The 56,162-nt window shown below is 63.9% G+C and carries 54 protein-coding genes and 1 tRNA gene (1 of these 55 running past the window's edge); 31 read left to right on the forward strand and 24 right to left on the reverse strand.

The genetic code is table 11. The features are described from left to right. The 3 genes from JQ604_RS15870 to JQ604_RS15880 all read left to right on the forward strand — a co-directional run. The coding region (locus JQ604_RS15870; RefSeq protein WP_212358357.1) for a response regulator at positions 1-3,960 on the forward strand (3,960 nt) is incomplete at its 5' end. A gap of 15 nt (positions 3,961-3,975) precedes the next feature. Further along, positions 3,976-5,469, forward strand: a complete 1,494-nt coding sequence (locus JQ604_RS15875) for a sensor histidine kinase (protein WP_212358634.1) — start codon at positions 3,976-3,978, stop codon at positions 5,467-5,469. Positions 5,470-5,566: 97 nt separating this feature from the next. Further along, a complete protein-coding gene (locus JQ604_RS15880; protein ID WP_212358358.1) occupies positions 5,567-6,901 on the forward strand; it encodes a PQQ-dependent sugar dehydrogenase in 1,335 nt (444 codons plus the stop codon). Here JQ604_RS15880 and JQ604_RS15885 read toward each other — a convergent pair whose 3' ends face one another. The 5 genes from JQ604_RS15885 to JQ604_RS15905 form a co-directional block, all read right to left on the reverse strand. Next, positions 6,902-7,768: an ABC transporter ATP-binding protein gene (locus JQ604_RS15885; RefSeq protein WP_212358359.1), complete on the reverse strand. Its 867-nt coding sequence runs from the start codon at positions 7,766-7,768 to the stop codon at positions 6,902-6,904. Continuing rightward, the gene (locus JQ604_RS15890) at positions 7,765-8,664 is read right to left on the reverse strand and encodes an ABC transporter permease (protein WP_212358360.1); all 900 of its coding nucleotides are present in this window, start codon (positions 8,662-8,664) and stop codon (positions 7,765-7,767) included. The genes JQ604_RS15885 and JQ604_RS15890 overlap by 4 nt, the downstream gene beginning before the upstream one ends. Next, complete coding sequence (locus tag JQ604_RS15895; protein WP_212358361.1) at positions 8,661-10,082, reverse strand: ABC transporter substrate-binding protein; 1,422 nt, start codon at positions 10,080-10,082, stop codon at positions 8,661-8,663. The genes JQ604_RS15890 and JQ604_RS15895 overlap by 4 nt, the downstream gene beginning before the upstream one ends. 180 nt (positions 10,083-10,262) lie before the next feature. Then, positions 10,263-11,027, reverse strand: a complete 765-nt coding sequence (locus JQ604_RS15900; protein ID WP_212358362.1) for a Crp/Fnr family transcriptional regulator — start codon at positions 11,025-11,027, stop codon at positions 10,263-10,265. 114 nt (positions 11,028-11,141) lie between these two features. Then, positions 11,142-11,441 carry a gamma-butyrobetaine hydroxylase-like domain-containing protein gene (locus JQ604_RS15905; RefSeq protein ID WP_433996250.1) on the reverse strand — a complete coding sequence of 100 codons (300 nt, stop codon included), beginning with the start codon at positions 11,439-11,441 and terminating at the stop codon, positions 11,142-11,144. A gap of 325 nt (positions 11,442-11,766) precedes the next feature. On the opposite strand from JQ604_RS15905, the gene JQ604_RS15910 reads away from it, so the two are divergent. From JQ604_RS15910 to fdxA, 4 genes are all read left to right on the forward strand, one after another. Continuing rightward, positions 11,767-13,509, forward strand: coding sequence for a fumarate reductase/succinate dehydrogenase flavoprotein subunit (locus JQ604_RS15910; RefSeq protein ID WP_212358363.1), 1,743 nt, complete (start codon positions 11,767-11,769; stop codon positions 13,507-13,509). A 34-nt stretch (positions 13,510-13,543) separates the two neighbouring features. Continuing rightward, complete coding sequence (locus JQ604_RS15915; RefSeq protein WP_022724287.1) at positions 13,544-13,777, forward strand: 4Fe-4S dicluster domain-containing protein; 234 nt, start codon at positions 13,544-13,546, stop codon at positions 13,775-13,777. A gap of 2 nt (positions 13,778-13,779) precedes the next feature. After that, positions 13,780-14,751, forward strand: coding sequence for a HEAT repeat domain-containing protein (locus tag JQ604_RS15920; protein WP_212358364.1), 972 nt, complete (start codon positions 13,780-13,782; stop codon positions 14,749-14,751). Positions 14,752-14,814: 63 nt separating this feature from the next. Then, positions 14,815-15,153 carry a ferredoxin FdxA gene (gene fdxA / locus JQ604_RS15925; RefSeq protein ID WP_212358365.1) on the forward strand — a complete coding sequence of 113 codons (339 nt, stop codon included), beginning with the start codon at positions 14,815-14,817 and terminating at the stop codon, positions 15,151-15,153. 21 nt (positions 15,154-15,174) lie between these two features. On the opposite strand, the gene JQ604_RS15930 is transcribed toward fdxA, so the two are convergent. Next, positions 15,175-15,432 (reverse strand): hypothetical protein, encoded by a 258-nt coding sequence (locus JQ604_RS15930; RefSeq protein WP_212358366.1) that lies wholly within the window; start codon positions 15,430-15,432, stop codon positions 15,175-15,177. Positions 15,433-15,599: 167 nt separating this feature from the next. Here JQ604_RS15930 and JQ604_RS15935 point away from each other — a divergent pair, with 167 nt between their 5' ends. The 5 genes from JQ604_RS15935 (at position 15,600) to fabI (ending at position 21,475) form a co-directional block, all read left to right on the forward strand. Next, positions 15,600-16,187, forward strand: coding sequence for a hypothetical protein (locus JQ604_RS15935; RefSeq protein ID WP_212358367.1), 588 nt, complete (start codon positions 15,600-15,602; stop codon positions 16,185-16,187). Between the two features lie 83 nt (positions 16,188-16,270). After that, positions 16,271-18,481: a DUF3141 domain-containing protein gene (locus tag JQ604_RS15940; protein ID WP_212358368.1), complete on the forward strand. Its 2,211-nt coding sequence runs from the start codon at positions 16,271-16,273 to the stop codon at positions 18,479-18,481. Between the two features lie 17 nt (positions 18,482-18,498). After that, on the forward strand, positions 18,499-19,467 hold the full coding sequence (locus JQ604_RS15945; RefSeq protein ID WP_212358369.1) for a phosphate acetyltransferase: 969 nt from the start codon (positions 18,499-18,501) through the stop codon (positions 19,465-19,467). Between the two features lie 5 nt (positions 19,468-19,472). Continuing rightward, complete coding sequence (locus tag JQ604_RS15950) at positions 19,473-20,687, forward strand: acetate/propionate family kinase (protein ID WP_212358370.1); 1,215 nt, start codon at positions 19,473-19,475, stop codon at positions 20,685-20,687. Then, positions 20,684-21,475: an enoyl-ACP reductase FabI gene (gene fabI / locus JQ604_RS15955; protein WP_212358371.1), complete on the forward strand. Its 792-nt coding sequence runs from the start codon at positions 20,684-20,686 to the stop codon at positions 21,473-21,475. Before JQ604_RS15950 ends, fabI begins: the two co-directional genes overlap by 4 nt. Positions 21,476-21,484: 9 nt before the next feature. Here the strand turns inward: fabI and JQ604_RS15960 are convergent, their stop codons facing one another. From JQ604_RS15960 to JQ604_RS15980, 5 genes are all read right to left on the reverse strand, one after another. Further along, the gene (locus tag JQ604_RS15960; RefSeq protein ID WP_212358372.1) at positions 21,485-21,943 is read right to left on the reverse strand and encodes a MaoC family dehydratase; all 459 of its coding nucleotides are present in this window, start codon (positions 21,941-21,943) and stop codon (positions 21,485-21,487) included. A gap of 18 nt (positions 21,944-21,961) precedes the next feature. Then, positions 21,962-22,612 (reverse strand): 3-oxoacid CoA-transferase subunit B, encoded by a 651-nt coding sequence (locus tag JQ604_RS15965; RefSeq protein ID WP_212358373.1) that lies wholly within the window; start codon positions 22,610-22,612, stop codon positions 21,962-21,964. Positions 22,613-22,615: 3 nt separating this feature from the next. Continuing rightward, a complete protein-coding gene (locus JQ604_RS15970) occupies positions 22,616-23,263 on the reverse strand; it encodes a CoA transferase subunit A (RefSeq protein WP_212358374.1) in 648 nt (215 codons plus the stop codon). A gap of 107 nt (positions 23,264-23,370) precedes the next feature. Beyond that, positions 23,371-23,976: a hypothetical protein gene (locus JQ604_RS15975; protein WP_212358375.1), complete on the reverse strand. Its 606-nt coding sequence runs from the start codon at positions 23,974-23,976 to the stop codon at positions 23,371-23,373. Next, positions 23,973-24,899 carry an alpha/beta fold hydrolase gene (locus JQ604_RS15980; protein WP_212358638.1) on the reverse strand — a complete coding sequence of 309 codons (927 nt, stop codon included), beginning with the start codon at positions 24,897-24,899 and terminating at the stop codon, positions 23,973-23,975. The genes JQ604_RS15975 and JQ604_RS15980 overlap by 4 nt, the downstream gene beginning before the upstream one ends. A 131-nt stretch (positions 24,900-25,030) precedes the next feature. Here JQ604_RS15980 and JQ604_RS15985 point away from each other — a divergent pair, with 131 nt between their 5' ends. The 3 genes from JQ604_RS15985 (at position 25,031) to JQ604_RS15995 (ending at position 28,705) form a co-directional block, all read left to right on the forward strand. Further along, a complete protein-coding gene (locus JQ604_RS15985) occupies positions 25,031-27,517 on the forward strand; it encodes an alpha/beta hydrolase (RefSeq protein WP_212358376.1) in 2,487 nt (828 codons plus the stop codon). Positions 27,518-27,627: 110 nt separating this feature from the next. Then, positions 27,628-27,828 (forward strand): hypothetical protein, encoded by a 201-nt coding sequence (locus JQ604_RS15990; RefSeq protein WP_212358377.1) that lies wholly within the window; start codon positions 27,628-27,630, stop codon positions 27,826-27,828. A 1-nt stretch (position 27,829) separates the two neighbouring features. Next, a complete protein-coding gene (locus JQ604_RS15995; protein WP_212358378.1) occupies positions 27,830-28,705 on the forward strand; it encodes an alpha/beta fold hydrolase in 876 nt (291 codons plus the stop codon). Positions 28,706-28,750: 45 nt separating this feature from the next. On the opposite strand, the gene JQ604_RS16000 is transcribed toward JQ604_RS15995, so the two are convergent. Next, positions 28,751-28,840 (reverse strand) — tRNA-Ser (locus JQ604_RS16000). Between the two features lie 36 nt (positions 28,841-28,876). Between JQ604_RS16000 and JQ604_RS16005 the strand changes: the two genes are divergently transcribed. The 4 genes from JQ604_RS16005 (at position 28,877) to JQ604_RS16020 (ending at position 32,019) form a co-directional block, all read left to right on the forward strand. After that, the gene (locus JQ604_RS16005) at positions 28,877-29,095 is read left to right on the forward strand and encodes a hypothetical protein (protein ID WP_212358379.1); all 219 of its coding nucleotides are present in this window, start codon (positions 28,877-28,879) and stop codon (positions 29,093-29,095) included. Positions 29,096-29,910: 815 nt separating this feature from the next. Next, positions 29,911-30,102, forward strand: a complete 192-nt coding sequence (locus JQ604_RS16010) for a hypothetical protein (RefSeq protein WP_212358380.1) — start codon at positions 29,911-29,913, stop codon at positions 30,100-30,102. Positions 30,103-30,197: 95 nt separating this feature from the next. After that, on the forward strand, positions 30,198-30,347 hold the full coding sequence (locus JQ604_RS16015) for a hypothetical protein (RefSeq protein WP_212358381.1): 150 nt from the start codon (positions 30,198-30,200) through the stop codon (positions 30,345-30,347). Between the two features lie 745 nt (positions 30,348-31,092). After that, on the forward strand, positions 31,093-32,019 hold the full coding sequence (locus JQ604_RS16020; RefSeq protein ID WP_212358382.1) for a septal ring lytic transglycosylase RlpA family protein: 927 nt from the start codon (positions 31,093-31,095) through the stop codon (positions 32,017-32,019). An 18-nt stretch (positions 32,020-32,037) separates the two neighbouring features. Here the strand turns inward: JQ604_RS16020 and JQ604_RS16025 are convergent, their stop codons facing one another. Then, on the reverse strand, positions 32,038-32,973 hold the full coding sequence (locus JQ604_RS16025) for an alpha/beta fold hydrolase (RefSeq protein ID WP_212358383.1): 936 nt from the start codon (positions 32,971-32,973) through the stop codon (positions 32,038-32,040). 241 nt (positions 32,974-33,214) lie between these two features. On the opposite strand from JQ604_RS16025, the gene JQ604_RS16030 reads away from it, so the two are divergent. From JQ604_RS16030 to JQ604_RS16055, 6 genes are all read left to right on the forward strand, one after another. Continuing rightward, positions 33,215-34,399, forward strand: coding sequence for a D-alanyl-D-alanine carboxypeptidase family protein (locus JQ604_RS16030; protein ID WP_433996252.1), 1,185 nt, complete (start codon positions 33,215-33,217; stop codon positions 34,397-34,399). A 1-nt stretch (position 34,400) separates the two neighbouring features. Next, a complete protein-coding gene (tmk, locus tag JQ604_RS16035; protein ID WP_212358385.1) occupies positions 34,401-35,087 on the forward strand; it encodes a dTMP kinase in 687 nt (228 codons plus the stop codon). Further along, a complete protein-coding gene (locus JQ604_RS16040) occupies positions 35,084-36,124 on the forward strand; it encodes a DNA polymerase III subunit delta' (protein WP_212358386.1) in 1,041 nt (346 codons plus the stop codon). Before tmk ends, JQ604_RS16040 begins: the two co-directional genes overlap by 4 nt. Before the next feature lie 62 nt (positions 36,125-36,186). Beyond that, on the forward strand, positions 36,187-38,235 hold the full coding sequence (gene metG, locus JQ604_RS16045; RefSeq protein WP_212358387.1) for a methionine--tRNA ligase: 2,049 nt from the start codon (positions 36,187-36,189) through the stop codon (positions 38,233-38,235). A 14-nt stretch (positions 38,236-38,249) separates the two neighbouring features. After that, positions 38,250-39,041, forward strand: coding sequence for a TatD family hydrolase (locus JQ604_RS16050; protein WP_212358388.1), 792 nt, complete (start codon positions 38,250-38,252; stop codon positions 39,039-39,041). Then, positions 39,038-39,835, forward strand: coding sequence for an MBL fold metallo-hydrolase (locus tag JQ604_RS16055; protein ID WP_212358389.1), 798 nt, complete (start codon positions 39,038-39,040; stop codon positions 39,833-39,835). The genes JQ604_RS16050 and JQ604_RS16055 overlap by 4 nt, the downstream gene beginning before the upstream one ends. A gap of 3 nt (positions 39,836-39,838) precedes the next feature. Here JQ604_RS16055 and JQ604_RS16060 read toward each other — a convergent pair whose 3' ends face one another. Beyond that, entirely contained in the window at positions 39,839-40,984 is a 1,146-nt protein-coding gene (locus tag JQ604_RS16060; protein ID WP_212358390.1) for an autotransporter outer membrane beta-barrel domain-containing protein, read from the reverse strand. A gap of 4 nt (positions 40,985-40,988) precedes the next feature. Here JQ604_RS16060 and JQ604_RS16065 point away from each other — a divergent pair, with 4 nt between their 5' ends. Next, positions 40,989-41,264 carry a hypothetical protein gene (locus JQ604_RS16065; protein WP_212358391.1) on the forward strand — a complete coding sequence of 92 codons (276 nt, stop codon included), beginning with the start codon at positions 40,989-40,991 and terminating at the stop codon, positions 41,262-41,264. Positions 41,265-41,425: 161 nt separating this feature from the next. On the opposite strand, the gene JQ604_RS16070 is transcribed toward JQ604_RS16065, so the two are convergent. The 8 genes from JQ604_RS16070 to JQ604_RS16105 form a co-directional block, all read right to left on the reverse strand. Then, the gene (locus tag JQ604_RS16070; protein WP_212358392.1) at positions 41,426-43,075 is read right to left on the reverse strand and encodes an acyl-CoA synthetase; all 1,650 of its coding nucleotides are present in this window, start codon (positions 43,073-43,075) and stop codon (positions 41,426-41,428) included. Between the two features lie 23 nt (positions 43,076-43,098). After that, positions 43,099-44,997, reverse strand: coding sequence for a TRAP transporter large permease (locus tag JQ604_RS16075; RefSeq protein ID WP_212358393.1), 1,899 nt, complete (start codon positions 44,995-44,997; stop codon positions 43,099-43,101). Positions 44,998-45,022: 25 nt separating this feature from the next. After that, entirely contained in the window at positions 45,023-46,042 is a 1,020-nt protein-coding gene (locus JQ604_RS16080) for a TRAP transporter substrate-binding protein (RefSeq protein WP_212358394.1), read from the reverse strand. Between the two features lie 333 nt (positions 46,043-46,375). Next, the gene (locus JQ604_RS16085) at positions 46,376-47,182 is read right to left on the reverse strand and encodes an NAD-dependent protein deacetylase (protein WP_212358395.1); all 807 of its coding nucleotides are present in this window, start codon (positions 47,180-47,182) and stop codon (positions 46,376-46,378) included. A gap of 13 nt (positions 47,183-47,195) precedes the next feature. Continuing rightward, positions 47,196-48,101 carry a hypothetical protein gene (locus JQ604_RS16090; RefSeq protein ID WP_212358396.1) on the reverse strand — a complete coding sequence of 302 codons (906 nt, stop codon included), beginning with the start codon at positions 48,099-48,101 and terminating at the stop codon, positions 47,196-47,198. 98 nt (positions 48,102-48,199) lie between these two features. Next, entirely contained in the window at positions 48,200-48,520 is a 321-nt protein-coding gene (locus tag JQ604_RS16095) for a HigA family addiction module antitoxin (RefSeq protein WP_212358397.1), read from the reverse strand. 117 nt (positions 48,521-48,637) lie between these two features. Next, complete coding sequence (locus JQ604_RS16100; protein WP_212358398.1) at positions 48,638-49,441, reverse strand: hypothetical protein; 804 nt, start codon at positions 49,439-49,441, stop codon at positions 48,638-48,640. Between the two features lie 343 nt (positions 49,442-49,784). Continuing rightward, entirely contained in the window at positions 49,785-50,090 is a 306-nt protein-coding gene (locus tag JQ604_RS16105; protein ID WP_212358399.1) for a hypothetical protein, read from the reverse strand. Between the two features lie 511 nt (positions 50,091-50,601). On the opposite strand from JQ604_RS16105, the gene JQ604_RS16110 reads away from it, so the two are divergent. After that, positions 50,602-51,444, forward strand: coding sequence for a class I SAM-dependent methyltransferase (locus JQ604_RS16110; protein WP_212358640.1), 843 nt, complete (start codon positions 50,602-50,604; stop codon positions 51,442-51,444). Between the two features lie 115 nt (positions 51,445-51,559). Here JQ604_RS16110 and JQ604_RS16115 read toward each other — a convergent pair whose 3' ends face one another. Continuing rightward, positions 51,560-52,639, reverse strand: coding sequence for a S1/P1 nuclease (locus JQ604_RS16115; protein ID WP_212358400.1), 1,080 nt, complete (start codon positions 52,637-52,639; stop codon positions 51,560-51,562). A 102-nt stretch (positions 52,640-52,741) separates the two neighbouring features. Between JQ604_RS16115 and JQ604_RS16120 the strand changes: the two genes are divergently transcribed. Both JQ604_RS16120 and JQ604_RS16125 read left to right on the forward strand, forming a co-directional pair. Then, entirely contained in the window at positions 52,742-53,632 is an 891-nt protein-coding gene (locus JQ604_RS16120) for an SMP-30/gluconolactonase/LRE family protein (RefSeq protein ID WP_212358401.1), read from the forward strand. Between the two features lie 82 nt (positions 53,633-53,714). Continuing rightward, a complete protein-coding gene (locus JQ604_RS16125) occupies positions 53,715-53,987 on the forward strand; it encodes a hypothetical protein (protein ID WP_212358402.1) in 273 nt (90 codons plus the stop codon). A 12-nt stretch (positions 53,988-53,999) separates the two neighbouring features. Here JQ604_RS16125 and JQ604_RS16130 read toward each other — a convergent pair whose 3' ends face one another. After that, positions 54,000-54,806 carry an enoyl-CoA hydratase/isomerase family protein gene (locus JQ604_RS16130; RefSeq protein WP_212358403.1) on the reverse strand — a complete coding sequence of 269 codons (807 nt, stop codon included), beginning with the start codon at positions 54,804-54,806 and terminating at the stop codon, positions 54,000-54,002. A gap of 88 nt (positions 54,807-54,894) precedes the next feature. Between JQ604_RS16130 and nthA the strand changes: the two genes are divergently transcribed. Together nthA and nthB are read left to right on the forward strand one after the other, a co-directional pair. Next, complete coding sequence (gene nthA / locus JQ604_RS16135; protein ID WP_212358404.1) at positions 54,895-55,542, forward strand: nitrile hydratase subunit alpha; 648 nt, start codon at positions 54,895-54,897, stop codon at positions 55,540-55,542. Continuing rightward, positions 55,542-56,162 carry the 5' portion of a nitrile hydratase subunit beta gene (gene nthB, locus JQ604_RS16140; RefSeq protein ID WP_212358405.1) on the forward strand. Its footprint extends 39 nt past the window's final position, so 621 of the gene's 660 nt are visible here — the first part of the coding sequence; the start codon lies at positions 55,542-55,544; its stop codon lies off the right edge, out of view. Before nthA ends, nthB begins: the two co-directional genes overlap by 1 nt.

Below are 56,162 nucleotides of genomic sequence, written 5' to 3' on the forward strand. Positions count from 1 at the left end.
GTGGCGCGCGGCGACCTGTCGCGCAAGATCACGGTCGACGTGAAGGGCGAAATCCTCGAGCTGAAGAACACCATCAACACGATGGTGGACCAGCTCAACGGTTTTGCCGGCGAGGTGACGCGCGTGGCGCGCGAGGTCGGCACCGAAGGCAAGCTCGGCGGTCAGGCCGAGGTGCCCGGCGTCGCCGGCACCTGGAAGGACCTGACCGACAACGTCAACTTCATGGCGTCGAACCTGACGGCACAGGTCCGCAACATCGCCGAGGTCGCGACCGCGATCGCCGGCGGAGACCTCTCAAAGAAAATCACGGTGGACGTCCGCGGCGAGATCCTGCTGCTCAAGGACACCCTGAATACGATGGTGGAGCAGCTGCGCTCCTTCGCCGCCGAAGTGACGCGCGTGGCGCGCGAGGTCGGCACCGAGGGCCGGCTCGGCGGCCAGGCCGTGGTGCCCGGCGTCGGCGGCACCTGGAAGGACCTCACCGACAACGTCAATCTCTTGGCTGCGAACCTCACCACGCAAGTCCGCAACATCGCCGAAGTCACGACCGCTGTGGCGCGCGGCGACCTGTCGCGCAAGATCACGGTCGACGTGAAGGGCGAAATCCTCGAGCTGAAGAACACCATCAACACGATGGTGGACCAGCTCAACGCCTTCGCCGGCGAGGTGACGCGCGTGGCGCGCGAGGTCGGCACCGAGGGCCGGCTTGGCGGCCAGGCGGAAGTCTCCGGCGTCGCCGGCACCTGGAAGGATCTCACCGACACCGTCAACGTGATGGCGGCGAACCTGACCGAGCAGGTGCGCGGCATCGTCAAGGTGGTGACCGCGGTCGCCGACGGCGACCTGAAGCAAAATCTCACGGTGAAATCGAAGGGCGAGGTGGCCGCGCTCGCCGACACCATCAACAACATGACGGAGACGCTTGCGACATTCGCCGATCAGGTGACGTCGGTGGCGCGCGAGGTCGGCGTCGAAGGACGGCTCGGCGGCCAGGCCAACGTGCCAGGTGCTGCCGGCACCTGGAAGGATCTGACCGGCAACGTCAACCTGCTGGCCGCGAACCTGACCTCGCAAGTCCGCGCGATCGCGGAAGTGGCGACCGCCGTGACCAAGGGCGACCTGACGCGGTCGATCCAGGTCGAGGTGAGCGGCGAGGTGGCCGAGCTGAAGGACAACATCAACACCATGATCGGCAACCTCCGTCTCACCACGGAGCGCAACACCGAGCAGGACTGGCTGAAGACCAATCTGGCGCGCTTCACCAACATGCTGCAGGGCCAGCGCGACCTCGCGACCGTCGGCCGCCTGCTGCTGACGGAGCTCGCGCCGCTGATCAACGCCCATATGGGTGTGATCTACCAGGTCGAGAACCCTGAAAGCCCGCAGTTGCGGCTACTGTCGGCCTATGCGCATGACGGCGCCAATCCGCATCCGCAGATCGTATCCCTCGGCGCCGGCCTGATCGGCCAGTGCGCGCTCGACAAGCGCCAGCGCCTGGTCTCGGACATTCCCGGCGATGCCGTGCCGATCAATTCGGCCCTGATGCGGATCATGCCGAAGAACCTTGTCGTGTTCCCGGTGCTGTTCGAGAACCAGGTCAAGGCGGTGATCGAGCTGTCGTCGATCGCGTCCTTCACGACCTCGCAGATCACCTTCCTCGAACAGCTGACCGACTCCATCGGCATCGTGCTCAACTCCATCGAAGCGACGATGCAGACCGAAGGCCTGCTCAAGCAGTCCCAGCAGCTCGCCGGCGAGCTGCAGACCCAGCAGAAGGAATTGCAGCAGACCAACGACCAGCTCGAACAGAAGGCGCAGCAGCTCGCCGAACGCAACGTCGACGTCGAACGCAAGAACCAGGAAATCGAGCAGGCGCGGCGCGCGCTGGAAGAGAAGGCGACCGAGCTGTCGCTGACCTCGAAGTACAAGTCCGAATTCCTCGCCAACATGTCGCACGAGCTGCGCACGCCGCTCAATTCGATCCTGATCCTCGGCCAGCAGCTGACGGAAAACCCGGACGGCAATCTGACGCCGAAGCAGGTCGAATTCGCGCGCACCATCCATGGCGCCGGTACCGATCTCTTGAATCTGATCAGCGACATCCTCGATCTCTCCAAGATCGAGTCCGGCACGGTGACCGTCGATGCCGAGGAGATCCTGACCTCGAGCCTGCTGGAGACCGTGGGCCGGCCGTTCCGCCACGAGGCGGAGAACCGTCATCTCTCCTTTGCCATCGAGGTCGACGGGAATCTTGCGCGGAGCATGGTGACCGACTCCAAGCGCCTGCAGCAGGTCTTGAAGAACCTGCTGTCGAATGCCTTCAAGTTCACCGCCGAGGGCGGCGTGAAGCTGAATGTGTCGGCTGCGGTCGGCGGCTGGAGCGCCGAACATCCGATCCTCAATACGGCACCCGCGGTGGTCGCCTTCGAGGTCACAGATACCGGCATCGGCATTCCCCTCGACAAGCAGAAGCTGATCTTCGAGGCGTTCCAGCAGGCCGACGCCGGCACCAGCCGCAAATATGGCGGCACCGGCCTTGGCTTGGCCATCAGCCGCGAACTCGCCAGCCTGCTCGGCGGTGAGATCCATCTGCGCAGTGCGCCCGGCAAGGGCTCGACCTTCACGCTTTATCTGCCGCTGAAATATTCCGGACCGACCGTGGCGCTGCGTTCGCAGACGCCGCCGACGCCGATGCCGCATACGGCGACTCCGGCGCTGCAATCCTCGGCCGTGCAGGAGCGCGTGATCGAGCAACTGCCGGATGACCGGCTCAATCTCGAACCCGGCGACACCATCCTGCTGATCGTCGAGGACGATCCGCATTACGCGCGGGTGCTGATCGATCTCGCCCGCGACAAGGGTTTCAAGGTGCTGGTCGCCAGCCGCGGGACCGAGGCCCTCGAGCTTGCAAAGCAGTTCCAGCCGTCCGCGGTCTCGCTCGACGTGTTCCTGCCGGACATGCTCGGCTGGACCGTGCTGAGCCAGCTCAAGCACAATCCGTTGACCCGCCACATTCCGGTCCAGATCATCACGCTCGACGAGGACCGGCAGCACGCGCTGGCGCGTGGCGCATTCTCCTTCGTCAACAAGCCGACCACGACCGAAGGCGTCAGCGCGGCACTGTCGCAGATCAAGGAATATGCAAAGCCGCGGCGGAAGCGGCTGCTGATCGTCGAGGACAATGCCGCGGAACAGCTCAGCATCAAGGAACTGCTCGGCCACGAGGATATCGAGATCGTGACCACCGATACCGGGGCAGGGGCGCTATCGACCTTGCGCGAAAGCCAGTGCGACTGCGTCGTGCTGGACCTGCGGTTGCCCGATATGAGCGGTTTCGAAGTGCTGGATCAGATCCGCAAGGATGAAACGCTATCGAATGTTCCCGTGGTCGTGTTCACGGGGCGGGAACTCTCCGCGGAGGAAGATGCGGAACTCCACACCATGGCGCGGAGCATCGTCGTCAAGGGGGTGGAATCGCCGGAACGGCTGCTCGACGAAACGTCACTCTTCCTGCACCGTGTGATCACGGAATTGCCCGTCGAAAAACAGAGGATGCTGGAGAAGCTCAATAGTTCCGATGAGGATCTGATTGGCAAAACGGCGCTGCTTGTCGACGACGACGCCCGCAACATCTTCGCGCTGTCCAGCGTGCTGGAACGCCGCGGCATGAAGGTGCTGACGGCGACGACCGGGCACGAAGCGATCTCCCTCGTCGAGTCCAATCCCAAGATTGCGATTGTGCTGATGGACATCATGATGCCGCAGATGGACGGGTACCAGACCATCGGCGCGATCAGGCAAAATCAGGCCTTTGCCCGCCTGCCGATCATCGCATTGACGGCGAAGGCGATGAAGGGCGACCGCGAAAAATGCCTGGAGGCGGGCGCCTCCGACTATCTGGCCAAACCCGTCAACACCGAGCAGCTGCTGCTCGCGATCCGCATGTGGCTGCACCGCTGACCGGCAAACGACATGATGGAGCATGAAAAGGTAAACATCCTTCTGGTCGATGATCAGCCGGCGAAGCTGCTGGCCTATGAGGTCATCCTGAAGGAGCTCGGCGAGAACCTCGTCGTGGCCTCCTCGGGCCGTGAGGCGCTGGAATTCCTGCTCAAGAACGAGGTTGCGGTGATCCTCGTCGACGTCTGCATGCCCGAGCTCGACGGCTTCGAGCTCGCGGCCATGATCCGTGAACATCCGCGCTTCCAGAAGACCGCGATGATCTTCATCTCGGCGATCCAGGTCTCCGACTTCGACCGGCTGCGCGGCTATGAGATGGGGGCCGTCGACTATGTGCCGGTGCCCGTCGTGCCGGAGGTGCTGCGCGCAAAGATCCGCGTGTTCGCCGAGCTCTATCGCAAGACGCGGCAGCTCGAGCGCCTCAACACAGAGCTCGAAGACCGCGTGCGCGCCCGCACCGCCGAGCTGGAGCAATCGACAACGCGCCTCGTCGAAAGCGAGCAGCGCCGCAGCATGGCGATTGCCGCCGGCAAGATGGGCTCATGGGACTGGGACTGGATCAACGGCGACTGGATGTGGGACGAAGGGCAGTACAAGATCTTCGGCATCGAACCCGGCACGCTCGATGTCACCTCGTCGAACATCCAGACTCTGTTTCACCCTGATGACGTCGACGGCCTGCGCCAGGCCTGGGGCGAGTTCACCAAGGGCGCCAAATCCTACGAGACCGAGTTCCGCATCGTCAGGCCGGACGGCGAGATCCGCTGGTGCGTCGGCACCGCGGCCGCCAGCATCGACAAGGATGGACGGGTGGTGCGGGTCAGCGGCGTGACCGTCGACATCACCGATCGCAAGCGCGCCGAGGAGCGTCAGAGCCTGCTCACGCGCGAGGTCGACCATCGCGCCAAGAACGCGCTGGCGCTGGCGCAGTCGATCGTGCGGCTGACGCGCGCGCAAAACATGAATGCCTATGTGAAAGCGGTCGAGGGCCGCATCACCGCGCTCGCGCGCGTTCACACCGTGCTGTCGCTGTCGAGCTGGCAGGGCGCCGAGATCCGCCGCCTGGTCGCCGAGGAGGTGGCGCCTTATTCCGGCGCAGGCCAGATCCAGATCGAGGGCGCGGAGGTGCAGTTGCAGCCGGCCACTGCGCAGACGCTGGCGCTCGCGCTGCACGAGCTCGTCACCAATTCGGCCAAGTATGGCAGCCTGTCCGCGCTCGCCGGCCGCCTGGCCATCACTTGGGAGGTCGAGAGCGACACGTTAATTCTGGCCTGGGTTGAAACAGGTGGCCCCGCGGTAACAAAACCGACATCGAAGGGCTTTGGTACGCGCAGCGTGATTGCCAGCATCGAAACCCAGCTTGGCGGGCAGGCGGACTTCGACTGGCGCAAGGAAGGGCTGATCTGCCGGCTGACCGTTCCGCTGCGATCAGCCATCTCCTCCGATACGTCGCAGTACCGCGAGATGCTCGCGCAAGACCGCCAGGCGATGACCTCCCGCGTCGGATGATCGCGCCTGCACGATTGTGAACTGAGCGCACGACGCTTTTCGGCTAAATGTGCTGGGCAAGCCTGATCATGACGATCACGGCAATGCTGGAGCCGTGATGCCGAACAAGCTGGTTTCACTCGTGCTGACGATCGCAGTCTCGTCGATTGCGACGACGGCGTTGCGGGCAGACCCGGTCCTGAAGGGATCGGACGCATTCGGCGACTGGCAGCGCGACAAACCGGGCACGGTGCGGCTGATCAGGCCCGAGGATTTGCCGAAGCCTGGCGCGACCGCCTCCAGCAGCAATCCATCGCGCGTGACGGCACGGCCGGCTTCAGCGATTCCGCAAGTGCCGGCGGGTTTCAAGATCGACCTGTTCGCCAGCGGCTTGAGCGGCCCGCGCATCATCAGGACGGCGCCGAACGGCGACATCTTCGTCGCTGAAACCTGGCAGGGCCGCATCCGCGTGCTGCGTGCGGCTGATGGCGCAACGAAGCCGACGGTGAATGAGGTCTATGCCGGCGGTCTCAGCCGCCCGTTCGGCATGGCGTTCTTTCCGAACGGCGATAATCCGCAATGGCTGTATGTCGCCAACACCGACAGCGTCGTGCGCTTCGCCTATCGCAGCGGCGACCTCAAGGCGACGGGTAAGCCGGAGGTCGTCGTCGCCAACCTCCCGCATGGCTATGGCCATTCCACCCGCGACATCGTCTTCACCCCCGATAACAAGCGGATGCTGGTGTCGGTCGGCTCCGCCGGCAATGCGGGCGAGGGGCTCGGGCGCCCGCCGGAGGGGATCGAGGCATGGGCCCGCTCGCACGCGCTGGGCGCCGCCTGGGGCTCTGAGACCGACCGTGCGGCCGTATTGGCCTTCGATCCCGACGGCAAGAACCAGGCGCTGTACGCAACCGGCATCCGCAATTGCGTGGGGCTCGCCATCCAGCCCGGCAGCGGCACGCCCTGGTGCTCGACCAACGAGCGCGATGGACGCGGCGACAACCTCGTGCCCGACTATGTGACGCGCGTGCGCGAAGGCGCGTTCTATGGTTGGCCGTGGTTCTACATCGGCGCCAATGAAGACCCCGCACATCCCGGCATGCGGCCCGACCTGAAGGACAAGGTGACGGTGCCGGACGTGCTGTTGCAGGCGCACTCGGCTTCGCTCGGGCTCGTCTTCTACACCGGCAGCAGCTTTCCGCCGGAATATCGCGGCGATGCCTTCGCCGCCCTGCATGGCTCGTGGAACCGGTCGAAGCGGACCGGCTACAAGGTCGTCCGGATCCGCCTGAAGGATGGCGTGCCGACCGGCGAGTACGAGGATTTCGTCACCGGGTTTGTCACCGGCGATAACGAGGTGTGGGGACGCCCGGTCGGCGTCACCGTCGCGCGCGACGGTGCGCTGCTGATCTCCGAGGACGGCAATGGCACGATCTGGCGCGTCAGCCGCTAGCTAGAGCACATCGGCCAATGACTGACCATGCAGCTCGATGTTGAGGCCCTGCATGCCGAGATCGTTGATCTCGCCGCCCATGGCCTTCAGGCTCTCCTCGCGGATCAGCGACATCAGCCCGCGCCGCAGCGCCAGGAATTCCGAGGACATCATCATCGACTGCTGCCGCGGCCGCTCCAGCGGGATCGGGATCTCGGCCTTGATCGAGCCGGGCCGGGCGGTCATGCAGTAGACGCGGTCGGACAGGAAGATCGCCTCGTCGATGTCGTGGGTGACGAACAGCACCGAGATCTTCAGCCGCTGCCACATGTTGGTGAGGATCTGCTGCATGATCACGCGCGTCTGTGCATCCAGCGCGCCGAACGGCTCGTCGAGCAGCAGTACCTTCGGTCCGGTCGCCAGCGCCCGGACGATGCCGACGCGCTGCTTCATGCCGCCGGATAGTCTGTCCGGATAGTGCTTCTCGAACGCCTCCAAGCCGGCGAGGCCGAGCAGGGTGCGTGCGGCGCGTTCGCGCTGCGAGCGGTCCATGCCGCGCATCTTGAGGCCGAACTCGACGTTCTCCCGCACCGTCTTCCAGGGGAACAGCGAGTATTGCTGGAACACCATGCCGCGTTCCGCGCTCGGGCCTTTTACTGTTTCGCCATCGACCGTGATGGCGCCTGCGGTGGGCTTGAGAAAGCCCGCGACGGCATTGAGGAAGGTCGACTTGCCGCAGCCGGACGGGCCGACGATGGAGACGAACTCGCCGGGATTGACGTGGATGTCGGTATTGGTGACGGCAGCCACCGAGCCGTCGATCGTCTCGTAGCTCAGTGCAAAGTCCTTGACCTCGATATGGCCCTTGCTGGCCTTGCCGTCGTTCATGCGCGCCCCCAGGGCATGGCGAGCCGCCCGACGGCCCGGATCATCAGGCTCGAGGCGAGGCCGAGCACGCCGATTGCGATCATGCCGAGCGCGATGTCGGCGTACTGGACCAACGAATAGGCCTCCCAGGTGAAATAGCCGATGCCGTATTGGCCGGAGATCATCTCGGCCGCGATCAGCGACACCCAGGCAACCCCCATGCCGATCGTCAGCCCGGTGAAGATGTGCGGCAGCGAGGCCGGGAAATAGACCTCGCGGAAGATCGAGGCCTCCCGGGCGCCGAGGCAACGCGCGGCGCGGACCAGCACGGGATCGACGAGGACCATGCCATGCAGCGTGTTGACCAGGATCGGGAAGAACGAGCCGAGGAAGGTGATGAAGACGATGCTCTGCTCGTTGGTCGGCCACAGCATGATCGCCATCGGCACCCAGGCGATCGCCGGGATCGGACGCAGCACTTCAGAGACCGGGAAGACGATCTCGTGCACCAGCTTGAAGCGGCCCATGATCAGCCCGAGTGGCACGCCGACGATTGCAGCCAGCGAGAAGCCGAGCAGGATGCGGCGGCAGCTCAGCACGATATGCATCAGGAACTTTGGATCGTGGATCGCTTTCGTGAAGCTCTCATAGACCGCCAGCGGCGAGGGCACGTTGGTGAAGCGGACGAAGAACACCACGCGGTACTTCGTCAAGAGATGCCAGATCACCAGGAACACGGCGAGCGAGACGATGCCGATCAGAGTGGCGCGGATGCGATCCTTGTTAAGGCGATACCAGCGCCCGGCGATCACACCGAACGTGGCGGGCGCCGCCGGTGCCGCGGCGGCGGGCTCGGATGTAACCGCAGCGACCACGGGTTCGGCCTCCTGCCGGGCAAGCACGGGGCTGGAGCTCACGTCTTGCCTCCGCCAACGGCCGACTTCACGGCGTCCTCAAATCCCAGCACCTTGCCGCCGGTCTTGGCGGCGTAGGCTTCCGCGTCCTTCTTCAGCAGGAACGGCGCGATGTCGCCGCCGCCGACCGCAAAGAATGCCTGGTCGGCGAACAGCTTGATGCCGCGCGAGGTGTCGAAGACGTAGGCGACGTTGATCTTCTTGCCCTTGGCCTTGAAATCGGCATAGGCGCCGAGCGTGCAGGTCGCGCTGGAGAACGGCAGGATGCCGTCGCCATCGACCCAGACCTCGCCGGACTTGCGCGGTTCAGTCACGGGCTTCTTGCAGAAGCTGTCCTCGCCGGCGATCTCGTAGTTCGTCGTGCTGGCGAGTTGCGCGTCGTAGTCGAGCTTCATCTCGGCATAGGCCTTGCGGATGTAGCTATCGTCGACCCATTTCTTCGGATCGAATTCCTTCATCCGTCCGAGATTCTGCAGCACCTTGACGTCGGTCGCGGCGGCCTCGATCAACGCCGGCTTGATGGTCGGATCGGTCGTCATGTTGCCGCTGGGGCCGAGGAAGATGTAGACTACTTCCTTGCTGATGCCGGTCCATTCCTGGATCTTCTCGGCCGCGAGCTTCGGATCGGCACGCAGCCATTGATTGGCGGCGATCACGGCCTTGATGTAGGCGACGACGACCTCCGGATATTTCTCGGCGAAGTCGGAACGCACGACGACGCCGTGGAAGGTCGGCAGGTTGGTCTCGACGCCGTCGAAGATCTTGCGCGCAAAGCCGCGGAACGGCAGCAGCTCGGCGAACGGCACGAAGTCGGCGTGGGCGTCGATCTTCTTCTCCTGCAGGTTGGTCGAGCCGACCTCGGGGCTCTGGCTGACCAGCTGGAAGAAATCCGAACCATAGCCGCGGTCCTGCATCGCCTTCAGCACCATGCCATGTGCGGCGGAACCGAAGGGCACGCTGACCAGCTTGCCCTTGAGATCGGCAAGATCGTAGTAGGGCGAATCCTTGTGAACGACGATGCCATTGCCGGAGCCGGCCATGCTGTAGGCGGCGACCGCGATCAGGCGGCTCTTGCTCTCCGGATTGTTTTCGAAGGTGAAGCCGTTGACGACCAGCGGATAGTCGCCCATCGCGCCGAATTGCAGCTTGTTGGCCATCATGCCGTTGGTGACGGGCGGACCGGAGGTGAAGTTCTGCCACTCCAGCTCGAACTTGATGTTGGCGTATTTGCCTGATGTCGGCAGATACTTCTCGAGCAGTTTCAGCTGCCGGATCACGACGCCCGTCGTCACGGTGTTGGTCGTGGTGTCCTGGGTGCCGATCCCGATCGTGACGGTTTCTGCAGCCGCAGGACGCGCAAGCATCAGGGCCAGCGCGGTGGCCGATAGCGCGATCGCGCGTGCTGGAATGTGGCGGAGCATTCTCATCCTCTCTCGGTTGGATGTGCCGATGCTGCCATGATTGGGTGAGGGGCCGATCGCTGCAAACCCGGACTGATCCTCACGGTCGATTAGTTGCCGGGAAACCGCCGCTGCCCATTGGATGGGCAGTTTTGCCCTGGAAAGCCAATCGGCTGTGCATCAAACTTCATCCCGATAGCCCTAGTCCGAAGCAGCGCCGCGCATCTCTTCCAGCACATCAGGCCGGCACACCACGATCTGCGACCGCTTGGTCACGACGATCTGCTTCTCCTGCATCCGCTTCAGGCTGATCGTCACCCACTGCCGGGTCGCGCCGACCATGTGGGCGATGTCGGCGTGGGTGAAGGCCGCAGCGATCAGGGTGCCGTCGGGGTCCTCGACGCCGTAGAGGTCCATCAGATGCAGCATCAGATGGGCCAGGCGCTGGGTGATCGAGCGGGTTCCCAGCATCTGCGCCAGCGCCGAATAGCACTTGCCCTTGAAGGTCAGCCCTTCGATCAGGCCGATCGCGAGATTGGGGATTTCGGCCGCCAGCGTGCGCAATTCGCGGCCGGGAAGCTGCACCACGGCGCAGTTGCTGGCAGCAACACCCGACCATTGATGCGTGCCGCCTTCGAATACTTCGGGGCCGCCGACGAAATTGCCGACATGCCAGTAGGCCAGCGTGATCTCGCGGCCGAGCGGGGAGATGTAGAACACACGGATCCGGCCGCTCTCGATCAGCCAGATGCCGTCATGCCTGGCGCCCTGGCTGAACAGCGTCTGTCCGCGATTGAGGACCTTGCGGCGGCCCTGCTTTAGCACGAGATCGCGCTCGCGCGGCGTCAGCTTGTCCATCAGCGGCGGCGGGCCGCCGATTGACTGCTGATTCTCGGTGAGCAGCAGCGACGTGCTCACGGGCATTTTGCCGGGAGGCGTGGCGCCGCGAACGGCTTGGAGCAACATGGACTGCCTCCGGATCGTCTGGAATTGATCCAAAAAGCAGCAAGCTTCATGCCAGACCGATCCTGAGCGGGCGCGGCAAAGCCGCCCGGCCAATGGCTCGAAACGCCAGTGAAATCAATGGCTGGCAAGGTCCAGAAGGTAGCTTTTGGGATAGATGCCGCGGTTATGGCCGTCAGAGAAGGCAATGTTCAATCCGTAGCCGAGATCGGCGACCTCGACGATGGCGAGGCCGGGGAAGTGCGCCGGGAAGCGCTCGTCGAATCGGGCGCGAATGCAGTGGGCGCATTTGCAGGCCGTGCGCAGCGTCTCGGCGGAAAGCGTGATGCTCGCACCCTGGGATGTCGCCATCGACAGCGCGGCAAGATCGGGACTGACGTCGTATCCCGTCACAGTCGGTGCAACCGTCATCGCCATCGCTCATCTCTCCTCAGGAGGAACTTAGCAATGATCGACGGTGTCGATAGCAACTAATTGCCTGCGCGCGCCAAATAACAACGAGTCGATTGCGCACAAGCCGCGACGGGGAACGTCCGGCTACACGGTCGCCGACATGTAGAACGAACGAGCTACGCGCTTCACAGTCTTGCGCGTTCGTTTGCCGATTCACGCATCAATTCTCCGGCTGCGATTTTGGCAAATGAGCGAAACGACAGCATTCTGATCTCCATGACAACTAATTGCTATCGCAGCGGGCGGCCTTCCACAAAGCTGCCGTCACGTTGCGAACCAGGAGCAGACGATGGCAATGGACGAGATAGTCGACGGTATGTCGGAGGTTTCCTGCGACGTGCTCGTGATCGGCGGTGGCACCGCCGGCCCGATGGCGGCGCTGAAGGCGAAGCTGAAGAATCCGAAGGCGAACGTGGTTCTGCTGGAGAAGGCCAACGTCAAGCGCTCCGGCGCGATCTCGATGGGCATGGACGGGCTGAACAACGCCGTCATTCCCGGCTACGCGACGCCCGAGCAGTACACCAAGGAAATTACCATCGCCAATGACGGCATCGTCGATCAGAAGGCGGTCTACAAATACGCGCAGAACTGCTACTCCATCATCGAGGAGCTCGACAGCTTCGGCATCCGCTTCCTGAAGAACGAGAACGGCGATTATGCCGTCAAGAAGGTGCACCACATCGGCACCTATGTGCTGCCGATGCCGAACGGCGACACCGTCAAGAAAGCCCTGTATCGCCAGCTGCGCCGCGCCCGAATCCTGATCTCCAACCGCTACATGGCAACGCGCCTCTTGACCGCGAGCGACGGCCGGGTCGCCGGCGCGATCAGCGTCAACACCCGCACTGCAGAGCTGCTGGTAATCAAGGCCAAGTCGGTGATCCTCTGCATGGGCGCTGCAGGCCGACTGGGGCTGCCGACGTCGGGCTACATGTTCGGCACCTACGAGAATGCCGCCAATTCCGGCGACGGCTATGCGATGGCCTATCACGCGGGTGCGGCGCTCGCGAACCTCGAATGCTTCCAGATCAATCCGTTGATCAAGGATTACAACGGCCCGGCCTGCGCCTATGTCGCCGGACCGTTCGGCGCCTTCACCGCCAACAACGAGGGTTCGCGCTTCATCGAATGCGACTACTGGTCGGGCCAGATGATGCTCGAATTCTACAACGAGCTGTTGTCCGGCAAAGGGCCCGTCTTCCTGCAGCTCAAGCATCTGCATCCGAACACGATCGAGGAGATCGAATCGACCCTGCACAAGGTCGAGCGTCCGACCCGCGGCCTGTTCCAGCAGGGGCGGGGCACCGACTACCGCAAGGAGTCGATCGAGATGCACATCTCGGAGATCGGCTTCTGCTCGGGCCACAGCGCCTCCGGCGTCTTCGTCGACGACTTCGCCCGCACCTCCGTGCCCGGCCTCTATGCCGCCGGCGACATGGCGAGCGTGCCGCACAATTACATGCTCGGCGCTTTCACCAATGGTGCAGTCGCTGGTGCCGATGCGATGGAGTTTGCCGACAACCACGACTTTGCGGATTTCGACGCGGCCGACATCGCCAAAGAACGCGACCGCGTGATGGCGCCGACCAAGCGGGACGACGGCATTCCGCCGAACCAGATTGAGTACAAGGCGCGCCGTCTGGTGAACGATTATCTGCAGCCGCCAAAAGTCACCCGCAAGTTCGAGCTCGGCCAGCGCCGCCTCGCCGAAGTGCGCGAGGACATGGAGCAGCGCATGATCGCGCGCAATTCGCACGAGCTGCTGCGCGCGCTGGAGACACAGTCGATCCTGGATTGCGCGGACATGGCGGCTCACGCCTCGCTGTACCGCGAGGAGAGCCGCTGGGGTCTGTACCATCTGCGCACGGATTTCCCGGAGAAGGACAACGAGAACTGGTTCTGCCACACGCTGCTGTCGAAGAAGGACGGCCGCATGACCAGCGAGAAGCGCGAGGTGCAGCCCTATGTCGTGCCGATCGCCGACGACGAGAAGGATCTCTACGACAAGCAGCGCATCCGCGTATCAGCGTGAGCGCCTGCGACCAGCCATTCAAGGAGTTTGAACCATGCCTCTTGCGACTTACCAGACCTCCGTGCCCGTCGTCGTCGACGACGCCAAATGCATTGCCGACAAGGGCTGCACCGTCTGCGTCGACGTCTGCCCGCTCGACGTGCTCAGGATCAGCGACATGACCGGCAAGGCCTACATGGCCTATGACGAGTGCTGGTACTGCATGCCCTGCGAGGCGGATTGCCCGACCGGCGCCGTCACCGTCAACATTCCCTACCTCCTGAGGTGATCATGTCGAGCCCGTTCGAATCCTACGACGATCTCGACGACGCCGACGAGCGTCTGCAGGCCGCCGATCCGGCCGAACGCCGCGTCGCGATCATCGCGCTCGGCCATTCCGGCGATCCGGCCGCGGTCGCGCATCTCGCCAACATGGTCGCCGATCCCGATGCCGGCGTCCGCCAGCAGGTGGCGATGGCGCTTGGCGAGTTCGACGGCCCCGACAGCGCAGCGGGCCTGGTGCAGTTGCTGGTCGATCCTGAGCGGATCGTGGCCTCGGCCGCGGCCGACAGCATGGCCGAATTGAAGGATCCCGCCTGCGCGGATGCGATCCTGCCGCTGGTCAGGCATGGCCACGCCTTCGTCCGGATGGGTGCGCTACGGGCACTGAAGGAGTTGCGGCGCAAGGACACGCTGAAGCCGGCGCTGGAAGCGCTGCAGGACAGCGACGCTGCGGTACGCGTGCAGGCGATCGGGGTGATCGGTTTCCTCAAGCTCGAGGAGTCGATCCCTGCGCTGACCGCATCGATCAGCGATTCCGACGCCCATGTCCGCCGCGCCGCCGTCAGCGCGCTGGCATTTTCCCACATGAAGTCCGCCGCCGAGTCGATCACCCGTGCGCTGAAGGACGCGGACTGGATGGTGCGCGAGATGGCGGCCGAGACGCTCGGCCTCAACGCCAATGGTGCGATCGCCGCCGATCCCCTGATCGAGGCGCTGTCCGACGAATTCTGGCAGGTGCGGCTGAAATCGATCCGCAGCCTCGGCAAGATGAAGATCGATCGCGCGGTGCGTCCGATCGGCGGCTGCATTACCCATGAACAGGCCAACCTGCGCAAGGAGGCGGCCGCTGCGCTCGGCGAGATCGCCGATCCCGCCGGCGAGCCGTTCCTCGCGCTGGTCGCCGGCGATCCCGATCCCGAGGTGCGGAAGAATTCGCGCTGGGCGCTACAGCAGATCGCGGCGCGCAAGGCACGAGCATGATCCGGAAAAGTGTGAAGCGGTTTTCCGAAGAGATCATGCTCAAACAAGAGTCTGTCACCTGAGATGACCTACGTCGTCACCGAAGCCTGCGTGAAGTGCAAATACACCGACTGCGTCGAGGTGTGCCCGGTCGATTGCTTCTATGAGGGGGAGAACATGCTCGTGATCCATCCCGAGGAATGCATCGACTGCGGCGTCTGCGAGCCGGAGTGTCCTGCGGATGCGATCAAGGCGGACACCGAGGAAGGGCTCGAGACGTGGCTTGCGGTCAACGCGAAATTCGCGGGCGTCTGGCCGAATATCACCGACCGCAAGGACCCACCTGGCGACGCGGACCAGTTCCAGGGCGTGGACGGCAAGTTCGAGAAATATTTCAGCGAGGCGGCCGGGTCGGGATCATAGGGCGGGCAGGCAAACCAAAATCTACCCCTGGCCGTCCTTGAGGCCGTAGTCCTCGTAGATCCTGAGGGGATCGGTGTCCGGAGACAGCCGGCACTTGGCCTGGGCCAGATTGAGGGTGACGGCGCCGGCGTCGCAGCGGGCCATCAGCAGCTTCTTGATATCGTCCATATGGGCCCGGGGCTGGTGCTTCTCGGGCAGTTGCTCCAACGCGACCAGCGCCGTGGCCAGCGCCTCGGTGACGACCCATTCGTCGTGGCCCGTTATTCCCTTCTTCGGCATCACCAAACCTCCCGAACGTTTGGAGCGACTGACAGTCTAACGCAAAGCCGGGCGGTCCCGCCATCGCGACTGGGACCATCCGGCCGATTTGTGTAGACTTCATCCTGCCCCGCAATGTCAGGCGATTTTCGGACGCCCTGGGCGGGCGACTGCCAGACCGAGGTTCCATGACGCCGGACCAGGCGGATCACGCCGCGCCCCGCAACGTATTTCTCTTCAGCGGCCACATGATCGATGCCCCCGGGCGCGCGCATCCGCGCTTTCCGGCCGACAAGGAGCCGATCGCGCGCGAGGCCATCGCCAGGACGCTGGCCGAGGAGGGCGCCGGTCCCGGCGATCTCGCGATTTGCGGCGGGGCATGTGGTGGCGATCTGATCTTTGCCGAGGCCGCGCTGGCGCGGGGGCTCGCGCTCGAACTCTACATCCCCTTCGAGGTGCCGACTTTCCTTACGGAGTCCGTCGACTTCGCCGGCGCCAGCTGGCGCCAACGCTTTCTGACAGCACGCAGCCAGGCAACGCTGTACGTCATGTCCGAGGAACTCGGTCCGCTGCCGGCTGGCCAGAACGCCTATGAACGCGACAATCTCTGGATGCTCGCGGCCGCCACGCGGTTCGGCGCGGAAAAGCTTGGCTTTATCTGCCTGTGGAACGGCGAAGGCAGCGATGGCCCCGGCGGAACAAAGCATCTGCTGGAGCAGGCCCGCGCCATGACCGGACGGGTCTACTGGCTCGATACGCGCAAGCTGTGGCGGTAGCGACCCCCGTGGCTTGACCTAAATCAACGTCCCGGCCTCGCCCGACGCTTTCAATCAGAGCGCTGGGTGGAGGACCGAAACCGATGTCGCTGGACAATCCGCAACTCCCGGGCGGCCCCCTGTCGGGCGTCGTCGCCAAGGCCGTGGAATACATGGTGGATGCCGGACAGCGCAGCGTGCTGTTCCTGGACATCCTGCGCCAGCGCGGCGACCAGTATCGCGAGCATGTGGCGCAGACGGCACCGCACGTCCTGAGCTATTCTGCCGAGCTCATCATCGACGGCCGCAAGCTGGAACAGCCGGTCAATTACGCGTTGGTGCGCATCATCCCGCCCAAGGGCGTGGAGATCGACCTCAAGCGCCGCCCGTTCGTGATCGTCGACCCGCGGGCGGGTCACGGCCCCGGGATCGGTGGCTTCAAGGCCGACAGCGAGATCGGCGTTGCGATGAAGGCGGGGCATCCCTGCTATTTCATCGGCTTCCTGCCGGAGCCGATGCCCGGCCAAACCATCGAGCGGATCGCGCGCGCCGAGGCGATCTTCATCGAGAAGGTGATCGAGCGGCATCCCGAGGCCGACGGCAAGCCGTGCGTGATCGGTAACTGCCAGGCCGGCTGGGCGATCATGATCCTGGCATCGCTGCGACCCGAACTGTTCGGGCCCGTGATCGTGGCCGGCGCGCCGCTGGCCTATTGGGCGGGCGTGCATGGCAAATATCCGATGCGCTATTCGGGCGGCCTGCTCGGCGGAAGCTGGCTGACGGCGCTTGCCGGCGACCTCGGTGCAGGCAAGTTCGACGGCGCCTGGCTGGTGCAGAACTTCGAGAACCAAAATCCGGCGAACACGCTTTGGACCAAGCAGTACAACGTGTACTCCAAGGTCGACACCGAAGCCGACCGCTATCTGGAATTCGAGCGCTGGTGGGGCGGGCACGTCAACCTCAACGCCGAGGAGATCCAGTTCATCGTCGATGAGCTCTTCATCGGCAACAATCTGGCCGTCGGCCGGGTCAGGATGTCCGACGGAACGGCGGTCGATCTGCGCAACATCCGTTCGCCGATCGTGGTGTTCTGCTCCAAGGGCGACAACATCACGCCGCCGCAGCAGGCGCTGCACTGGATTCTCGACCTCTACGCCGATGTCGACGAGATCAGGGCGCACGGCCAGACCATCGTCTACACCGTGCATGAAACGGTCGGCCATCTCGGCATCTTCGTCTCCGGCGGCGTCGCCAAGAAGGAGCATGCGGAGTTCTCCAGCAACATCGACCTGATCGACGTGCTGCCGCCCGGTCTCTACGAGGCGACATTCGAGGCGAGGGGAACCGAGACGCTCAATGACGAGCTCGCGGTCGGACAATGGGTGATGCGCTGCGAGGCGCGTACGCTGGACGATATCCGCGACATGGGCGGCAATTCGCCGGAGGACGAGCGTCGCTTCGAGACCGCGAAACGCGTCTCGGAGAGGAATCTGGCGGCCTATCAGCAATATCTGCAGCCCTGGATCAAGTCGATGGTGACGCCGCAGATGGCGGAGATGATGCGCAACTGGCATCCGCTACGCCTGCAATACGAGGCATTCAGCAGCAACAATCCATGGATGAAGTCCGTGGAGAACGCGGCCGACAAGGCGCGCGACGCGCGCAAGCCGGTGGCCGAGGACAATCCGTTCCTGGTGTTTCAGGAGCGGATGTCGAAGCAGATCGTCAGTTCGCTCGATCAATGGCGCGACTCCGCGGAGGCGATGAGCGAAGCGATGTTCCTGGCCATCTACGGCTCGCCGGCGCTGCAGGCCGCCGTCGGAGTCGATCCAAAGGCAGACATCTCTCGGCGCCGCGAGATGGATCCGAAGCACCGTGAGCGCCTGCACGCCCGTGTGGCCGAGTTGTCGGCGAAGATCGGCACCGGCGGATTGCGCGAGGCCGGCATCCGCGCCTTGCTCTATGTCGGGTCGGCGCGCGGCATGGTGGACGAGCGCAGCCTCGAGGCGCTGCGGCGGCTCCGCCAGACCGATGAGTCCGCGCGGATGGCGCTCGCCGAATTCAAGATGCTGGTCCGCGAGCAGTTCTTCATGCTGCTGCTCGATCGCGACGCCGCGCTGGCGGCCATTCCAAAGCTGCTGCCAAACGACATGGATGAGCGGCGTCGCGCGTTTGCTGCGATCAAGGAGGTGTTGTCGGCGAGTGCGGACATCTCTGGTGAGGTGGCCAGGCGATTGAAAGAGGTCGCCGTGCTGTTCGGGCTCGACAGCCACGGCAATACGGTCCCTTTCGATCCGAAAGCCCGGGCGTCATAGCAAGTCGGAGCGGAACAATGGATGTCGTGGCAACCGGAACAAATCAACCCGGCGCAAAGTACGATCGCCTGATCAAATCGGCGAAAGGTGTGCCTTCGGTCTCCACCATCGTCGTGCATCCCTGCGACGAGAGCTCGCTGCGCGGTGCGCTCGATTCCGCAGAGGCCGGCATCATCAAGGCGATCCTCGTCGGCCCGGCCGCGCGGATCAGGGATGCAGCCGCCAAGCACGATCTCGATATCTCCGGTTACGAGATCATCGACACGCCGCCGACGGAGGCCGCCGCGGCAGCCAAAGGCGTCCAGCTGATTCATGAAGGCAAGGGCCAGGTCCTGATGAAGGGAAGCCTGCACACCGACGAAATCATGCGCGCCGTGACGGCCAAGGACGGCGGCTTGCGGACAAACCGGCGCGTCAGCCATGTCTTCGTGATGGACGTGCCGGCCTACACCGAGACGGTGTTCGTCACCGATGCCGCCATCAACATCTTTCCGGACCTCGACGCCAAGCGCGACATCATCCAGAACGCCGTCGACCTCTTCAATCAGGCGGGCTTCGGCACCACGCCGCGGGTGGCGATCCTGTCGGCGGTCGAAACCGTGACGTCGAAGATCCCTTCGACAATCGAGGCGGCCGCGCTCTGCAAGATGGCTGACCGCAAGCAGATCACCGGTGCGCTATTGGACGGGCCGCTTGCCTTCGACAATGCCATCGATATCGAAGCCGCGCGGATCAAGGGCATCAGGTCGGAAGTCGCGGGCAAAGCGCAGATCCTGGTCGTGCCCGATCTGGAGTCCGGCAACATGCTGGCCAAGAATCTGGCCTATTTCGCCAAGGCCGACGGCGCCGGCATCGTGCTCGGCGCGCGGGTTCCGGTCGTGCTGACATCGCGGGCCGACTCCGCGCGGTCGCGGATGGCGTCGGCCGCGGTTGCTGCCCTCTATGCCGATGCAAGGCGCCGCAGTGCGCCCATCGCCGCCGCGTGATTGCCATGGATACGATCCTCGTCGTCAATGCCGGCTCGTCCAGCGTCAAGTTCCAGGTCTTCGCCGTGCAAGGCGAGGGGGTGTTGCGTCGCCAATTGAAAGGCCAGATGGACGGGATCGGCAGCCGGCCGCGCTTGCGCGCCAGCGGCCCCAATGGCGAAACGCTCGCCGACCGCGCCTATCCGATCGAGGCGGTCGCCGATGTTCCTGCGGCGATGTCCGTCGCCGGCGGCTGGCTGAGGGACGAGCTCAACATCAACCCGATCGCGGTCGGCCACCGCGTCGTGCATGGCGGGCCGGATCATGCACGCCCGGTGCTGATCGACCCCATGGTCGTGACGCGGCTGGAGCGCTACGCGCCGCTGGCGCCGCTGCACCAGCCGCACAATCTGGCACCGATCAAATCGCTGCTGACCAACTTTCCGAAGCTGCCGCAGGTCGCCTGCTTCGACACCGCATTTCACCGCGAGCATGATCCGTTGGCGGACCACTACGCCATTCCGCATCAGCTCCACGCTGAGGGCATCAGGCGTTACGGCTTCCACGGCCTGTCCTACGAATACGTATCCAAGCGGCTGCCGCAGGTGGCGCCGGAGGTCGCGGTCGGGCGGGTCATCGTGGCCCATCTCGGCAGCGGCGCCTCGATGTGCGCGATGCGCGCAGGCAAGAGCGTCGAGAGCACGATGGGATTTACCGCGCTCGACGGCCTTGCGATGGGCACGCGGCCCGGCCAGATCGATCCGGGCGTTGTCCTCCACCTGATCACCGAGAAGGGGATGTCCGCGTCCAAGGTGCAGGACTTCCTCTACCGCGACTGTGGCCTGAAGGGCCTGTCCGGCGTCAGCAACGACATGCGCGAGCTCGAGACCAGCGCCGACCCGCGTGCGGCGTTTGCGATCGACTATTTCGTCTACCGCATCGGTCTCAACGCCGGCATGCTGGCCGCCGCGCTCGAAGGCCTCGACGGTTTCGTTTTCACCGCCGGGATCGGCGAGAATTCCGTTTCGATCCGCGCCCGCATCGCCGAGCGGCTCGCCTGGCTCGGCATCGTGCTCGATCCGGCTGAGAACGCGCGGCATTCGACCCGGATCTCCCGGCCCGACAGCCGTATTCCCGTCTACGTCGTGCCGACCGATGAAGAGCTGATGATCGCGCAGCATACGCTGACGCTGCTCGTGAACCGGCCATCGCCCAACTCCAAACGCGAGAGAGTGTCATGAACATCCCGGTTTTTCCCGAGACCAAGGTCGCGCTGAAGGGCAAGAAGGGATTGATCGTCGGCATCGCCAACGACCAATCGATCGCCTGGGGCTGTGCCAAGGCGTTTCGGGCGCTCGGCGCCGATCTCGCCGTCACCTATCTGAACGAGAAGGCCAGGAAGCATGTCGAGCCGCTGGCCAAGGCGCTGGAATCGCCGCTCTTCCTGCCGCTCGACGTGATGGTCGAGGGTGAGACCGAGAAGGTGTTCGAGCGGATCGAGAAGGAGTGGGGCCAGCTCGATTTCCTGCTGCATTCGATCGCGTTCTCGCCGAAGGGCGCGCTGCATGGCCGGGTCGTCGATGTCGACCGTGAGGGCTTCCAGAAGACCATGGAGGTGTCCTGCTGGTCGTTCATGCGGATGGCGCATCTGGCCGAACCGCTGATGAAGAACGGCGGCACGATGTTCACGATGACCTATTACGGCAGCCAGATGGTGGTGAAGAACTACAATGTCATGGGCGTGGCGAAGGCAGCGCTCGAGGCTGCGGTGCGCTACATCGCGGCCGAGCTCGGGCCGAAAGGAATCCGCGTTCACGCCATTTCGCCGGGGCCGCTGGCGACGCGTGCGGCGTCGGGCATTCCCGAGTTCGATGAGCTGATGGACAAGGCGCAGTCGCAGGCGCCGACGCGCAGCCTCGTCAGCATCGACGATGTCGGCAAAGCCACGGCGTTTCTCGCGCTCGATGGGGCCAAGCTGATCACGGGCAGCGTGCTCTACATCGATGGCGGCTACCACATCATCGATTGAGCCGCGGTCTCAGCTGTAGTGCAGGCCGATGACCTCGGCGACACAGGCGGGGCGGGTGCCGCCGTCGATCTCGATCACGACACGGTAGTGCACCCGCAGTCCGTTCGGCGGCACGTCTTCCGCCTCCGCGATGCTGACCTTGCCGCGCAGCCTTGAGCCGGCGGGAACCGGCGACAGATAGCGGATCCGGTCGGCGCCGTAGTTGAGCGTGTTCTTCAGGCCCTTCAGGCCCATCACCGAGCGGATGAACATCGGCGTCAGGCTCAGCGACAACAGGCCATGGGCGATGGTCTTGCCGCCGGGCATTTCCGCCTTCGCGCGCTCCTGGTCGACATGGATCCACTGCTCGTCGCAGGTGGCATCGGCGAACTTGTTGATGCGCTCCTGGGTGATCTCGATCCACTCGCTGACGCCAACTTCGGTGCCGACTGCCGCCTTGAGCTCGTCAAATCCGTTGAAGATCTTCATGTCATCGACTCGCTTTCGTCAGAGCGCCATTTCGGGAACCGCGTCGGGAATGACGAGTTCGGCCTCGGTCACCGCCAGCACCTGGGCGACTGTCAGACCCGGTGCCGTTTCCAGAAGGGTCGCCTTGCCGCCGGGGAAAGCGATCACCGCCATGTCAGTCACCACCAGATCGACCGGGCGTGCCGAGGTCAGGGGCAGGTTGCACTTCGTGACGATCTTCGACTTGCCTTTGGCCGCATGCTGCATGGCCACGATCACGCGCTTGGCGCCGCTGACGAGATCCATCGCGCCGCCCATGCCCGGCACCATCTTGCCGGGGATCATCCAGTTGGAGAGGTGGCCGCCGCCATCGACCTGCAACCCGCCGAGCACGGTGATGTCGACATGGCCGCCGCGGATCAGGCCGAACGACATCGCGCTGTCGAAGGTGGCCGCGCCCGGCAGTGCGCTGATCGGCTTGCCGCCGGCATCGGTCAGCAGTGGATGCGCCATGCCCTGTTCGGGAATGGGACCGGTGCCGATCAGGCCGTTCTCCGACTGGAAGAAAACGTTGAGTCCGGCAGGGACGTAATTCGCGACCAGCGTCGGAATGCCGATGCCGAGATTGACGAGATTGCCGGAGCGCAATTCCTTCGCGACGCGCCGGGCGATGATGGTTTGTGCATCCATGGGTCACCCGTTCGCGACGAGATAGTCGACCAGCGGTCCCGGCGTGACGACGTGGTCGGGCGCGATGACGCCGACCGGGACGATGTGTTCGGCGGTGACGATCACCGTGTCGGCCGCCATCGCCATCACCGGATTGAAATTCCGAGCCGTCAGCGCATAAGACAGGTTGCCGGCGTAGTCGGCCAGGAACGCATGCACCAGCGCGAAGTCGGCGCGCAGCGCGGTCTCCAGCAGGTACGGCTTGCCGTCGACCTCGATCTTCTGCTTGCCTTCCTCGACGAGGGTGCCGACGCCGGTCGGTGTCAGGACGCCGCCGAGGCCGCAGCCGCCGGCGCGGATGCGCTCGACGAAGGTGCCCTGGGGGATCAGGTCGACCGTGATCTGCTTGCCCAGCATCTGCTGCTGGGCCTTTGGATTGAGCCCGATATGGGTACCGATCATGCTCGACACCTGCTCACCCTCGAACAGTTTGCCGACACCTTTGCCGGGCGTAGCCGCATCATTGCTGATCAGCGCGAGGTTCGACTTCTTCTGCCGGACCAGTTCGTCGAGCAGGCGTTCCGGCGTGCCGACGCCCATGAAGCCGCCGACCATGATACGCGCGCCGTTGGGGATCATCGCGACAGCTTCTTCGGCGGAAACGGCCTTCATGAGCGGGCTCCGGCAATCGATCGGGCTTGATCAGGCGATTTGATCACGCGACTTGGCGAACTCTGTCGTGCGGCCGGACGGCAATGTTGATCTGGGTCAAGCCTCCGTCATTCGTTGTCCGCGCCGCGTTGGATACCGAGGGTTCCAAGCAGGTCTGCCCACAATGTCCGCACCTGCTCATGCCGGTCATTGACGGCCGCGCTGACGGCATCGCGGAACGGTTTGAGGTTGTCGCCTTTCAGGAAATGGATCTGCGCCTGGATCAGGCGGCTGCTTTCGAATTCGATCCGGCGCAAGGCCACGACGAAGGGATCCTCAGCCGATGCCTCGACGGGGAGGAGAGCGGCCGGCCGGATCGCGCCATGGGCGGCGTGACCGAGGGCTGCGATATCGATGGTGGTCGCCAATCGCTGATCGGCGACGCCGGAGGTCGGTTTTGGCAGCCAGGCTGTTTCCCAGCTCAGTGCCTGATAGGTCAGCATGAGATCCGGCACCCAGGAGGTCGCGCGCATCAGCAGGGAGACGATCTCGATCTCGCGATGAAGCTGTGCGTTCAATTCGGTCTGCCAGCCGGCGTTGAACTGGCGGGGCAGGGCGACGGCGAGCTGCCGGGCCAGCGCGCCGTGAAGCGACGTCAGGAACGACGCGACACGGGTTTGCTGCAGCGGCGGCACGCGGCCGGTGGAATCGAGCGGGCCGAGGAACTGGCTCATGGCGCAGCCCTCGGCACGGGGATGGCGCGCAGATGATCGAAGCCGGCCGGAAACGGCATGATGTCGCCGCCGGGCTCGTCGGGCGCGATCAGGACCGCCCGGTTGCCTCGCCAGCGAACGGCGAGAACGTCTTCGGCGAAACGCGCCAGCAGGTCGGCGGTCAGCGCGGCCTTCTCCAGCGTAAAGGCGTGATAGGCGTTCGGGATGATGACGAGCGCGCTGTCGGCGATCTGCACGCGCAGGGTTTCGTGGAGCGCACGCGGCGTCAGGAAATCGAATTCGCCGTTGAGGATCATCGTCGGCGTCTTGATTTGAGACAATTGCGGCGTCAGCGGCTGGAAGTCGAGGAAGGACTCCATCAGATTTTGCAGCGCATAGACGTCGTTGACCAGCCAGCCTTGCCGCTTCACCGCATCGAGCTTGCCGAGCAGCGGCTTGAGCCATGAGTCGGAGAGGTTCATCGGCAGCAGCAGATCCTGCAGATAGCTGGTGCCGCCCAGGATCAGCCCGGTGCGCAGCGCATTGCCGAGCAGCGCGAGTTGAGGCGACAGTTCGGCGAAGGCGCTCATCGGCACCAGGCCCGACAGCCGGTCGCCATGCGCGATTGCATATCGCAGTGCGATCAGGGCACCAAAGCTGATGCCGCCAAGGAAGATCGGGCCATGTCCGATCTCGTCGATCAAAAGCCTGAGCGACTCGACCTGATCATCCTGGCTGATGAACAATTCCGGCTTGGCCGAGGCGCCCTGGCCGAGCAGATCGAAGGTGGCGACACGGAATCCCCTGGCCGTCAACGCGTCGCGATAGGCCGCCCAGAGCTCCGAATATTGCGTGAGCCCGTTAACGAGCACATAGGCCGGCGCGTCCCGCGGGCCGTCCAGCTCATAACGGATGCGGTGTGAGCCATGCGACAGGAACGGCATTCGCTTCACGTGCTCGATGCTCTCATCGGTGAAGTTGGGATGCAGCGCCGGCGGCTCCCTTGACTTAAGTCAACATCGCCTGCGCGCGGCGAGCGGAAACATTCCCCAAGATCTGGTCAGGGAGGCTTTCCATGAAGCGGCTTTTCATTGGTCTGCTGCTGCTCGTCGTCAGCGCATCGTTCGCGACGGCCCAGCCGTTTACGCGGCGCTCGTCGCAGGAGAAGCATGACGGCCTCAAGAAGTATTACGAGATCGCCGACTTCAAGCTCGGCGGAAAGTATGACCTGGCCAATCCCGAGAAATGGGAGAATGGCGGCGAGGGTGGTGTCACCCTTGAATCGCTCGGCGGCGGCAAGCTGCGCACCGCCTATATCGCGGTCGGCACGCCGCGACGCAACACCGCGGGCGAGATCACCAACGCTGTCGTGATCAACTCCTACTATTCCGGCGACTCCACGGACATGTACGAGCAGTGGGTGAAGGGCGCTGCGCTCTCCGGCACCACGCCGATCATCGGGCCGGGCCGTCCGATCGATACCGACCGCTACTATGTCGTGATGGTCGACCCGCTCGGCACCTGGGGCGCCAGCAAGCCGTCGGATGGGCTTGGGATCAAATTCCCGCAATACAGCTATTTCGACATGGTGCAGGCCAACTACCGCATGCTGCGCGATCATCTGAAGGTCGCGCGGGTCGCCCTCGCGGCCGGCGTCTCGATGGGCGGCACGCAGACTTACGTCTGGGGCGTGATGCATCCGGAATATGTCAGCGCCATCATGCCGATTGGCGGCACGACTCAGTCGGATGCCGGCGATCCCGTCGGCAACTGGACCTTCCAGCTGATGACGGCGGCGATCGAGTCCGATCCGGTCTGGCAGCAGACCAAGGGCGATTACTACAAGCTGCCCAAGGAAAAGCACCCGCTGATGGGCATGGCGTTCGGCTGGTCGGTGCTTGGCCTGACGGGCTACGATTTCGGCTTCCGGACCACGCAGGCTTTCACCGCGGTGCAGCCCGAAATCTTCTATTGGGATCCGCCGAACGAGAAGGCCGGACTGAACGTCATCAACCGCTCCAAACTGTATGACGCCGTCGATCTGGTCTGGCGCAACCGCGTTGGCGAGACCCACAATATCAACAATGATCTCGGCCGCATTCAGTCACGCACGCTGGTGATGCACATCAAGAACGACCTGTGGCTCAACTACAGCCTGGCGGAGAAGGCGGTCGAGAAAGTGCCAGGCGCCGAGCTGATCGCCGAGGAGAGCCCGGTCGCGCATTACGGCGTGTTCTCGATCATCAACGGTCACAAGAACGATCCGAAGTTCGTGTCGTTCATGGATGATGTCGCGAGCCTCGACAAGGCACAGAAGTTCGTCGACAAGAATTTCCGTACGCCGGGCGTGGCGTCCGACATCGACCCGAAGAAGTCGTTCTGGAAGGACTACGTCACCTATCCCTATCCGGTGAAGTACGCCAATGCCAAGGACAAGAGTGGGCTGAGCTGGCAGATCGGCTACATGGATGAGTACAACGGCACCGACAAGGATCCGAAGGTGCTCGTCATCATCCACGGCAAGGGTGCGTTTGCCGGCCACTATGGCAACATCATGCAGTACGCGTTGCGCAGCGGACTGCGCGTGATCGCGCCCGACCTGCCGCACTACGGCATGTCCGGTCCGGGCAATCTCGACAAGACCCCGGCGCGGACCATGCAGGACATGCGCGATGTGGTCTATGACCTCGTCGTCAAGCAGCTCAAGGTCAAGCAGGCGAGCTATCTCGGCCATTCGCTGGGTGGTCAGCTGATCCTCGGCTACGCGCTGTCCTATCCCGACGCGGTGAAGAGCCTGGTCCTCGAAGCGCCGGCGGGCCTCGAGGAATATCCGCGCGAAGTCACGATCGGGCCGGGCAAGACGGCAAAGCTGTTCGACGCCTCGCTCGAACGCAATTTCGAGAAGTGGAAGGAAGTCTGGGGACCAACCCAGGTGCTGGCGAATGAAATCGCACGTCCCGAGCAGAACATCCGCGAGTTCTTCTACTTCAAGAAGCGCGATCCCGTCACCGGCGCGGTCGGGCGCAGCAAGAGCGGCTACTTCATGAATGACAGCGAGTACGCCCGCTTCCACACCGAGCAGCGCGTCGGCCTGACCAAGGGCAATCCGAAAGAGCTCGAGCAATGGGCCAACGTGTACATTCTCGACATCTACGGCATGGTGTCGGAGCTGCAGCAGGATGATCCGAAGAACCTCTATCGGCAGCTGACCGACATCAAGGCGCCGATCTTCCTGGCATTCGGCGACAAGGAGCCCTTCATTCCCGGCACGCCGTTCAACGGGCTGAAGGACCTCGGGCGCGACATCATCACGCCGTTCATGACGCGGATGACGCAGGCCAACAACCGGCCGATCCTGAAGATCTATCCGGATACCGGCCACTTCATCCACACCGACAACCCCGTGCAGTTTCCGGCTGACGTGACCGACTTCGTGGTGACCGGCGATCTCGACACCAGCTCGCCGCTCGCGACCGACCGCCTCTTCAGCGGCGTGGTTTCGACCGTGGGTGTGGCGCCGACGCCTCCCGGACCGAATCCGACGGCGGGATTGAACAAGTAGAGTTGCGTATCAAGGGATGACGCCTGCAGCGGACGAACGACGGTGGTACCGCCGTTCGTCCGCAGCGTCATTTGCGAAGTTGGCGCCTCACCAGCGGGAAGCAGCCGCCCATGCCAGACGATCCTGCAAATGCCATCGAAGCGGCCATTCGTTCGGCATTCGTCGCCTATCCCAAGGAGGGCGATTCAGATTGGCGCGGACCCGACTGGATCATGCCCGAGGAGTGCACGCACTTGACCAAGACGATCATGCGCGAACTGGAAGCGAGAGGTTTCCAGATCGTGAGAGCTCAACATCGACCGGCAGGTTGACATGCCCAGGGTGCGTGCAGGAGACGTCAGCCTTGGCTGGCGGGAGTGGGGAGACGGCGACACCATCGTCGTCTTCATCCACGGCAATCTCGCCAGCAAGGACTGGATCGAGCTCGCTGCGCCCCTGTTTCCGAGCGGGCTGCGGGTCATCGGGATCGATTGGCGCGGCTGTGGGGACAGCGACCGTCCGCCTGCGGCGCTCGGCTATGCCAACTATACGATGCAGCAGCATGCCCAGGACATGCTGGCGGCGCTGGATGCGCTGCAAATCCCGTTCTGCCATCTGGCCACGCATTCCACCGGCGGCATCATCGCGGCGCGCATGCTGCTGATGCAGCCGGAGCGGTTCGGCCGCGTGTTTGCGCTCGATCCGGTGACGCCGCTCGGCCTTGCCTTCAACCAGGAACAGATCGGGCTGTTCCGCGCGATGATGGCGAGCCGCGAGCTGACGCGCACCGTGATGGCGACGGCGGCATCGTCGCTCTTCCTGCCGGAGAGCATGGTGCCGAACGCCGTGCCGCGATTCCGCGATGGACTGGATGCGATCCAGGCCTTGTTCGAGCGCATCCTGGAGCAGACCGCCAGTGTCTCCGAAGGCATCTGGATCGGGACGCCCGTCAACCTGACGCAGGAGCGGGAGAGCCGTGAGCTCGAGCGGCGCATGCCCGAAATCCAGCATCCGCACCTCGTGGTCTGGGGCGAGGGCGACGGCTGGATCGCCCCGGCCGACCTGCGAACCATGGCAGCCGCGATGCCGGACTGCCGGCTCGTGGTCGTGCCGGGCGTCGGCCACTCGATGAACCTGGAGATGCCGCCGCTCTATGCCGGCTATTTCGGCGCGTGGTTTGGTGGCCTCGGGACCGCGTTGCGGGCGTGAGCCGTTGCACGTGAGTGTTTTTGGTGAAGCAGGGCCACAGAAGCGTGGCGGAAGGGGTGGGATTCGAACCCACGGTACCCTTGCGGGCACGCCGGTTTTCAAGACCGGTGCCTTAAACCACTCGGCCACCCTTCCGGATCGACAGGAACAGGCACTTAGCCTAGGGCCGGAATGAACGCAACGCGAACTTGGACCCCATTCGGACCCGATGCGCATCGTGCCGGCGGCGATCGGTCAGCACCTGCAGGGGGGCTCGACGGCAGGCTCGGGCCGATCCTCGAGGGATCGATGCGGCCGGTCTCGGTGACGGTGACGCATGCGGGGATTGCCCGGGTGCGGCGGTATTCGTTGCGCATGGACGAGCGCCACCCGTTCCTGTCGAAGGTCTGAAACCCAAGCGGCAGACGCGACGTATAGCCTTCAAGCGTTCGGTTGCAGATCGGGCACCGGGCGCCACGCTCGATCGCACAAAAACCAAGTGGGGACGCAATATCAGAGATCGGGTGGCCTATATTTGTGTTTATATTTCATAGGTTTGACAATGCCGTCTGCCGTTGAAGCACTCGTATCGGTGCATGTGCGCTCGAACAACCGGCGAGCGCTTGAGAGTATGAGAGATTTTCGGCGCACTTTGCTTGAAAGCCTTCGATCCTCGACCTCCCTCGATCAGCGTCCCGCTCTAAGTCATGTTCAAGATGATTTGCGAATTATCGAAGAGGGGCTCAACAGCCTAAGGACGCGATAGCCGGCCTCGCACCGCCGGCACGCCCGTCACGGGAACTTGACTTCCGAAATTGACATGGAGTCAGGGAACGCAAGGCGCAGCAGGCAGAAACAGCGGCGCATGTCGACGCGTGGCTGTCGTCCAACAGCGCTCCCAATCGTGCACACCTGCGCTCACCTGTGGGGTCTCCGCAATCTTACGGTGCGGAATCCTGTTTGAAACGCGCGAAAGTAGGCGGAGGATACCTGCACACTTTTCAGCACGTAATGCGTTCAGGTTTGCGAGAGAGCCCGGCCAGACAGCGGCCGGGCTTTTCGTTTTCGGGCAAGCTCGCGGTTCCGAGGCCTGACGGGCGTTCCTTCCGAAAACGGCGTGCAGCCGCCTTCGTGTGTGCGCCCCATCACATCGTTCGCCCTTGGCGCGTGACACAACGGCCGTGGGTCGAGAGAACGGCCCTTACACCTTCACCAAGGGAGCACACATGAACACCCAGGAATTGTCCGATCTCACCCTCGATGCCATCAGCGGCGGCGCGGCCAACATCTTCGGCTGCAGGGTCACCAGCGTCACCGATATCAATCTGGGCGTCTTCGGCACGATCCACGTCGACACCATCTCGTGCGGTGGCAAGGAAGGCACGGCCGTCAGCTACTCGCCCTACAAGCCGGCGTAAACCTGCGGAATTCAGCAGCCTGGTCTCGCAAGACCGGGTCTGTTCGCCGAGGAGACGCAGCCGACGCCTACGAAAGCAAACAGCGGGAGAACGCAATGCTTAAGAATGTTTCGAAGGATGTTCGCGAGCTGAAAATCGATGAACTTGAAATCGTGTCGGCTGCCGGCATGCGCAAGTCGGGTGGTGAAGTCAGCAGCGGAACAATGTTCTTGAAGTTTGTCTTCAAGCTTGTCGCCGTGAAGTAGGCTCCGATCTGGCAGGGGCAACCGCGGCCTGAAAGGCTTCCGCTGACCGGCGCGCGCGGGAGATGCCGATCAGGCGAAGGCGAACGCCAGAAGGCTGGAGCACAGCAGCACCAGGCTGGCTGCGGTGAGGGTCAGGAAGCCGTCGGAAACCAGATCGTGATTGCGCATGTTACACCTGCTGCTCTCGATGCTCGTCCGAATTGATTAAAGCTTTCCGAACTGAACTCCTGGAAGAGGTGATGCGTCTTCCGCTGACGTGTCTTCCGCGTAAGTATCTCCCGCTGCCGAGCCATCAGGCCCGGTAGCGATAGCCTTCCCAAGCATGGGCCAGAAAGATCCCTGCGCTCACCAGGCCCATCACTGCCGTTACCGTCTCGATCATTGCAAACCGTCCTTCGCACCCCGCGCAGAGACAAAACGATTGCAGGCTTGCACAGTCAAAAAGATTCAATTGTTGGAATCTTCATTCGCCGCCGACTGATGATTTGCTGCAACAGGTTGTTTGAAAGCGGGACGGAGCAGGGCGTCTGCAGGCCATTCCAGCCGCATTTTCTCCGTAGATGTGCGGACTTGTGGCGCAACCGATCATTTACCACGGTGCCGTCACGCTGCGGCTCACCCTATTTCCGCCGTGTTCCGGCTGCGATATCTTCAAGCTCTGGTGCGGAGGTGGGCCGCATCATGACGACTCGGGCAAGATGGGCTGCCAACACGGTCCGTGTCCGGCAAAAGGTACTTGGGGCGAATGGGGATCAGACGGCCAGATTCGATTATCCGGACGGCGCGCGGCGCTGTCGCGGTGGCAACGTGTATCCTGCTCGCCAACTGCGCCTCGTCGGGCAAGTTCGCCAGCAAGGTCGATCCCAAATACGGCGTGTCGTCGAGCCCGCGCGTGGTGGCGTTCGGCGATCCCGTGCCGAAGGGCGGCGGCACCTATCGGATCGGCAAGCCCTATGTGGTCGCGGGCCGGACCTACGTGCCCGAAGAGGACGTCAATTATCGCGCCGAGGGCATCGCCTCCTGGTACGGCGATGATTTCCACGGCCGGCTGACCGCCAATGGCGAGGTCTTCGACATGGGCTCGCTGACCGCGGCGCATACGACGCTGCCGATGCCGTGCTATGCCCGCGTGACCAATCTTTCCAACGGCAAGTCGCTGATCGTGCGCGTCAACGACCGCGGTCCCTATCACGGCAACCGGCTCATCGACGTCTCCAACAAAGCCGCTGAACTGCTTGAATTCAAAGGCAATGGCACGGCGCGCGTCCGCGTCGAATATGTCGGCCGGGCGCCGCTGGAAGGCTCCGACGACCGCCAGTTGCTGGCGACGCTCCGCACCGGCACGCCGGCGCCCTCACCATCCTCGGTGCGGGTGGCCTCGGCACGCCCGTTCGTGCCGGAACTGTCGTCCTCGGCCGCCCGTATCCGCGGCGAGGTTCCGATGCCGGAGGGGCGGCCCTACAGCCTCGGCAACACCTCGGCCGATTACGCCTCGATCAACGCCACCTCGGAAATGTCCGCCTCCAGCCGCTCCCGCGGCCGGGCGTTGCAAAACCCGCGATCGGTCTCCTATGAGAGCGACGATAGCGAGACGGTGGAGCAGAGGGCGAGTTACCGGCCAATCGACGCACGCGGCCCGTCCGAGATCCTGAGCGGTCGCGGGCTCTACTGATTCAATGGCTTAGCCAGATCACCTGAGAAACTCGATCAGGGCAGCATTGACTTCATCCGGCCGTTCCTGCTGGATCCAGTGCCCGGCGCCCTCGATGATCAGCTTCCGTTTCAGGTTGGGCAGCACCCGTTCCATGTCGGCGACCCGCTTGGCGCCGATCAGGCCGGTGATGACCGAATCCCGCGATCCCGCGATGAACAGCGACGGCTGATGGATTTGCGCACCCTGCCACGGGGCGGTCAGCTCCCAATTGCGGTCGAGGTTGCGGTACCAGTTCAGCCCGCCACGGAAGCCGGAGTGGCTGTAGCCCTCGGTGAAGGCGGCAATGTCGGCCTCGGTCAGCCAGGCCGGCAACGGCTTTCCGACTGGCAGCTTGTCCAGGAAGCCCTTGCCTTCGTCGACGAACATCGAATCGGGATCGGACACGCCGCGCCCGAGCACCAGGCGCATGGTGTGGCCGATGTCGCGCTCGAACTCGGCTTCCGCCACGCCGGGCGGCTGAAAATACTGCCAGTAGAAATTGGTGATGCCGCTCTCGCGCAGCGTCTCGAGCGGCTTGGCCCGGCCGCGGAACGGCGGCGGCACGCTGAGGCCGGCGACCTTGGTGAAGATGTCGGGCCGGAACAGCGCCGCGTGCCAGGCGATCGGGGCGCCCCAATCGTGCCCGACGATCATCGCCTGCGGCTCGCCGAGTGCCGAGACGAGGGCGACCATGTCGCCGACCATGTCGAAGATCGTGTAGGCGCCGACGTCAGCCGGCGCGGTGGTGCGGCCGAAGCCGCGCATGTCGGGGGCAACGACGTGGAAGCCCGCGGCGGCCAGCGCCGTGATCTGGTGTCGCCAGGAGTAGGATAGTTCCGGCCAGCCATGGCAGAGCACGACGAGGGGACCCGATCCTGCCTCGCGCACGAACAGGTCGATCCCATTGGCGGAAATGGTGCGTGAGGAGGACATCGCGTTTCCGCCTTGTTTGCCGGTTTTGCTCGTCGGGGATGGCTTGGTTTCCACGATAGGGGCATTCGGCAACACCGGCAATCGGATCAGCTTTGCATAAGCGGAAAAGCTCAGTTGTTTGCGCTAGTTCCGGCTGTTAGAACGCTTGCCTTTCAGGACATCGCCGATGGCATTTCAGACCCCATTTCCCCGCCCATCCGCCACGCGTGCGGGCAGGTTCTGGCGGCCCGTTCTGGCCGCCATGGTCGCGCTCGGCGTCGGCTGCAGCGGGATCGTCTATGCCGCCAACAACAGCGTGCAGGGCGCCAAGAAGGAAGAAGGGGGCTTCGACGGCGATGCCCCGACCGCGATCCTGGTCGAAGCGTCCTCCGGCAGCGTGCTGTTCGAGAAGAACGCCGACGAGTTGCGCGCGCCGTCCAGCATGATGAAGCTGATGACGGCCGAGGTCGTCTTCAACGCCATCAAGAAGGGCGACATCAAGCTGACCGATGAGTACCGGATCAGCGAGAACGCCTGGCGGCGGGGCGGGGCGCCGTCCGGTACCTCGACGATGTTCGCGGCGATCAACAGCAAGGTCTCGATCGACGATCTCCTGCACGGCGCGATCATCCCGAGCGGCAACGATGCCTGCATCGCGCTCGCCGAGGGCATGGCCGGCAATGAGCTGACCTTTGCCAACGACTTCATGACCAAGCGCGCCCGCGAGCTCGGTCTGATCAAATCGACCTTCGGCAACTCCAACGGGCTGCCCGACATCCGCAACAAGATGACGGTGCGGGAACTCTCGGTTCTCGCGCGCCACATCATCCTGACCTATCCGGAGATGTACAAACTGTTCGGCGAGAAGGAATTCACCTGGAACAAGATCCGCCAGCAGAACCGCAACCCGCTGCTCAACGCGATGCCCGGCGCCGACGGCTTGAAGACCGGCTACACCAAGGAGGGCGGCTACGGCATGGTCGGCTCGGCCGTGCAGAACGACACGCGGCTGATCGTGGTCGTCAACGGCCTGGAGGACGCCGAGGACCGCGCCACCGAAGCCAAGAAGATGCTGGAATGGGGATTCCGCAGCTTCGAGACCCGCACGCTGATCGCCGCCAACCAGCCGGTCGGCTACGCCAAGGTTTTCGGTGGCGACAGCCGGTCGGTGAAGCTCACCAGCCCAGATCCGATCAAGGTGATGGTGGCCAAGAACGGCAACGACAAGCTGATCGCCCGCGTCGTCTATAGCGGCCCGGTGCGCGCGCCGGTCGCGGCCGGCCAGAAGGTCGGCGTGGTCAGGGTGTGGCGTGGCGCCAATGTCGCGATGGAGGCACCGGTCTATGCGGCTGAGGCCGTCGGCACGGGGTCGACGATGCGCCGTGCGCTCGATGGCGCCCAGGAGCTGGTGATCGGCATGTTCCGCGCCGGCGTCGAGAAGCTCTGACATGGCTGAAGCAGCGGTCAAACGGCCCAGCCTGCGCGGTCGCTTCATCACCTTCGAAGGCGGCGAGGGCTCGGGCAAATCGACCCAGATCCGCAAGCTCGCGGAGCGACTGGACGCGGCAAAACTACGCGCCATCGTCACGCGCGAGCCGGGCGGCTCGCCAGGGGCGGAGATCATCCGTCATGTCGTGCTGTCGGGCATGGGCAAGCTGCTCGGCCCCGACGCCGAAACGCTGCTGTTCGCCGCGGCGCGCGACGACCATGTCCGCACCGTGATCCTGCCGGCGCTGAACCAGGGCGTCTGGGTGCTGTGCGACCGCTTCTTCGATTCCACGCGCGCCTATCAGGGCCAGCTCGGGCAAGTGCTGCCGGCGCTTGTCAACGCGATGCAGCGGGTGACGATCGGCGACCTCAAGCCTGATCTGACCGTGATCCTCGACGTGCCCGTCGAGGTCGGCCTGCAGCGCGCCGCCGTGCGCCGCGGCACAGGCGTGGCCGATCGCTTCGAAGCGGAGGACGTCCAGTTTCACCGCGACCTGCGCGAAGCCTACAGGAAGATCGCGGCGGAGGATCCGCAGCGCTGTGTGCTGATCGACGCCACCGCCGATCCTGAAACGGTCGCATCGCGCGTCTGGACGGCGCTACGCGACCATCTGTTCGCGCAGGCAACCACGGCCAGTTCAGCATGAGCGCGCGCAAGGTCGAGCAGGAAATCGCGGTCCGTCATCCGCGCGAGACGTCCGAATTGTTCGGGCATCGCGAGGCCGAGACCGCGTTGCTCAATGCCTATCGTAGCGGGCGCATTCCGCACGCCTGGCTGATCGGCGGCGCCCAGGGCATCGGCAAGGCGACGCTGGCTTACCGCATGGCGCGCTTCGTGCTGGCCTATCGCAATCCGCTGGCGTCGCAGGTGCAGGCAGCCCCAAGCCTGCGGATTGATCCGTCCGATCATGTGGCTCGGCAGATCACGGCTGGCGCTCATGGTGGGCTCCTGGTGCTGGAGCGCGGGCTCAACGACCGCGGGGTGATGCGTACCGTGATCACGGTCGACGAGACGCGCGAGACCATCTCGTTCTTCGGCTCGACCGCAGCTGTCGACGGCTGGCGCGTCTGCATCGTCGACACCGTCGACGAGCTCAATCCGAATGCGGCGAACGCGCTGCTGAAGATCCTCGAGGAGCCGCCGCAGCAATCGTTGTTCTTTCTGGTCAGCCACGCGCCGTCGCGGGTGCTGCCGACGATCCTGTCCCGCTGCCGCAAGCTATTGCTGCGTCCGCTCGACGAGCGTGACGTCATCAGCGCCGCGTCTGCCGCCACCGAAATGGAATCCAGCGATCCGGCGCTGATCGAGGCCGCAGCCGCGTCCGAGGGCAGCGTCGGGCGCGCGCTGGCGCTGCTCGGCGGCGACGCGCTGAAGCTGCAGCAGCGTACGGCGGCGCTGCTTGCGACCTTGCCGCAGGTCGATCCGCGCGAACTGCATGCGCTGGGCGATGCGCTCGGCACCAGCGACCGCGTCGCGCTGGCCGCCTTTATCGACGGCATCGACCGCTGGATGAGCGAGAAGCTGCGCGCCGGCGACGCCAATGCCAATCTGCCGCGCCTTGCACGGCTGGCGGAGGTATGGGAAAAGATCGTCCGCGCCGCGCGCGATACCGAATCGTACAATCTGGAGCGGAAACCGCTGGTTTTCTCGGTATTTTCGATGCTTGCCGACGCAACGCGATAGACCCGCAACCTGTCATCTATCCGACAAACCCGTTTTGATTTGTATCTGTAAAGGAATTCGTCGTGGCGAAGGCTAAGAAGTCGTCGAAGAAACAAAAGGCGAAGAAGGCCCAAAAGGCCTCGCCCGCGCGCGCGACCAAGAAGAAAGCCGTCGTCAAGAAAGCCAAGACCGCGAAGAAGGCGGCGAAGAAAGTCGCCAAGAAGACTGCTGCAAAGAAGACCGTCAAGAAAGCGGTGAAGAAGGCTGCCAAGAAATCGGCCAAGACCTCGTCCAAGGCCTCGGCAAATCCGATGGCGCCAAAGGCAGCCGCACCTGCGCCCGCGACGGAGATTGTGACGAAGGCTCCGCCGGCTCCCAAGGCAGCGCCTGCTCCGAAGCCCGCGCCAGCACCCAAGACTCCGCCAGCACCCAAGGCGCCGCCAGCACCCAAGGCTGCGAAGCCGCCGGCTGCTCCGAAGCAGCCGAAGCCTGTCGTGGCACCGCCGGTCGCCGCGCCGGCTGCTGAGCCCGCCCTTGCGCCGGTGGCTGCTCCGACGACGACGCCTGTGGTTGCTCCCGCAATCGATCGCAGCAACATCTTCTACATCACGACCGCCATCGCCTATCCGAACGGCCAGCCGCACATCGGCCACGCCTATGAGGCGATCGCAACCGACGCGCTGGCGCGCTTCCAGCGGCTCGACGGCAAGGACGTATTCTTCCTGACCGGCACCGACGAGCACGGCCAGAAGATGATCCAGACCGCGCAGGCCGAAGGATTGACGCCGAACGAGCTCGCGACCCGCAATGCGGCGCGCTTCAAGGAGATGGATGAGCGCCTCGACATCTCCTTCGACCGCTTCATCCGCACGTCAGAGCCCGCGCACCACAAGTCGGTGCAGGCGATCTGGAATCGGATGCAGCAGAACGGCGACGTCTACATCGACATCTATGCCGGCTGGTATTCGGTGCGCGACGAGGCCTATTACGCCGAGGAAGAAACCACCGTCGGCGAGGACAATGTGCGCCGCGGTCCGCAAGGCACGCCGGTCGAGTGGGTGGAGGAGAAGAGCTACTTCTTCAAGCTCTCCGCCTATAAGGACAGACTGTTGCACCTCTACGAGAGCCAGCCCGATTTCATCGGCCCGGACTCGCGCCGCAACGAGGTGGTGAGCTTCGTCAAAGGCGGCCTGAAGGATCTCTCGATCTCGCGCACCACCTTCGACTGGGGCGTCAAGGTTCCGAACGATCCTGAGCACGTGATGTATGTCTGGGTCGACGCGCTGACCAATTACATCACCGGCGTCGGCTTCCCCGACGAGACAGATCCGAACTGGCGCTATTGGCCGGCCGATCTGCACATCATCGGCAAGGACATCATTCGCTTCCACGCGGTGTACTGGCCGGCGTTCCTGATGTCGGCGGGCGTGCCGATCCAGAAGCGCGTCTACGCCCACGGCTTCCTGTTCAACCGCGGTGAGAAGATGTCGAAGTCGGTCGGCAATGTCGTCGACCCCTTCAATCTCGCCGAGCAGTATGGCGTCGATCAGGTGCGCTATTTCTTCCTGCGCGAGGTGCCGTTCGGGCAAGACGGCAATTACAACCACGAGGCCATCGTCGCGCGCATCAATGCCGATCTCGCCAATGATTTCGGCAATCTGGCGCAGCGCTCGCTGTCGATGATCGCCAAGCAGCTGAGTGGGGTGCTGCCGGAGCCCGGTGAATTCTCCGACAACGACAAGGCGATCCTGGCGATGGCCGATGCCATGCTGGAGGCGTCGCGCACCGCGATGGCGACGCAACAGATCCATCAATGGCTCAATACGGTCTGGGCCGTGGTCGCCGAAGCCAACCGCTACTTCGCGGGCGAGGCGCCGTGGGCGCTGGCCAAGACGGATCCGGCTCGCCAGAAGACCGTGCTCTACGTGACGGCGGAAGTCGTGCGCCAGATCGCGATCATGGCGCAAGCCGTGATGCCGGCGGCTTGTGCGAAGATGCTTGATAGCCTTGGCGTCCCCGATGACAAGCAGCATCGCAACTTCACTGCGCTCGGAGAGCGGCTCAAGCCGGGCACGACATTGCCGGCGCCGGTTGGCGTGTTCCCGCGCTACGTGGAACCGAAGACCGAGTAGGCGGTTCGGATATCATGCTGGTCGACAGTCACTGCCATCTGGACTTCCCGGACTTCGCCGACGATCTCGACGGGATTGTCGCGCGCGCCGAGGCGGCCGGCATCGGCCGCATCGTCACGATCTGCACCCGCGTGAAGCGGCTCGGCGCGCTGCTCGCGATCACCGAGCGCTTTCCGAATGTCTATTGCTCGGTCGGCACCCATCCGCATCAGGCCGACGAGGAAGACGGCATTCCCGCAAGCGAGCTGATCGAGCTGACAAATCATCCGAAGGTGATCGCGCTCGGCGAAGCCGGGCTCGACTATTTCTACGAGCACGGCTCGCGCGAGGCGCAGGAGCGAGGGTTTCGCACGCATATCGCAGCCGCGCGCGCGACCGGCCTGCCGCTCGTGATCCACACCCGCGAGGCTGACGAAGATTGCGGCCGCATCCTTGAAGATGAAATCGCGAAGGGGCCGTTCAAGGCGGTGCTGCATTGCTACACCGGCGGCCGCGAGCTTGCGATGAAGGCGATCGGGCTCGGGCTCTCGATCTCGTTCACGGGCATCCTGACCTTCAAGAAGTCCGAGACGTTGCGCGCACTCGCAGCCGAGCTGCCGGCCGATCGCATCATGGTCGAGACCGACGCGCCGTATCTGGCGCCCGGCAAATTCCGCGGCAAGCGCAACGAGCCGTCCTATGTCGTCGAGGTCGCCAAGGTGCTGGCGGAAGCGCGCGGCGTTTCGCTCGAGGAGATCTCGCGGCAGACCACGGAAAACTTCTTCCGCCTGTTCTCAAAGGTGCCGGCGCCAAAGGTTCTTGCATGACGCTGACCCTCACCGTTCTCGGCTGCGGTTCATCCGCCGGCGTGCCGCGTCCGGCCCTCGGCTGGGGCGCCTGCGATCCCAACAACCCGAAGAACCGCCGCCGGCGCTGCTCGCTGCTGGTCGAACGATCAGGCGCGCATGGCACCACGCGGATCGTGATCGACACCTCGCCGGACCTGCGCGAGCAGTTGATCGACGCCAATGTCGATCATATCGACGCGGTCTATCTGACCCACGAGCATGCCGACCAGACCCACGGCATCGACGATCTGCGCTCGGTGGTGCTGCATCAACGCCGCCGCATTCCGGTCTATTTCAACCAGTCGACCGCCAAGGACATCATGGCGCGGTTCTCCTATTGCTTCATCTCGCCGGAGGGCAGCGACTATCCGCCGATCCTGACGCGGCATTCGATCGAGGCGGGTGAGAGCCACGAAACCGAAGGCAAGGGTGGGCCGGTGAAGCTCGCCGCTTTCCTGGTTCATCACGGCAAGATCCCGGCGCTCGGCTTCCGCATCGGCAATGCCGCCTACACGCCCGACCTGCACGACATCCCCCAAGAGAGCTGGCCGGCGTTGCAAAACCTCGATCTCTGGATCGTCGACGGGCTGCGCTATGCCGCCCATTCCAGCCATTTCAGCGTCGCCGATGCGCTGTCATGGATCGAGCGCTTCAAGCCGAAGCGCGCCGTAATCACCAACATGCATTCGGACCTCGACTACGAGGTGCTGCGGCAATCGCTGCCGGAAGGCGTCATCCCGGCTTATGACGGCATGCGGATCGACATCGGCTAACTGCTACCAGCCATAGCGAACGACGCCGCGTCCGGTGAATGACCGCGCCATCCCGGAAAATTCGCTTTCGAATGTCGCGGCGGCCAGCCATCCGTTCGACCAGCGCAATTCGGCCGAAGCGCCGGTGAGGGCTGCATTGGGCGACTGGACGAGGCCGGGCAAATTCGATCCGGGTGGAGGTGGCGGCGCCCCTGACGTCGCGGCATTGGCGTTGAAATCATGCACCCAGGCAAAGCGCCCGCGCAGCGTCAGCAGGCCATTGAGCAGATCGAAGGACTTGCTGGTGCGCATGCCGAGCTCGCTGCGGCCGTCGACCGCATTCACGGCGCCAAAGGCCGAGGCGAATGGATTGGCGCCCGGCATCGCCTGATCGCCGACCGCCGGAAGATTGAAGCTCGTGACCTGTCCAGCCGCATAGGCGGCGATGCCGAGCCAGGGCGTGGCAAAATGATAGCCGCCTTCGACGCGCCCCGTGTAGGCCGTTGCGCCGACCTCCGCATTAAGCCGGTCGCCGCCCGCAAACGGCATCCGCTCGTTGCTCATCGCCTGCCAGCCATAGGCGAGGGCGCCGGCGACGTAGGCTTGTCCATCCGTGTGCCGCAGGAACGCGCCGGCCTGAAACAGATCGGAACGGCTGCCGCCTCCGAAGGAGCTGCTCCCGAAATTTGCGCCACCGCCGCCGCCCATGGCAAAGCCGGCCGTGGTCTGGGGCGACAGCGAATAGTCCGTGCCGACCACGGTGCCGAACATCCGGCTGCCTGCTTGGCTGCTGCCTTGCATCGCGCCGCCGCCCGAGAATGGCGCGCCGCCGGCGCCGGAAGCCCAACTGTTCCAGTGCGGCGCATAGGCCGCGCCGTTGACGAGCGCCTTGCCGTAGATCGCGGCCGACACCTCGCGATCGAGCCCGCCGCGCGTGGCTCCGCCGGCATAGGCATTCGGATCGAACCGGTCGTCCGCATAGGCCTGCGGTGCGACGGTGGCGCTCCGTCCGCCGACGAACGGATCGAGCAGCGTCTGCGTGAACTGCGTCATCGCCGTGAACGTGGATTGCGCCGCATCGCCTTGTCCGGGCGGCGGCGCGGGTCGCGCGTCGGTGATGATATTCGCATTGGTCGTCCCGGTCGCCGTATTCGCCTGGCTTGAGGACATTTGATTGGTCGCCGAGGGCGAACCACCAGATGGACCGCTGGTCGATGGAGGCGCGTTCGACGCGCTGGCTGGGGAGGTGCTGCCCGACTGGCTGGAGCTCGACGATGTCGCAGGAGGAGCCGTTGTGCCTGTGGCGGATGAGGCGTGCTGGTCCTGTCCGCCGGAGGCGGCATTGGATGGCGGCTGCGCGGCGGCAATGCCGGGCAACCCTCCAACCATCAGCAATAGCCAAGCCAGACGCCGCATCGTGCGCCCGCGCTCAAGACATCAATCGCATTGAAACGCCCCACGGCAGCGGGGCTTGTTCGAGCGGGAATTCCGCGACGAATCCTTCAGAATCGGCCTCGCTAGCCGACTCAAGTGTTACGTGGAACCACGTTCGGAAGTCTATTTCTATCTAGGTATGTCCGTAGATTTCCGGAGTTTGCGGACAGACATCGATCAGGCCGAGATCGCCTTCGCCGAATCGACCTGGTTGCGCAGCAGGAATTTCTGGATCTTGCCGGTCGAGGTCTTGGGAATCACCCCGAACACGACGGCCTTCGGCGTCTTGAAGCCGGACATGTGCTGACGGCAATAGGCGATGATCTCGGCCTCGGTTGCCTTGGCGTCATCCTTCAGCTCGATGAAGGCGCAGGGCACCTCGCCCCATTTCGCGTCCGGCTTAGCGACGACGGCCGCGAACAGCACGGCCGGGTGCTTGTAGAGGATGTCCTCGACCTCGACGGAAGAGATGTTCTCGCCGCCTGAGATGATGATGTCCTTGGAGCGGTCCTTGATGATGACGTAGCCGTGCGCGTCGAGCACGCCGAGATCGCCGGTGTGAAACCAGCCGCCGGCGAAGGCTTCCTGGGTCGCGGTCTCGTTCTTCAGATAGCCCTTCATCACGATGTTGCCGCGGAACATGACCTCGCCGATGGTCTCGCCGTCGCGCGGCACCTCGCGCATCGTCTCGGGATCGAGCACGGTGACGCCTTCCTGAAGCGGGTAGGGCACGCCCTGCCGCCGCTTCATCTGCGCGCGCTGATCGGCCGGCAACTCGTCCCAGCCCGGCTGCTCGGCGCACACGGAGGCGGGGCCATAGACCTCGGTCAGGCCGTACACATGCGTCAGCTTGATGCCGATGCTCTCGGCGCCTTCCAGCACGGCGACCGGCGGCGCCGCGCCTGCGATCAATCCGACCACGGGCCTGGCCTTGGCGCCCTGCGGCGCATCCGGCGCATTGATCAGCGTGTTGTAGACGATCGGCGCGCCGCACATGTGGGTGACGCCGTGCTTGCCGATCAACTCGAAGATCTTTGAGGGATCGACCTTGCGCAGGCAGACATTGATCCCGGCGGCGGCTGCGATCGTCCACGGGAAGCACCAGCCATTGCAGTGGAACATCGGCAGTGTCCAGAGGTAAACCGGATGCTGGCCGAGATTGCCGGCGAGGATGTTGCTGACGGCGTTGAGATAGGCGCCGCGATGATGCGTCACGACGCCCTTGGGATTGCCCGTGGTGCCCGACGTATAGCTCAGCGCGATCGCGTCCCATTCGTCGGCGGGAACCTTTTCGACAAAGGCGGCGTCGCCCTGCGCGACGGTTGCCTCATACTCGATTTCGCCGATCCGCTTGCCGCCGGAGAACGCCGCGTCATCGACGTCGATGACGAACGGCTTTGCACCCTTCATCAGCGTCAGCGCCTCCGCGATCACGCCGGAAAATTCCGGATCGACGAGGATGATCTTCGCACCGCCATGATCGAGCTGGAATGCGATCGAGGGCGCGTCGAGACGGATGTTGAGCGCGTTCAGCACCGCGCCGGCCATCGGCACCGCGAAATGCAGCTCGTTCATCGCCGGAATGTTCGGCAGCATCGCAGCGACCGTGTCGCCGTTTCCGATGCCGCGGCCGGCGAGCCATGACGCGAAGCGCTTGCAGCGCTGATAGGTCTGCGCCCAGGTAAAACTCCGGCCCTCGTAGACCGTGCTGACGTGGTCCGGATAGACCGCGGCCGAGCGCGCCAGAAAACTCAGCGGCGTCAGCGGCACGTAGTTGGCCGGCGTCTTGTCCAATCCGATGGAGTACTGGTTTGGGGCTGCGCTCATGGCTTGATCCCATCGCAAACGACTTAGAGGAATCCGATCGATATCCAGGGAAAGATGGCGACGATGATCAATCCGATCAACAGCGCCAGCATGTAGCCCCAGATCGGCCTGATGCCTTCGGCCGGATCGACCCGTCCGATCGCGCAAGCCGCATAATAACCGACGCCGAATGGCGGCGCGAACAGACCGATGCCCATCGCCAGGATGATGATCATTGCGTAGTGCACCTCGTGCACGCCGACGGCGCGCGCGATCGGAAACAGCAGCGGCCCGAACAGCACGATCGCGGGTATGCCCTCCAGCACGCTGCCGAGGATCACGAAGGCCAGGATCGAGACCGCGATGAAGCTTGCGGAGCCGCCGGGCAGGCCGGTCATCGCCGCAGCAAGTGCCCGCGAGAAGCCGGACTGGGTCAAGCCCCAGGCCATGCCGGTGGCGGCGCCGATGATCAGCAGGATCGCGCCCGACAGGCACGCGGTCTCCACCAGCATCGGCATGATCCGCCGCCAGTTGAAATTGCGGTAGATCAGCAGGCCATAGATGAAGAAGCCGACCAGGAAGGCATAGACGATGCCGATCGTGGACACTTCCGTCGCGGTCGCGATGCCCTCGACCACGGCGTAGCGGATCACGAACGGCAGCGCCAATGCGGGCAGGGCAATGACCAGCGCCTTGAGGATCTCGCCGCTGCTGGCTCGCGTCACATGGCTCAGATTCTCGCCGCGATAGCGCCACCACACCAGCGCCGACAGCGTGATCGCCAGCACCAGGCCCGGCAGCAGACCGCCGGTGAACAGAGCTGCGATCGAGACGCCGGTCACCGAGCCGATCGTGATCAGCACCAGCGACGGCGGAATGGTTTCGGTCTGCGCGCCGGTCGCCGAGAGCAGGGCGACGAGATCGCCCGGCTTGGCGCCTCGCGCCTTCATCTCCGGAAACAGCACCGGCGCGACCGCGGCCATGTCGGCCGCCTTCGAGCCGGAAATGCCGGATACGAGGTACATCGCACCAACCAGCACGTAATGCAGCCCGCCGCGCACGTGCCCGAGCAGGCTCGCCAGGAACGCGACCATCGCCCGCGCCATGCCGGTCATCTCGATCAGGAGCCCCAGGAATACGAACAGCGGCACCGACAGCAGGATCAGATGGCTCATGCCCTCGTCCATGCGGCCGACCAGCACCATCAGCGGCGTGCTCGTCGTCAGCGCCAGATAGCCGTAGGTGGCCAGGCCAAAGCCGAACGCGATCGGCACGCCGGCGAAGACGCAGAAGCCGGCAACGCCGACGAAGAAGATGATCAGGTTGAGATTGCCCAATGGCTTCAGCGAGCCTTTGAGCAGCCAGAACACGCCGATGATCGCCGCGACCGACAGGATCGCCGCCAGCACCGTCCGGACATTGCTGGCACGGACGAGCCGCAGCAGCGCAAACAGTGCCATCAGCGCGATGCCGACCGGCAGCGCGGCGGCCCGCCAGCTGTTCAGGATCTGCAGCGCCGGCGTCGTGATGTAGCTTTCCTCGTAGGCGTATTCCCAGGACGGCCAGGCGATCATCACCAGGAACGCCAGCGCCGCTGCGGTCGCGACGAGATCGAGATAGGCCCGCATCGCCGGCCGTGCATTGGCGACGATGGCGGTCATCCGCATGTGCTCGGCGCGGCGGAACGCCACCGCGGCGCCCAGCATCGCCAGCCACAGGAACAGGATCGAGGCCAGTTCGTCCGACCAGATCAGCGGCTGGTGCAGCACGTAGCGCGCCACCACGCCGGCGAACAGGATCACGATCTCGGCGACGACGAGGATCGCCGCCGGAATCTCGACCAGCATGCCGAGCGCTGATTCCAGCGATGCAAGGAACGAGCGGCGGCGAGGGGACTGCTCCGCCTCGCCGGCCATGATCTCAGACAACTCGGCATGAGCCATGACGGCCCCCTGCACTCAAGGATGACTAGGACAGTTTGCCGACCGACTTCTCCAGCAACTCCCAGGCCTGCTCGCCGTACTTGCCCTTCCACTCGGCATAGAACCCGGCGGCCTTCAGCTTCTCGCGGAACGGCGCCACGTTGGGCTGGTTGAAGGTCAGGCCTTTGCCAGCGAGCTCCTGCTGCAGGCCGGCGTTCAGCTTGGCAACGTCCTCGCGCTCCTTGATCGCGGCGGCGTTGATGTGCTTGGCGACGACGGTGCGGACATCCGCTGGCAGTTTTTCCCACGCACGGCGGTTGGCCAGGAACCAGAAGCCGTCCCACATGTGATTGGTCAGCGAGCAGTACTTCTGCACCTCGTACAGCTTGGCGGTCGAGATGATCGCCAGCGGGTTTTCCTGGCCCTCGACGATCTTGGTCTGCAGCGCAGAATAGACTTCGCTGAAATTGATCGAGGCGGGCGCCGCATCGAACGCCTTGAACATCGAGGTCCACAGCGGCGACACCGGCACGCGGATCTTGAAGCCCTTGAAATCCTCCGGTCCGTTGATCGGCTTGGTCGACGACGTGGTCTGGCGGAAGCCGTTATCCCAGATGTTGTCCATCACCTCGAGGCCGGCCTTCTTGATCTCGCCGCGGACATAGGCGCCGAGGTTGCCGTCCATGGCTTTCCAGACCGTGTCGTAATCCGGGAACGCGAAGCCGATGCCGTTGATCGAGGTTGCCGGAACCAGGGTCGACAGGATCAGGCCGGACAGCGTGAAGAACTCGATGCCGCCGGAGCGAATCTGGCTCAGCATGTCCGTGTCGGAACCGAGCTGGTTGTTCGGGAAGATCTGCAGGTCGAATTTGCCATTGGTTTCCGCCTTGATCGCGGCCGCCATTTCCTTGGCGCGCTGGTTCAGCGGATGGCCGTCGGGCAAGTTGTTGGCGTACTTGTAGGTAAATTCGGCCGTCTGGGCGCGCGCCACCAGCGGCGCTCCAATGCCGCCCATGACAGCGGTGGCGGCGGAGGCCTTCAATAGCGTGCGTCGTGAAAAGCTCATCGGTTTCTCCCTCGAGAGGCTTGTTGTTCTTGAATATGGATATACGGACCTGACGACGTGGGGTCACCAATGATCTCGTGCGCGAGGTCGCTTATTGCAGCGTCCGTCCGTCGCGGCAACATGGGCTTTCGCCACATGGGGCGGATTCAAAAATCTGAAAAACAACCCCATGCACAGTAGCCGTCAACGCGCGGGTCGCGGCATGGCCCGTCGCGCCGAGAACTGGGCTCGAATGAATGAGCCGTGCGAGGAATTCAGCCTAAATATCTGATCTAATTGTAGATATAAATATTCCATAATATACCTTATGCGAATTATGGATATGGGCTCGGTCTACAAGAGAAACCCAAGGGCCGCCTCGCAGCGGTCCTGGACCTTTAGGGTCAGCAAGTCGTCTGCACGTGTTCTGCCGAGATTGACGGCGGCGATTGGAATGCCGAGCCGAGCGGCCGCTTGGGCGAACCGGAAGCCCGAATAGACCATCAAGGAAGAACCAACGATCAGCATCGCGTCAGCCCGCTCCAGAGCCTCCATGGCCAGGGTGACCTGAGTTCGCGGAACGCTCTCGCCGAAGAACACGACGTCAGGCTTCATAAGTCCGCCGCAGGACGCGCAGTGCGGCACGGCGAAGCCCGAGAAGTCTTTGTGGTCGAGCTCGGCGTCGCCGTCAGGCAAGACGGCGGCATCGTGGTCGACCCAGGCGGCGTTGAGGTTCATGAGGCTGTCCTGAAAGTCGGCGCGGCGTTGGCTGGCGGAACAGGTCGTGCAACGGACGAGGTCAAGGCGCCCGTGGAGGTCGATCACCACCCTGCTCCCAGCGGCCTGATGCAGTCTGTCCACGTTCTGGGTGAGCAGCATTTGACTCCGACCGCTGGCTTCGAGCTGGGCTAAAGCGCGATGCGCGTCGTTGGGGACGGCTTGCCCGAAGTAACGCCAGCCGATCATGCTGCGGGCCCAATAGCGTCGGCGCGTTAATTCGTCGGCCATGAACGCTTGGAAGCGCACCGGCTGAGTTCTTTTCCAATTGCCGTTGACGTCACGATAGTCGGGAATGCCCGAGTTCGTGCTGCAGCCGGCGCCGGTCAGAATGAAGAGCCGCCGGTGGCCCTCAATGAACTTCTCGAGTGCGGATTTGATCATACGTCTTGTGATTCTACGTTCCGTTGGCCCATCCGATGTCACGTAGCGTGAACCCTAACACGTGAAGCGCCAGTTCTGCGTCTTCATCAACGGGGTCGCGCAGTCCCTTCGTATGTGCCTCGTTGGTCTTCCCGCGGGAGTGCAGCCTCGCGACGACTTTTGCGAGATTGCTCACCATGCCCTTTTCGTAAGGCGGCCGGCCGACGATCTCGCCGATCTTTCCAAGGTCGGCGCCGAGAATGGATGGGTCATGTCCTGAGGCGACGAGCCAGCGGGACAGCAGGACGGTCATGGTGTTTCGACATTGATCGATGACTGAGATCGGAGTTTCCCGGAAGGCGGCGTTGAGTGCACGCTCGACCGTCTGAGAAATCGCTGGTTCGAACTCGACGGGAATTTTCGCCACATCGACGGCCGGAAGGATGCCGAATGCCGAAAGAGACTTCAGCGTGACCATGACGCAGCCATTGGCAACGACTTCGGTTTGTATGATGCGCCACGCAGACGCGGCGTCTCTCACTCCCAAAGCAAGCTTCAATCCCATGCCCCGGTGCGGCTCTCGAAGCAACGAGACGCACGCCTTGTAGGCGTACAAATTCTTTGTTGTTCGACCTTGTGCGCCAACGCTTCGCCCGCGAGGGTCTTCGTAGGGGTCCGGTAGGACCCGATATTGTACCGGCTGTGCGGGCTCGGGCTCGAAAAGCCGCCCGCGTCGCGCTCGCGTGACGGGATCGAACGTGTCCTCTCGAAATACCCACGACATAGGAGAATGTGCAATTCCCGTCGGCAGGTCGTTCCAGTCCTCCTCGCGCTTGATCAGCTTGCCCTGTGTGACCGTCGGTCTAGGCACGACAGGAAGCACGGGGCCTTCGAGCCCTTCATAGACAAGGCCGGACTGTCGATCGATCCCCAGATACATCGCTGTCCCCTCGTCTCGTTGCGCCCTCAAGGATCCACGCCGCCTCCTGCTCCCGTCGCTCGTCGCCGGCGCTGAGACCGCGGTGCTGTCGGATCGGGCTAGGCCGGCATATCCGCAATGAACTCGGACTCCGGCAAAAGACAGCGAACAGCATCGGTTACGCCGGCGAGTTTCTTTTCGGCGTCGAAGAGATCGACCGCAGTCTGCAAATTGATCCAAAATTTCGCAGAGGTACCGAGCGCCTTGCTCAACAGAATTGCGGTCTCGGCAGTGATCGCCCGCTTGCCGTTGATGATCTCGTTGACGCGAAAGCGCGACACGCCCATCGCTTTTGCGAGTTCGTCTTGAGTGATTTCGTAGTGGGTGAGAAACTCCTCGCGGAGTATCTCACCCGGAATGCTCGGTCGCCGTTCAGTCATGTTTAGCCTGTGTCTTCCAGCTTGATGCTGACAGCCTTTCCAAGCTGCCATTGGAATGTCACCCACCATTGACCTTCGGTGTTGCAGCAGAAGGTGGGCGGCTCGGTGTTTTGGCGCTTAGCGATGCGTCCCCGCCCCGCAATGCGGCAGTCCTCCAGCTTGGTGGCTGCGAGCAAGATGTCGATTTGTGTGGCGGCTCGGCGTGCGACGCTTTCGGGCACGTCCTTCCGGTGCCGCCCATTGAAAACGTCGTCTGTTCGCTCGTCGGCGAACGGTTGCATAGGAGTTCTCCCTCGAAAATGGATGTGTCGCTTCATCAGACGACGGCGTCGTCCAGTTCGGCTCCATTTCGGGAGGAGAGATTCCGGTTCTCACGCGGTAGCGGTGGATGGCTACACGCGCGGCATCGTCGCTGCGCAAAAATGCGCGGGTCCGGCTGAAGAAGAACTTGCGGATGCGGCAAATGCGTTTTTCGAGGGCGCGCTTGATCGCAAGTTCGATCTCCTCGGCGTCCGTTTCGGACAGAAGCGCGTGCGCGAATTCGTGGAAGTGAAGAAGGAGTAGTTCGGGGTCCGGGAGAGTATATTCCGTAACCGCGTGGTGGTTTCCGTCGATAACGAACTGACCCGGCAGGATGCTCTTCCAAGCATCCGCGATCTCGTCGCGGATTGCACAGATCTGCTTCCGGGAGAGGAACGCTTCATCCGTCTGCGCTCGGGTTTGCCAAAACGGACTACGGGCCGCCTTGCCGCCCAAGATCGACTCGGGCCCGAGCAGCTCGGCCGGGTCGAAGTCGAGCTTGTCGTAGATCGACCAGAAGCGCTTCTTCTTTGTGCTGTTGTCGTCCTTCAGCGCGGCGGCAAGTCGGATGACGTCGAGCGCGCGGCTGAAGCCGGCGCCAACCGCGAATTTGAGGATCACGGCATTAGTCGTCGCAGCGGGGATGAGCATCCCAGCTTCAGGCAACAATTTCGGCTCTAGCATCAATCTGACTGACATAGGTTCCATTATGTCACACATTGTGTGACATTTCAAGCTCTCAAGGGCAAATTTGCCAGCTTAATGGGAGCCGCACCGCAAAGAGAGGATCCGCGGATAGCTGCATCGGAAATTCCGTGCCGCTGGCGCAGTCTTCACGCTTGGACGCCGACCGAATTTCCGATGCCGTAGCATTTGGCCTCAAGCGCGAAATCGACCAGGACTGAACCTGCGCCGCGCCCTATTCTCATCTTTCTGATTGCGTCGCGTCCGCACGCACAACCCACTAACGGCCCTTGACGTACTTCATATCTTCGCCGGCAGGCGGTGGGCCGAGCACCTGTACATCCCAGGCATGGTTCGTGTGCACGAATTCGTTGCCACCCTCTTTATCGGACAGTTTCGCGTAGCACAGGAAGCGCGTACCCAGCGGATGCGCTCGACGGAGAGCCTTGGGAAATCGTACCCGCAAATTGCGCGGGAGCGCCTGACCGGCGATGGGTCTCACGTGCAGATCACCGTGAAGGCCACCGCCGCTTTCGTGATAGGTCTCGACGACGATGAGGATGTAAGGCTCCTCGGGCTTTGCCACCTTCGCCTCCAAAATCAGCAACGCATATTGCTGTATACAACTTAACGGCGCAACGTCGCATCGCTTACCGCAAATCTCTAACCTTTTCCCGGAGACGACCATGGCGATCGACGACGCACGTCCGTGCCCTTGTCCTTCATGGTGGCGTCAAAGGCTGCGCCGGGATCGGCGACCTCCTCCGCCTCTCGACAGCGGGCACCGCCACACGAGACGCGACTCAGGGAGCAAGAACCCAAGCCTGCTCGGCGAGGAAATGTCAGGAAAATTTGGTGGGATTTGAGGTGCGTGCGCTCGCGCGCAACGCGCTGCCCTTGCTCAAGTAATATACACAAAACATAGTTTCGATCAAGAATTGTACTTTCGCTCTGCCTTCGCCAGTTTCCCCGAAGCCAAACGGCTCTCGCATCCATTTGAACGCCTCGACGCAGTGCGACGTGTCGCGCTGGGATCATGATTGATTCCGGCGCGCGCGCTGCAACGAGGATTCGTGTTCTCTCACACAGGTGAATTCATGACAGAACGACCACCAAGCCGGACCGCCCTGGGCGCAGCAGGATATCGTGCAGCGCACCAGCAATTCGAGGGCGGCAAGGTGTTTTCCGACCCCCTAGCCCGCGTCATTCTCGGTGACGATGCCGACGCCATCATCGCGAGCCTGTCCGCCGACCCGACACAGCGGGGCATGCGCATCTTCATGGCGGCGCGCAGCCGCTTTGCCGAGGATTGCCTTGGTGGTGCGGTGTCACGTGGCGTCCGGCAGGCCGTGGTTCTCGGAGCCGGATTCGATACATTCGCGCTGCGCAATCCCTTCTCGGATCTGGGGTTGCGGGTTTTCGAGGTCGATCATCCCGCGACGCAAGCCTGGAAACGACGACGTCTGTCAGAGGTCGGCCTCGTGGTTCCGGCGTCGCTTACCTTCGCGGCCGTCGATTTTGAAAGTGACGATCTCGGCCAAGGGCTACGCGATGCCGGGTTCGAGGCCGATCGCCCAGCGTTCTTCATGTGGCTTGGTGTCGTTCCCTATCTGGAGCGCACCGCTATCGCAGCCACTTTGCGTTACATCGCTGGTGTCCCGAAATCAGAGGTCGTTTTCGATTACAGCGAACCCTTGGAGAATTACCCGCCGGAGCGGCGGGACGCGGTCGTTGCACTCGCGGCTCGCACCGCTGAAATCGGCGAACCCTGGCTCAGTCATTTTAATCCCGATGAGATCGTGCAGGAGCTTCTCGGATACGGCTTTGACGATATCGAAGACCTCGGCATGTCCGATCTGGCTATGCGTCTGGGGGCTCCCGCCGGCGCTCCCGAGCGCGGCCCCGGTCCGCATTTGATCCGGGCGGCGCATAAAGCGTAGGCGGGGCGGATTACGGCCCGGTGCGCCCATCAAAGCGCACCGGGCAAACCCCTCGTCTAGCGGCCCTTGAACCTTGGCTTGCGTCGCTCCAGGAACGCGCCTCGAGTTGGCACTTCTATGGCGACGGCCAGATCGTGTTCAGCAGCTCCGCGAGCCTTGCCCCGCCCTTGGCCAGCTGCTTCCGCTTGATCGCATCAGAGGCCTGCAGATAGTCGGCGTGGTTGTCGTAGGTCGCGGTCCATTTGATTTTCGCCGGCGGCGGTGTCGGCTTGAAGCTCAGGCCCTTGAAGGCGTCGTGGGCGACCAGCAGCGTGTCGGTGGCCCAGGCAACTGGCCAGCTCTCCGGCGCCCCCTGGCTCGGCGGCACGGACTTGGCGGCGTCCATCAGCTCGCTGGTGGCGCCATCGCCGATGTCGCCGGGAATGTCATCCCAATTGTGATGCAGGTTGATGGTCTGGAACGGCGCCGCGACGCTGTCCTGGATCGCGTTGCCGCCGATGGTATCGGTGTCCGGGTCGACCTTGTGGTCGATATCGGGATCGACCAGCTTGCCGTTGCCGCCGAGATAGACCGAGCCGACATGCAGCGGCTGGTGCAGATCGCCCATCAGATGCGCCAGCAGCAACAGCGCGTCCTTCTTGTCCTTCAGCGAGAACGGAAACGTCGGCGGCACCGGCTTGCCCTGCAGCACGGCGATACAGGCGCTCATGGCCGCCACGATGTCATGCGGATTGGTGCCCTGAAAATGGCGGTCGAAGGTCGAGCGCTGGATCGCGATGTCGGCGAAATGGAAGGTGTTGTGGCAGCCACGCTCGAAGCCGTCGGGCGTGTAGGAGCAGGTGTCCCAATTGCGCTTGGCGTAATCCACCATGCGCGCCCTCTCCCGCGCCGAATTGAACGGCGTGCAGGGCACCTCGAACTCCAGATGGTCCGGATCGACTTCGTAATGGAAACGGCCGTCGTCGTGACGCACCACGGCCTTCACGCAATCCGGCCACGGCGCGGCCTTGCGCAAATCGATGCCGGTCAGATCGAAGTCGTTGAGGATCTGCTTGACCTGCTCCTTGGCGGCCGGCTTGAGCAGCTGATCGGCGATCGCGCCGGTCACACGATGGCCTTGGGAGCCCCAGGCCAATGCCGGCGTGGCGTTCAGAAGGCCGGCCAATGCCGTCAGCATTGCGACAATCCTCAGCATAACGTCCTCCTGCTCGCGGCTCCGCCGTAGTTGCGGCCTGCAATCAATACAACTATCATGCAATGACGCGGATGCGACACGGTTTCGCGACATGGATTTCCTATGGCAGACCTCCCGCAACCCATCGGCATTCCCGACCGGAGCTTTCCGGAAAGCCTGACGTCGACGCGCGACGGCGCGCTCTATGTCGGCAGCCTCAACCTTGGCGGCGTGGTGCGGATCCGGCCGGGCGGCAAGGCCGAGCCATTCATCGTGCCGGGGGCCAATGCCAGCCGCTCGGTGCTCGGCGTGCTCGCCGAAGAGGCCAGCGGCACGCTCTATGTCTGCTCGAACGACATGACCGGGATCGGCATCCCCGGCCCCAGCGACGTCAAGGGCGCCTGGCTGAAGACGTTTGATCTCGCCAGTGGCGCGGCGAAGGGCAGCTTCGCCCTGCCTGAGCCCAAATCGATGAGCAACGACATCGCGGTTGGCGCCGACGGCACGGCCTATGTCACGGATAGCTTCACGCCGCACGTCTATTGCCTGCGACCCGGCGCCACGGCGCTCGAGGTCTTCGTGTCCGATCCGCTGCTGGCGCCGGCCAAGGACGGCGTCGGTCTCGACGGCATCGCGTTCGGTCCGGACGGACATCTCTACGTCACCCAGTTCATTCCGGCGGCGCTGCTCAGGATCGAGGTCCGGGACGGCAAGGCAGGCCCCGTCACGCGCCTGACGCCATCGCAGCCGCTGGACCGGACCGACGGATTTCGTCCGCACGGCGATGGCTTCCTGCTGGTCGAAGGCGCCGGCCGGCTCGACAGGATGATTGTCCGGGGCGACGACGCGGTGATCGAGACGCTGCAGGATGGTTTCGCCGAACCGGTCGGCGTCACGGTGGTTGGCGACGTCGCCTGGGTCGCGGAGGGCAAGTCGTCGTTCCTGTTCGGCGCCAACAAGGGCCAGGATCCCGGCCCGTTCGCTCTCAAGCCGGTGATCCTGTCGCCGATGTAATCCAATCTCATGCGTTTGTGCGTAGCGTTGAGGGCTGAGCGCGACGTAGCCTTGCGCGGGGTCATCAACTGGAGCGCTCGGTATGATCAGAGTCATCTCCACCGCCTGTGTCGCCGTCCTGCTCACCGTTCCCACCACCGCGAGCTTCGGTCGTGGCGGCGGATCGCAGCACGGCACCAGCGGCTTCGCCATGCATGCCGATGTGCCCGGCACCAATGCTCTCGGCACCGCGCAGTCGTCGTCCGGCACCGGCAACCCGACCAAGGGCGTGGCGATCGGGACCGATCCGGCGATCGCGCGCATGGACGCCACGGTCGACAAGATGGTCAAGGGATCGATCTGCCGCGGCTGCTGATCCACCTGACCTTCAACGGCCCCTGAAGCGCGGCTTGCGCCGCTCGAGGAAGGCCGCGACGCCCTCCTTGTGGTCCTCCGTCATTCCAGCGAGTGCGAACTGGTCGAGGTCCATATGCGCGGCGAGATCGTCGAGCGCGTGCGCGAGGCGATTGACCGTCAGCTTGGTCATCGCGACCGAGATCGGCGGTTGGGCCGCGACCTTCTCCGCGAGCGCCATCGCCCCTTCGAAGGATTTCCCGGGGTCAGCCACCTGCTCCACCAGGCGCCATTCATAGGCCTGCTCCGCCGAGATGCGATCGTCGGCCAGGATCACGGCCTGCTTGGTGCGCGCCGGGCCCATCAGATGCAGCATCCGCGGCACGCTCTGCCAGCTCATGTTCATGCCGAGCCCGATCTCGGGGACGCGCATATGCGCATCGCGCGCCATGACTCGGAAGTCGAGCGCGACCGCGAGCGCCACGCCGCCGCCGACGCAAAAGCCCTCGATGGCGCCGATCGTGACCTGCTCCATCTCCTGCCACGCCCGCGTCAGCCGCGGCCCGAGTTTCAGGTGCCGGCGCAGCGCGCCCATATCCATGGTCTTGCGCGCGCGGCCTTCGGCGTCCTTGAGATCGAAGCCGGCGCTGAAGCATTTTGCGCCGCCGGTCAGCACGACGACGGACGTGTCGCCGTCATCCTCAAAGCTGCGCGCGACGTCGGTGAGATCACGCAGCGCCTGCGGCGACAGCGCATTGATGCCGTCGCCGCGATCGAAGCGCACCACGGCAATGCGGCCCTCGGGTCCGAGGCCTTTTTCGATTGTCACATGGTCGGCCACAAAATACCTCCCTGCTCGCGTTGTTGTGTCGGATCCTTAGCAACGGCCCGCCTCGACATCACCCGGATTCTTCGCCTATCCTCCCCGCATGAGCGGACATGACCACGACCATCACGATCACCATCATCACCACGATCACGACCATTCCGAACTGTCGGAGACCGAGCTGCGCGTGCGCGCGCTGGAATCGATCCTGACCGAGAAAGGCTACGTCGATCCGAGCTCGCTTGATCTGCTGATCGAGCTCTATGAGAAGAAGATCGGTCCGCGCAATGGCATCCGCGTGGTGGCGAAGGCGTGGAGCGATCCGGCCTATCGCGCGCGTCTGTTGAAGGATGCGACCGCCGCGATCGCCGAGCTGGATTATTCCGGCCGCCAGGGCGAGCACATGGTGGTGGTCGAGAACACGCCCGACCAGCATAACATGGTCGTGTGCACGCTGTGCTCCTGCTATCCGCATCCCGTGCTCGGCCTGCCGCCGGTTTGGTACAAGTCGGCCCCCTATCGCTCCCGCGCCGTCGCCGATCCACGCGGCGTGCTCAGGGATTTCGGCGTCGCGCTGCCGGAGGCGACGAAAATCCGCGTCTGGGATTCGACCGCCGAGATCCGATACCTCGTGCTGCCGATGCGCCCCGAAGGCACCGACGGCTGGAGCGAGGAACAGCTCGCCGAGCTCGTCACCCGCGACAGCATGATCGGCACCGGTCTCGCGAAGCAACCCGGCGAGGCATCCTGATGGACGGCGCGCATGACATGGGCGGCGTGAAGGGATTTGGTCCCGTCGTCCCCGAGGCGAACGAGCCGGTGTTCCACGGCGAATGGGAGCGCCGCGCGTTTGCGTTGACCGTCGCGATGGCCCGCCCCGGCGGCTGGAACATCGACATGTCGCGCTTCGCCCGCGAGAACCGTCCGCCCGACGACTATCTCAGCAAGAGCTATTTCCAGATCTGGCTCGCAGGCCTCGAGACCTTGATGATCGAGCGTGGGCTCGTCACGCGCGAGGAGATCGAGGCTGGCCAAGTGCTCGCGCCGCCGAAGCCCGGCATCAAGCCGGTGGCGCCTGATGAGGTCACGCCGGCGATCCGGCGCGGTGGCCCGACCGAGCGCCCTGCTCCGGCGCCTGCCTTGTTCAAGGACGGTGAGATCGTGCGGATGAAGGACATCCATCCGACCACCCACACCCGCCTGCCCCTCTATGTCCGCGGCCATCTCGGCACCATCGAGATGAACCATGGCTGCCACGTGTTTCCCGATCTGAACGCGCTGGGCCAAGGCGAGAATCCGCAATGGCTCTACACCGTGCGCTTCGACGGACCTGAGCTTTGGGGCGCCGGCACCGACCCGACGCTCTCCGTT

This window comes from Bradyrhizobium jicamae (assembly GCF_018130695.1).
Classification (GTDB): Bacteria; Pseudomonadota; Alphaproteobacteria; order Rhizobiales; family Xanthobacteraceae; genus Bradyrhizobium; species Bradyrhizobium jicamae_B.

What these genes read in the sequence shown, in the direction of transcription:
- JQ604_RS16085 (WP_212358395.1), bottom strand. Translation starts at nt 47,182, where the DNA reads ATGATCAAATCCGCACTCGAGAAGTTCATTGAGGGCCACCGGCGGCTC.
- nthA (WP_212358404.1), top strand. Translation starts at nt 54,895, where the DNA reads ATGAGCGGACATGACCACGACCATCACGATCACCATCATCACCACGAT.
- JQ604_RS16125 (WP_212358402.1), top strand. Translation starts at nt 53,715, where the DNA reads ATGATCAGAGTCATCTCCACCGCCTGTGTCGCCGTCCTGCTCACCGTT.
- JQ604_RS15990 (WP_212358377.1), top strand. Translation starts at nt 27,628, where the DNA reads ATGCCAGACGATCCTGCAAATGCCATCGAAGCGGCCATTCGTTCGGCA.
- JQ604_RS15910 (WP_212358363.1), top strand. Translation starts at nt 11,767, where the DNA reads ATGGCAATGGACGAGATAGTCGACGGTATGTCGGAGGTTTCCTGCGAC.
- JQ604_RS15915 (WP_022724287.1), top strand. Translation starts at nt 13,544, where the DNA reads ATGCCTCTTGCGACTTACCAGACCTCCGTGCCCGTCGTCGTCGACGAC.
- JQ604_RS16010 (WP_212358380.1), top strand. Translation starts at nt 29,911, where the DNA reads ATGAACACCCAGGAATTGTCCGATCTCACCCTCGATGCCATCAGCGGC.
- JQ604_RS16005 (WP_212358379.1), top strand. Translation starts at nt 28,877, where the DNA reads ATGAACGCAACGCGAACTTGGACCCCATTCGGACCCGATGCGCATCGT.
- fdxA (WP_212358365.1), top strand. Translation starts at nt 14,815, where the DNA reads ATGACCTACGTCGTCACCGAAGCCTGCGTGAAGTGCAAATACACCGAC.
- JQ604_RS16080 (WP_212358394.1), bottom strand. Translation starts at nt 46,042, where the DNA reads ATGAGCTTTTCACGACGCACGCTATTGAAGGCCTCCGCCGCCACCGCT.
- tmk (WP_212358385.1), top strand. Translation starts at nt 34,401, where the DNA reads ATGGCTGAAGCAGCGGTCAAACGGCCCAGCCTGCGCGGTCGCTTCATC.
- JQ604_RS15885 (WP_212358359.1), bottom strand. Translation starts at nt 7,768, where the DNA reads ATGAACGACGGCAAGGCCAGCAAGGGCCATATCGAGGTCAAGGACTTT.
- JQ604_RS16090 (WP_212358396.1), bottom strand. Translation starts at nt 48,101, where the DNA reads ATGTATCTGGGGATCGATCGACAGTCCGGCCTTGTCTATGAAGGGCTC.
- JQ604_RS15945 (WP_212358369.1), top strand. Translation starts at nt 18,499, where the DNA reads ATGGATGTCGTGGCAACCGGAACAAATCAACCCGGCGCAAAGTACGAT.
- JQ604_RS16110 (WP_212358640.1), top strand. Translation starts at nt 50,602, where the DNA reads ATGACAGAACGACCACCAAGCCGGACCGCCCTGGGCGCAGCAGGATAT.
- JQ604_RS15900 (WP_212358362.1), bottom strand. Translation starts at nt 11,027, where the DNA reads ATGTTGCTCCAAGCCGTTCGCGGCGCCACGCCTCCCGGCAAAATGCCC.
- JQ604_RS15960 (WP_212358372.1), bottom strand. Translation starts at nt 21,943, where the DNA reads ATGAAGATCTTCAACGGATTTGACGAGCTCAAGGCGGCAGTCGGCACC.
- JQ604_RS15970 (WP_212358374.1), bottom strand. Translation starts at nt 23,263, where the DNA reads ATGAAGGCCGTTTCCGCCGAAGAAGCTGTCGCGATGATCCCCAACGGC.
- fabI (WP_212358371.1), top strand. Translation starts at nt 20,684, where the DNA reads ATGAACATCCCGGTTTTTCCCGAGACCAAGGTCGCGCTGAAGGGCAAG.
- JQ604_RS15930 (WP_212358366.1), bottom strand. Translation starts at nt 15,432, where the DNA reads ATGCCGAAGAAGGGAATAACGGGCCACGACGAATGGGTCGTCACCGAG.
- JQ604_RS16095 (WP_212358397.1), bottom strand. Translation starts at nt 48,520, where the DNA reads ATGACTGAACGGCGACCGAGCATTCCGGGTGAGATACTCCGCGAGGAG.
- JQ604_RS16050 (WP_212358388.1), top strand. Translation starts at nt 38,250, where the DNA reads ATGCTGGTCGACAGTCACTGCCATCTGGACTTCCCGGACTTCGCCGAC.
- JQ604_RS15920 (WP_212358364.1), top strand. Translation starts at nt 13,780, where the DNA reads ATGTCGAGCCCGTTCGAATCCTACGACGATCTCGACGACGCCGACGAG.
- JQ604_RS16015 (WP_212358381.1), top strand. Translation starts at nt 30,198, where the DNA reads ATGCTTAAGAATGTTTCGAAGGATGTTCGCGAGCTGAAAATCGATGAA.
- JQ604_RS15940 (WP_212358368.1), top strand. Translation starts at nt 16,271, where the DNA reads ATGTCGCTGGACAATCCGCAACTCCCGGGCGGCCCCCTGTCGGGCGTC.
- JQ604_RS15985 (WP_212358376.1), top strand. Translation starts at nt 25,031, where the DNA reads ATGAAGCGGCTTTTCATTGGTCTGCTGCTGCTCGTCGTCAGCGCATCG.
- JQ604_RS16030 (WP_433996252.1), top strand. Translation starts at nt 33,215, where the DNA reads ATGGTCGCGCTCGGCGTCGGCTGCAGCGGGATCGTCTATGCCGCCAAC.
- JQ604_RS16055 (WP_212358389.1), top strand. Translation starts at nt 39,038, where the DNA reads ATGACGCTGACCCTCACCGTTCTCGGCTGCGGTTCATCCGCCGGCGTG.
- JQ604_RS15965 (WP_212358373.1), bottom strand. Translation starts at nt 22,612, where the DNA reads ATGGATGCACAAACCATCATCGCCCGGCGCGTCGCGAAGGAATTGCGC.
- JQ604_RS16060 (WP_212358390.1), bottom strand. Translation starts at nt 40,984, where the DNA reads ATGTCCTCAAGCCAGGCGAATACGGCGACCGGGACGACCAATGCGAAT.
- JQ604_RS15895 (WP_212358361.1), bottom strand. Translation starts at nt 10,082, where the DNA reads ATGCTCCGCCACATTCCAGCACGCGCGATCGCGCTATCGGCCACCGCG.
- JQ604_RS15995 (WP_212358378.1), top strand. Translation starts at nt 27,830, where the DNA reads ATGCCCAGGGTGCGTGCAGGAGACGTCAGCCTTGGCTGGCGGGAGTGG.
- JQ604_RS15935 (WP_212358367.1), top strand. Translation starts at nt 15,600, where the DNA reads ATGACGCCGGACCAGGCGGATCACGCCGCGCCCCGCAACGTATTTCTC.
- JQ604_RS16120 (WP_212358401.1), top strand. Translation starts at nt 52,742, where the DNA reads ATGGCAGACCTCCCGCAACCCATCGGCATTCCCGACCGGAGCTTTCCG.
- JQ604_RS15950 (WP_212358370.1), top strand. Translation starts at nt 19,473, where the DNA reads ATGGATACGATCCTCGTCGTCAATGCCGGCTCGTCCAGCGTCAAGTTC.
- JQ604_RS15980 (WP_212358638.1), bottom strand. Translation starts at nt 24,899, where the DNA reads ATGCCGTTCCTGTCGCATGGCTCACACCGCATCCGTTATGAGCTGGAC.
- JQ604_RS16040 (WP_212358386.1), top strand. Translation starts at nt 35,084, where the DNA reads ATGAGCGCGCGCAAGGTCGAGCAGGAAATCGCGGTCCGTCATCCGCGC.
- JQ604_RS16020 (WP_212358382.1), top strand. Translation starts at nt 31,093, where the DNA reads ATGGGGATCAGACGGCCAGATTCGATTATCCGGACGGCGCGCGGCGCT.
- JQ604_RS16070 (WP_212358392.1), bottom strand. Translation starts at nt 43,075, where the DNA reads ATGAGCGCAGCCCCAAACCAGTACTCCATCGGATTGGACAAGACGCCG.
- JQ604_RS15905 (WP_433996250.1), bottom strand. Translation starts at nt 11,441, where the DNA reads ATGGCGATGACGGTTGCACCGACTGTGACGGGATACGACGTCAGTCCC.
- JQ604_RS15975 (WP_212358375.1), bottom strand. Translation starts at nt 23,976, where the DNA reads ATGAGCCAGTTCCTCGGCCCGCTCGATTCCACCGGCCGCGTGCCGCCG.
- JQ604_RS16025 (WP_212358383.1), bottom strand. Translation starts at nt 32,973, where the DNA reads ATGTCCTCCTCACGCACCATTTCCGCCAATGGGATCGACCTGTTCGTG.
- JQ604_RS16115 (WP_212358400.1), bottom strand. Translation starts at nt 52,639, where the DNA reads ATGCTGAGGATTGTCGCAATGCTGACGGCATTGGCCGGCCTTCTGAAC.
- JQ604_RS15875 (WP_212358634.1), top strand. Translation starts at nt 3,976, where the DNA reads ATGGAGCATGAAAAGGTAAACATCCTTCTGGTCGATGATCAGCCGGCG.
- JQ604_RS15880 (WP_212358358.1), top strand. Translation starts at nt 5,567, where the DNA reads ATGCCGAACAAGCTGGTTTCACTCGTGCTGACGATCGCAGTCTCGTCG.
- JQ604_RS16075 (WP_212358393.1), bottom strand. Translation starts at nt 44,997, where the DNA reads ATGGCTCATGCCGAGTTGTCTGAGATCATGGCCGGCGAGGCGGAGCAG.